This is a genomic window from Sphingobium lignivorans, assembly GCF_014203955.1.
In the GTDB taxonomy this organism is placed as follows: domain Bacteria; phylum Pseudomonadota; class Alphaproteobacteria; order Sphingomonadales; family Sphingomonadaceae; genus Sphingobium; species Sphingobium lignivorans.
In genome coordinates, this window is record NZ_JACHKA010000001.1 from 2,576,942 (window position 1) to 2,634,612 (window position 57,671).

47 protein-coding genes and 2 pseudogenes (2 of these 49 running past the window's edge) are annotated in these 57,671 nt (G+C 66.8%); 16 read left to right on the forward strand and 33 right to left on the reverse strand.

Going from position 1 to position 57,671, the window contains the following annotated elements; all coding sequences use genetic code 11:
* Nucleotides 1–404: the 5' portion of a recombination mediator RecR gene (recR, locus tag HNP60_RS11940; RefSeq protein ID WP_184153987.1), read on the reverse strand. The gene continues 193 nt to the left of window position 1, outside the view; 404 of the gene's 597 nt are visible here — the first part of the coding sequence; it begins with the start codon at nt 402–404; the stop codon falls past the left edge of the window.
* A 53-nt stretch (nt 405–457) separates the two neighbouring features.
* Here recR and fmt point away from each other — a divergent pair, with 53 nt between their 5' ends.
* The 3 genes from fmt (at nt 458) to HNP60_RS11955 (ending at nt 2,619) form a co-directional block, all read left to right on the forward strand.
* On the forward strand, nt 458–1,366 hold the full coding sequence (gene fmt / locus HNP60_RS11945) for a methionyl-tRNA formyltransferase (protein WP_184153991.1): 909 nt from the start codon (nt 458–460) through the stop codon (nt 1,364–1,366).
* A complete protein-coding gene (truA, locus tag HNP60_RS11950) occupies nt 1,363–2,118 on the forward strand; it encodes a tRNA pseudouridine(38-40) synthase TruA (protein ID WP_184153994.1) in 756 nt (251 codons plus the stop codon). Before fmt ends, truA begins: the two co-directional genes overlap by 4 nt.
* A gap of 78 nt (nt 2,119–2,196) precedes the next feature.
* Nucleotides 2,197–2,619 carry a hemerythrin domain-containing protein gene (locus tag HNP60_RS11955; RefSeq protein WP_184153997.1) on the forward strand — a complete coding sequence of 141 codons (423 nt, stop codon included), beginning with the start codon at nt 2,197–2,199 and terminating at the stop codon, nt 2,617–2,619.
* A 5-nt stretch (nt 2,620–2,624) separates the two neighbouring features.
* Here HNP60_RS11955 and HNP60_RS11960 read toward each other — a convergent pair whose 3' ends face one another.
* The 12 genes from HNP60_RS11960 to HNP60_RS12015 form a co-directional block, all read right to left on the reverse strand.
* Entirely contained in the window at nt 2,625–4,523 is a 1,899-nt protein-coding gene (locus HNP60_RS11960; protein WP_184154000.1) for an XrtA/PEP-CTERM system amidotransferase, read from the reverse strand.
* A gap of 11 nt (nt 4,524–4,534) precedes the next feature.
* The gene (gene xrtA, locus HNP60_RS11965; RefSeq protein ID WP_184154003.1) at nt 4,535–6,097 is read right to left on the reverse strand and encodes an exosortase A; all 1,563 of its coding nucleotides are present in this window, start codon (nt 6,095–6,097) and stop codon (nt 4,535–4,537) included.
* Nucleotides 6,094–7,338 carry a TIGR03087 family PEP-CTERM/XrtA system glycosyltransferase gene (locus HNP60_RS11970; protein ID WP_184154006.1) on the reverse strand — a complete coding sequence of 415 codons (1,245 nt, stop codon included), beginning with the start codon at nt 7,336–7,338 and terminating at the stop codon, nt 6,094–6,096. Before HNP60_RS11970 ends, xrtA begins: the two co-directional genes overlap by 4 nt.
* Nucleotides 7,338–8,396: a FemAB family XrtA/PEP-CTERM system-associated protein gene (locus tag HNP60_RS11975; RefSeq protein ID WP_184154009.1), complete on the reverse strand. Its 1,059-nt coding sequence runs from the start codon at nt 8,394–8,396 to the stop codon at nt 7,338–7,340. The genes HNP60_RS11970 and HNP60_RS11975 overlap by 1 nt, the downstream gene beginning before the upstream one ends.
* Nucleotides 8,397–8,410: 14 nt before the next feature.
* Nucleotides 8,411–9,277, reverse strand: a complete 867-nt coding sequence (locus HNP60_RS11980; RefSeq protein ID WP_184157021.1) for an XrtA system polysaccharide deacetylase — start codon at nt 9,275–9,277, stop codon at nt 8,411–8,413.
* Between the two features lie 37 nt (nt 9,278–9,314).
* Entirely contained in the window at nt 9,315–10,490 is a 1,176-nt protein-coding gene (locus tag HNP60_RS11985) for an XrtA/PEP-CTERM system-associated ATPase (protein ID WP_184154012.1), read from the reverse strand.
* 23 nt (nt 10,491–10,513) lie between these two features.
* Complete coding sequence (locus HNP60_RS11990; RefSeq protein WP_184154015.1) at nt 10,514–12,238, reverse strand: hypothetical protein; 1,725 nt, start codon at nt 12,236–12,238, stop codon at nt 10,514–10,516.
* Nucleotides 12,235–13,242: an AAA family ATPase gene (locus tag HNP60_RS11995; RefSeq protein ID WP_221414702.1), complete on the reverse strand. Its 1,008-nt coding sequence runs from the start codon at nt 13,240–13,242 to the stop codon at nt 12,235–12,237. Before HNP60_RS11995 ends, HNP60_RS11990 begins: the two co-directional genes overlap by 4 nt.
* A 17-nt stretch (nt 13,243–13,259) precedes the next feature.
* The gene (locus HNP60_RS12000) at nt 13,260–14,780 is read right to left on the reverse strand and encodes an XrtA system polysaccharide chain length determinant (RefSeq protein WP_184154021.1); all 1,521 of its coding nucleotides are present in this window, start codon (nt 14,778–14,780) and stop codon (nt 13,260–13,262) included.
* Nucleotides 14,781–14,819: 39 nt separating this feature from the next.
* Complete coding sequence (locus tag HNP60_RS12005; RefSeq protein WP_184154024.1) at nt 14,820–15,473, reverse strand: XrtA/PEP-CTERM system exopolysaccharide export protein; 654 nt, start codon at nt 15,471–15,473, stop codon at nt 14,820–14,822.
* A gap of 146 nt (nt 15,474–15,619) precedes the next feature.
* Nucleotides 15,620–16,855, reverse strand: coding sequence for a pyridoxal-dependent decarboxylase, exosortase A system-associated (locus HNP60_RS12010; protein WP_184157023.1), 1,236 nt, complete (start codon nt 16,853–16,855; stop codon nt 15,620–15,622).
* Nucleotides 16,856–16,863: 8 nt separating this feature from the next.
* The gene (locus tag HNP60_RS12015; RefSeq protein WP_184154027.1) at nt 16,864–18,399 is read right to left on the reverse strand and encodes an AMP-binding protein; all 1,536 of its coding nucleotides are present in this window, start codon (nt 18,397–18,399) and stop codon (nt 16,864–16,866) included.
* Between the two features lie 60 nt (nt 18,400–18,459).
* On the opposite strand from HNP60_RS12015, the gene HNP60_RS12020 reads away from it, so the two are divergent.
* The 3 genes from HNP60_RS12020 (at nt 18,460) to HNP60_RS12030 (ending at nt 20,425) form a co-directional block, all read left to right on the forward strand.
* Nucleotides 18,460–19,614: a GNAT family N-acetyltransferase gene (locus HNP60_RS12020; protein WP_184154030.1), complete on the forward strand. Its 1,155-nt coding sequence runs from the start codon at nt 18,460–18,462 to the stop codon at nt 19,612–19,614.
* Between the two features lie 16 nt (nt 19,615–19,630).
* The gene (locus HNP60_RS12025) at nt 19,631–19,930 is read left to right on the forward strand and encodes a phosphopantetheine-binding protein (protein ID WP_260394860.1); all 300 of its coding nucleotides are present in this window, start codon (nt 19,631–19,633) and stop codon (nt 19,928–19,930) included.
* A 195-nt stretch (nt 19,931–20,125) separates the two neighbouring features.
* On the forward strand, nt 20,126–20,425 hold the full coding sequence (locus HNP60_RS12030) for a hypothetical protein (protein ID WP_070098790.1): 300 nt from the start codon (nt 20,126–20,128) through the stop codon (nt 20,423–20,425).
* A gap of 286 nt (nt 20,426–20,711) precedes the next feature.
* Here HNP60_RS12030 and trxB read toward each other — a convergent pair whose 3' ends face one another.
* Nucleotides 20,712–21,674, reverse strand: a complete 963-nt coding sequence (trxB, locus tag HNP60_RS12035; RefSeq protein WP_184154033.1) for a thioredoxin-disulfide reductase — start codon at nt 21,672–21,674, stop codon at nt 20,712–20,714.
* A 267-nt stretch (nt 21,675–21,941) separates the two neighbouring features.
* Here trxB and katG point away from each other — a divergent pair, with 267 nt between their 5' ends.
* A complete protein-coding gene (gene katG, locus HNP60_RS12040; protein WP_184154036.1) occupies nt 21,942–24,137 on the forward strand; it encodes a catalase/peroxidase HPI in 2,196 nt (731 codons plus the stop codon).
* Between the two features lie 69 nt (nt 24,138–24,206).
* Here katG and HNP60_RS12045 read toward each other — a convergent pair whose 3' ends face one another.
* Genes HNP60_RS12045 through HNP60_RS12060 form a run of 4 tightly spaced genes read right to left on the reverse strand, consistent with a single transcriptional unit; the run spans nt 24,207 to nt 28,242 of the window.
* Nucleotides 24,207–24,944: a proteasome-type protease gene (locus HNP60_RS12045; RefSeq protein ID WP_184154039.1), complete on the reverse strand. Its 738-nt coding sequence runs from the start codon at nt 24,942–24,944 to the stop codon at nt 24,207–24,209.
* Between the two features lie 55 nt (nt 24,945–24,999).
* Nucleotides 25,000–25,839, reverse strand: coding sequence for a transglutaminase family protein (locus HNP60_RS12050; RefSeq protein WP_184154042.1), 840 nt, complete (start codon nt 25,837–25,839; stop codon nt 25,000–25,002).
* A 20-nt stretch (nt 25,840–25,859) separates the two neighbouring features.
* Nucleotides 25,860–26,792 carry an alpha-E domain-containing protein gene (locus HNP60_RS12055; protein ID WP_014076875.1) on the reverse strand — a complete coding sequence of 311 codons (933 nt, stop codon included), beginning with the start codon at nt 26,790–26,792 and terminating at the stop codon, nt 25,860–25,862.
* A 43-nt stretch (nt 26,793–26,835) separates the two neighbouring features.
* Nucleotides 26,836–28,242: a circularly permuted type 2 ATP-grasp protein gene (locus HNP60_RS12060; RefSeq protein WP_184154045.1), complete on the reverse strand. Its 1,407-nt coding sequence runs from the start codon at nt 28,240–28,242 to the stop codon at nt 26,836–26,838.
* Nucleotides 28,243–28,674: 432 nt separating this feature from the next.
* Between HNP60_RS12060 and leuA the strand changes: the two genes are divergently transcribed.
* Complete coding sequence (gene leuA / locus HNP60_RS12065; RefSeq protein ID WP_184047508.1) at nt 28,675–30,369, forward strand: 2-isopropylmalate synthase; 1,695 nt, start codon at nt 28,675–28,677, stop codon at nt 30,367–30,369.
* Nucleotides 30,366–31,379 (forward strand): isoaspartyl peptidase/L-asparaginase family protein, encoded by a 1,014-nt coding sequence (locus tag HNP60_RS12070; protein WP_184154048.1) that lies wholly within the window; start codon nt 30,366–30,368, stop codon nt 31,377–31,379. The genes leuA and HNP60_RS12070 overlap by 4 nt, the downstream gene beginning before the upstream one ends.
* Nucleotides 31,380–31,412: 33 nt before the next feature.
* On the opposite strand, the pseudogene HNP60_RS12075 reads toward HNP60_RS12070, so the two are convergent.
* A pseudogene (locus HNP60_RS12075) lies at nt 31,413–33,432 on the reverse strand (TonB-dependent receptor).
* Nucleotides 33,433–33,605: 173 nt separating this feature from the next.
* Here HNP60_RS12075 and HNP60_RS12080 point away from each other — a divergent pair.
* Nucleotides 33,606–34,571: a helix-turn-helix domain-containing protein gene (locus HNP60_RS12080; RefSeq protein ID WP_014076880.1), complete on the forward strand. Its 966-nt coding sequence runs from the start codon at nt 33,606–33,608 to the stop codon at nt 34,569–34,571.
* A gap of 922 nt (nt 34,572–35,493) precedes the next feature.
* On the opposite strand, the gene HNP60_RS12085 is transcribed toward HNP60_RS12080, so the two are convergent.
* The 5 genes and pseudogenes from HNP60_RS12085 to HNP60_RS12105 all read right to left on the reverse strand — a co-directional run bounded on the left by HNP60_RS12085 (nt 35,494) and on the right by HNP60_RS12105 (nt 42,247).
* Nucleotides 35,494–36,747, reverse strand: coding sequence for a dicarboxylate/amino acid:cation symporter (locus HNP60_RS12085; protein WP_184154050.1), 1,254 nt, complete (start codon nt 36,745–36,747; stop codon nt 35,494–35,496).
* Nucleotides 36,748–37,250: 503 nt separating this feature from the next.
* Nucleotides 37,251–37,610 carry an ArsR/SmtB family transcription factor gene (locus HNP60_RS12090; RefSeq protein WP_184154053.1) on the reverse strand — a complete coding sequence of 120 codons (360 nt, stop codon included), beginning with the start codon at nt 37,608–37,610 and terminating at the stop codon, nt 37,251–37,253.
* Entirely contained in the window at nt 37,607–40,810 is a 3,204-nt protein-coding gene (locus tag HNP60_RS12095; protein ID WP_184154056.1) for an efflux RND transporter permease subunit, read from the reverse strand. The genes HNP60_RS12090 and HNP60_RS12095 overlap by 4 nt, the downstream gene beginning before the upstream one ends.
* Nucleotides 40,810–41,878: pseudogene (locus HNP60_RS12100) on the reverse strand (efflux RND transporter periplasmic adaptor subunit). Before HNP60_RS12100 ends, HNP60_RS12095 begins: the two are co-directional and overlap by 1 nt.
* Nucleotides 41,879–41,908: 30 nt before the next feature.
* Nucleotides 41,909–42,247: a rhodanese-like domain-containing protein gene (locus tag HNP60_RS12105; protein WP_184157025.1), complete on the reverse strand. Its 339-nt coding sequence runs from the start codon at nt 42,245–42,247 to the stop codon at nt 41,909–41,911.
* A gap of 86 nt (nt 42,248–42,333) precedes the next feature.
* On the opposite strand from HNP60_RS12105, the gene HNP60_RS12110 reads away from it, so the two are divergent.
* From HNP60_RS12110 to HNP60_RS12125, 4 genes are read left to right on the forward strand one after another with little or no spacing between them, the layout of a single operon-like run.
* On the forward strand, nt 42,334–43,614 hold the full coding sequence (locus HNP60_RS12110; RefSeq protein WP_184154059.1) for an NAD(P)/FAD-dependent oxidoreductase: 1,281 nt from the start codon (nt 42,334–42,336) through the stop codon (nt 43,612–43,614).
* Nucleotides 43,615–43,654: 40 nt separating this feature from the next.
* Nucleotides 43,655–43,858 (forward strand): YgaP family membrane protein, encoded by a 204-nt coding sequence (locus tag HNP60_RS12115; protein ID WP_014076888.1) that lies wholly within the window; start codon nt 43,655–43,657, stop codon nt 43,856–43,858.
* Nucleotides 43,855–45,105, forward strand: a complete 1,251-nt coding sequence (locus tag HNP60_RS12120; RefSeq protein WP_184154062.1) for a TolC family protein — start codon at nt 43,855–43,857, stop codon at nt 45,103–45,105. The genes HNP60_RS12115 and HNP60_RS12120 overlap by 4 nt, the downstream gene beginning before the upstream one ends.
* Nucleotides 45,106–45,149: 44 nt before the next feature.
* Nucleotides 45,150–45,479: a carboxymuconolactone decarboxylase family protein gene (locus HNP60_RS12125; RefSeq protein ID WP_014076890.1), complete on the forward strand. Its 330-nt coding sequence runs from the start codon at nt 45,150–45,152 to the stop codon at nt 45,477–45,479.
* Nucleotides 45,480–45,498: 19 nt separating this feature from the next.
* On the opposite strand, the gene HNP60_RS12130 is transcribed toward HNP60_RS12125, so the two are convergent.
* Nucleotides 45,499–46,725 carry an amino acid aminotransferase gene (locus HNP60_RS12130; protein ID WP_184154064.1) on the reverse strand — a complete coding sequence of 409 codons (1,227 nt, stop codon included), beginning with the start codon at nt 46,723–46,725 and terminating at the stop codon, nt 45,499–45,501.
* 94 nt (nt 46,726–46,819) lie between these two features.
* On the opposite strand from HNP60_RS12130, the gene HNP60_RS12135 reads away from it, so the two are divergent.
* Nucleotides 46,820–47,302, forward strand: a complete 483-nt coding sequence (locus tag HNP60_RS12135; RefSeq protein ID WP_184154066.1) for an Lrp/AsnC family transcriptional regulator — start codon at nt 46,820–46,822, stop codon at nt 47,300–47,302.
* A gap of 64 nt (nt 47,303–47,366) precedes the next feature.
* On the opposite strand, the gene HNP60_RS12140 is transcribed toward HNP60_RS12135, so the two are convergent.
* From HNP60_RS12140 to HNP60_RS12165, 6 genes are all read right to left on the reverse strand, one after another.
* A complete protein-coding gene (locus HNP60_RS12140) occupies nt 47,367–48,338 on the reverse strand; it encodes a calcium/sodium antiporter (RefSeq protein WP_184154068.1) in 972 nt (323 codons plus the stop codon).
* Nucleotides 48,339–48,358: 20 nt separating this feature from the next.
* The gene (locus HNP60_RS12145) at nt 48,359–49,255 is read right to left on the reverse strand and encodes a universal stress protein (RefSeq protein ID WP_184154070.1); all 897 of its coding nucleotides are present in this window, start codon (nt 49,253–49,255) and stop codon (nt 48,359–48,361) included.
* A 25-nt stretch (nt 49,256–49,280) separates the two neighbouring features.
* Nucleotides 49,281–51,929, reverse strand: a complete 2,649-nt coding sequence (locus HNP60_RS12150; protein ID WP_184154072.1) for an HAD-IC family P-type ATPase — start codon at nt 51,927–51,929, stop codon at nt 49,281–49,283.
* 252 nt (nt 51,930–52,181) lie between these two features.
* A complete protein-coding gene (locus tag HNP60_RS12155; protein WP_184154074.1) occupies nt 52,182–52,976 on the reverse strand; it encodes a LysR family transcriptional regulator in 795 nt (264 codons plus the stop codon).
* A complete protein-coding gene (gene apaG, locus HNP60_RS12160; RefSeq protein ID WP_184053400.1) occupies nt 52,973–53,371 on the reverse strand; it encodes a Co2+/Mg2+ efflux protein ApaG in 399 nt (132 codons plus the stop codon). The genes HNP60_RS12155 and apaG overlap by 4 nt, the downstream gene beginning before the upstream one ends.
* A gap of 40 nt (nt 53,372–53,411) precedes the next feature.
* Nucleotides 53,412–54,617, reverse strand: coding sequence for a trans-sulfuration enzyme family protein (locus HNP60_RS12165; protein ID WP_184154076.1), 1,206 nt, complete (start codon nt 54,615–54,617; stop codon nt 53,412–53,414).
* 68 nt (nt 54,618–54,685) lie between these two features.
* Between HNP60_RS12165 and HNP60_RS12170 the strand changes: the two genes are divergently transcribed.
* Complete coding sequence (locus HNP60_RS12170; RefSeq protein WP_184154078.1) at nt 54,686–55,960, forward strand: glycosyltransferase family 39 protein; 1,275 nt, start codon at nt 54,686–54,688, stop codon at nt 55,958–55,960.
* Nucleotides 55,961–56,006: 46 nt separating this feature from the next.
* On the opposite strand, the gene HNP60_RS12175 is transcribed toward HNP60_RS12170, so the two are convergent.
* The gene (locus tag HNP60_RS12175) at nt 56,007–56,981 is read right to left on the reverse strand and encodes a threonine dehydratase (protein WP_184154081.1); all 975 of its coding nucleotides are present in this window, start codon (nt 56,979–56,981) and stop codon (nt 56,007–56,009) included.
* Nucleotides 56,982–56,983: 2 nt separating this feature from the next.
* Nucleotides 56,984–57,671: the 3' portion of a 3-isopropylmalate dehydrogenase gene (gene leuB / locus HNP60_RS12180; protein WP_184154083.1), read on the reverse strand. It continues 356 nt past the right edge of the window; the window shows 688 of its 1,044 coding nt (coding positions 357–1,044); its start codon lies off the right edge, out of view; its stop codon occupies nt 56,984–56,986.

Consider the following 57,671-nt stretch of genomic DNA (forward strand, 5'->3'; position numbering starts at 1 on the left):
ATGCCCCCCTGCGCGACCCGCTGCACCAGCGGCGCGATCGCCAGATCCTCGGGGCGCACGCCTTCGAGCGCGGAAAGCCGCCCGCCCAGCACATGGAAGCGGCCGGGGAACAGGCGCGATTTCTCCAGTGCCCAGAGATCGGCCACATCCTCGACCACGCACAGCGCGCGTCCGTCGCGGCGCGGGTCCGCGCAGATGCCGCAGGGGTCGATCGTATCGATATTGCCGCAGATGGCGCACTGGACCATGCGCTCGTTCACCGATTCGAGCGCACGCAGCAGCGGCGCCAGCGCCGTCTCCCGCTTCTGGAGGAGATGCAGCACCGCGCGCCGGGCGGATCGGGGCCCCAGACCGGGGAGCCGGGCAAGCGCCTGCGTGAGCGCGTCGATCTCGGGTGAAGCCATAAGCTCCAAATAAGGGCTTGCGCTCACGCCGCACAAGCGTTTCAGAGCAAGCCATGCGGATCATCTTCATGGGCACGCCCGATTTCGCCGTGCCGACGCTCGACGCGCTGGTCGATGCCGGCCATGCCGTCGCGGCTGTCTACACCCAGCCCCCGCGCCCTGCCGGCCGGGGCAAGGCCCCGCGCCCCAGCCCCGTGCAAATGCGGGCGGAAGCGCTTGGGCTTCCCGTCCGCACGCCGCTCAGCCTGCGCGAGGAAGCCGAGCAGCTCGCCTTCGACGATCTTGAGGCGGATGTCGCGGTCGTCGCCGCTTATGGGCTCATCCTGCCGCTGCCGGTCCTCCATGCGCCGCGCCTGGGCTGTCTCAACGTCCATGCCTCGCTGCTTCCCCGCTGGCGCGGCGCCGCGCCCATTCAGCGCGCCATTCTCGCGGGCGACGCGGAGACCGGCGTCACAATCATGGCCATGGGCAAGGGGCTCGATACCGGGCCGATGCTGGCCGCCCTGCGCACGCCCGTCGACGGCAAGACCGCGGGCGACCTCACGGGCGAGCTGGCCGTGAAGGGCGCGGCCCTGATGATCGAGGTGCTCGGCAATCTCGGCGCCTATCCGCCCGTTGTGCAGCCCGAGGACGGCGTCACTTATGCCGAAAAGATCGGCAAGGCAGAGGCGCGGCTCGATTTCACGCGCCCGGCCGATCTGGTGCAGCGGCAGATCCAGGCCTTCAATCCCCCCGGCGCGTGGTTCGAGTTCGGCGGCGAGAGGATCCGGATCCTCGATGCCGTGCCGGCGCCGCAGAGCGGTCCGCCGGGCACCATCCTGGCGAGCGACGGCGAGATGCTGATCGCCTGCGGCACCGGCTCGCTCGCGCCGCGCCTCGTCCAGCGCGCCGGCCGCAACCCGATGCCGACCGCCGAGCTGCTCCGTGGCTTCCCCATTCCCGCCGGCACAATGCTCGGATGACCCGTTTCGCGCTCACCGTGGAATTTGACGGCCGCCCCTATATGGGCTGGCAGCGTCAGGCCCATGGGCCGAGCGTGCAGCAGCATATCGAGGAAGCGCTGGGCCGGATCGTCGGGGCGCCGCCGGTCGTCCATTGCGCGGGCCGCACCGATGCCGGCGTTCACGCGCTCGCCATGCGCGCGCATGTCGATCTCGACAGCGCGATCACCCCGTTCCGCCTGATGGAGGCCCTGAACGCGCATCTGCGCCCCGAGCCGATCGCCATCATCGGCTGCGAAGCCGTCGCCGATGACTGGCATGCCCGCTTTTCCTGCCTCGCCCGGTCCTACGACTACCGGATCCTCAATCGCCGCGCGCCGCTCACTTTCGAGCAGGGACTGATCTGGCGCGTGCCGCAGCGGCTGGACAGCGACCGCATGCACGAGGCCGCGCAGCAGCTGGTCGGCCGGCATGACTTCACCACCTTTCGTTCCGCCCAATGCCAGGCCGACAGTCCGGTCCGGACGCTGGACCGGCTCGACGTGATCCGCACCGGCGAGCGCATCAGCGTCCTCGCCCGGGCCCGCAGCTTCCTGCATCATCAGGTCCGGTCCATGGTGGGATGCCTCGTCATGGTCGGCGCCGGAAGCTGGTCCGTTTCCGATCTCAAGGCCGCGCTCGATGCGCGCGACCGCGCGGCGCTCGGCCATAACGCGCCGCCCGACGGCCTCTATTTCGTCGCCGCTTTCTATCCCGGGGAGCCGTCCCGCTAAGGAATTGTCAATCTTGTGAGGATAGGCCGGAACGCTGGGCGCTCGACGACGGTCGCCTTTCCTGCACTGGCTCAATGGATGGAACTCGATTTCTTCAAGGCGGAACACGCCGTGCTGCTCGATCTCCGGCAACGACTGCTGGACGGCATGGACGATGGACGGAGCGATCTCGCCCGGCTCCGCGCCCGCTTGAGCGGCCTGCTCCTCAAGCATCTGGCCAAGGAGGATCGCCATCTTTACCCGTCCCTCAAGCGGCTGGACGAGAGCGTCGCAGCCCTGCTTGCCGCGAAATATGAACGCGAGATGGGCGATCTGGCGGCGCGCTGGTGCGCCGCGCTGTCGGACTGGCCGGAAGACCGGATCGCGCGCGACCGGAACGGCTTCTGCGACCGCATGCGCCCGTTGCTCGATGCGCTGGCCAGCCGCATCCACCGCGAGGAGCATGATCTTTATCCCGCTTATGCCGCGGCGCTCGCGGACGCAGCCGCCGCCACGCACTGAAGCGGTCAGCCGAGCCCGAAGAGCCGGCCCAGCGCCTTGTCGAGCATGACCAGCTGCCAGAGCAGACGCCCATGATCGCTGAGGCCACTGCGATGGGTCTCGGCGAGGCGGGCGATCCGGCGCATGTCGAACCATTCGGTCCGCGCGAGGGCCGATCCGCCCGCGATCGCCCGCGCCTCGCCCGCGAGCGCGCCCCGGAACCATTCGCTGACCGGCGTCGCGAAACCCATTTTGGGCCGGTAGAGCAGGTCCAGCGGCAGCCGGTCCTCCATGCTCTTCTTGAGCAGATATTTGCCCGAGCGCCCGCGAATGCGCTGGCGGACCGGCAGGCGCGCCGCAAACTCGACCAGCCGATGGTCGAGCATCGGCTCGCGCGCTTCCAGGCTCACGGCCATGCTCATGCGGTCGGTCTTGGTGAGGATGTCGCCCGGCAGCCAGATCTTGATGTCCGCATATTGCGCCCGGTCGATGGCGTCGCGCGCCGGCGCGTTCCGCATGGCGGCGACATAGCGGTCCTCTGCACGATGGCCCTGCAGGCCTGACCGGGCGAGATCGGTGAAAAGCGCCGCGCGCAGCGGCGCGGGCGTCACGCCCACCGATGCGGCATAGGCCTCCGCCCCGTCGGCCGCGAGCGCCTGCAGCGTGGTGCGGGCGCGCAGGAAGCGCGGCGCCCAGTCCGCCTTGGGATAGATCGCGCCCAGCGACCCGAAGACCGCGCGGCGGACGCCCGCAGGCAGGACGCGCCGCGTCATTTCCTCGCGATGCTGGAACAGGTGGCGCCGATAGCCGGCGAAGGCCTCGTCCGCCCCGTCGCCGGACAGTGCCACCGTGACGGTCTCGCGCGCCAGCTCGCAGACCCGGAAGGTCGGCAGGGCCGAGGCATCCGCGAACGGCTCGTCGAAATGGTCGGCGATCCGGTCGATCAGCGAAAAATCGTCGGGCGAGACGATCCGGCTGCGATGATCGGTGCCGAAGCGCCGGGCAACGCGCTCGGCATGCGCGGTCTCGTCCAGCGCGGCGACGTCGAAGCCGATGGTGCAGGTCCGGACCGGCTGCCGGCTGTTCTCCGCCATCAGCGCGACCACCGTGCTGCTGTCCACGCCGCCCGAGAGGAAAGCGCCGAGCGGCACGTCGGCCACCATCCGCGAGCGGACAGCGTCACGCAGCTTCTCCCGCAATGTCTCTTCCAGCACTTCGGGCCGCGCGGTTTCGCGATCGGCGAAGCTGATGTCCCAGTAGCGGCGCGGCGCCGGCAGCGGGCGCCCCCGCACCGCGAGCAGATGCTCGCCGGCCGCGAGCTTCTTCACGCCTTTCACGATGCAGCTGTCGTCCGGCACATAGCCATAGGCCAGATAGTCCTCGACGGCGGTCAGCTCAGGTTCGCGCCGCAGGCCGGGATGCGCGAGCAAGCCCTTGAGTTCCGAGGCGAAGATCAGGCTGCCATCGGCCAGCGAGGCATAATGGAGCGGCTTCACGCCGAACCGGTCGCGCACCAGCCACAGCGATTGCGTGCGCAGGTCGTACAGCGCGAAGGCGAACATGCCGTTGAGGCGATCGACGCATTGCTCGCCCCATTGCCGCCAGCCATGCAGGATGACTTCGGTGTCGCTCTGCGTGCGGAACACATGGCCGCGCTCTTCCAGCTCACTGCGCAGGTCCGCGAAATTGTAGATCTCGCCATTGAAGGTGACGACGAGATCGCCTTCGCTCGTCGCCATGGGCTGCGCGCCGCCGCCCAGATCGATGATGGAGAGGCGCAAATGCCCCAGCCCGATGCCGGGGCCCATCCACAGGCCCGATCCGTCCGGCCCGCGATGCTCCATCGGCGCGAGCATGGCGCGCACGCGCGCTTCCTCGACCGGCTTGGCCGTCCCGACGTGAAAGATGCCTGCGATGCCGCACATGAGCTGCGCGCCTAGCGGATCGCGAGGCTGCGGTCAGCCAAATCTTCGATCGGCCCGAGCGCCTTGGTGAAATCGACCAGCGTCCGCTGCGCCTGCGCCTCCCCTTGCGGGCCGGGCGGGACCGGCGTGCTGAGCAGGATCGCCATCGCGCGCTGGTCGCGCCCGAGCAGCCTTGCCTTGAGCGTCTCCAGCTTGACGCGCCCGGCCTGCCCGGTGAGATGGCCGCCGACGCGATAATATGTGTGGACGAGGCGCCGCTGCGGCTTGGGTCCGGCAAGCATGTCGCCCCGTGCCCGGTCCGGCGCGCGGGCGGGCGATGACCAGGCCCAGTCCCCGCCTTCGTCTTCCGGCGCGACGGCCCCCTGGCCGAAGCCGACCAGTTCCTTCCCGTCCTCCTGCCAGGCGAAGAACACCAGCGCGAGGTCGACGACGCGGTCCGCCCCGTCGCGATAATGAGTCATCACGATGCGGTCGGCGCCCCGGTAATGCGGGTCCCAGCGCGGTAGCAGCGGCAGGCGCTCCTGCGTCCAGCCCGCGACTTGCGGCGGCGTGGTCATGGGCGGCAGCGCGGTCGAGAGCGCGCTGCTGGCGTTCGCCCAGCCCACCGGCGCGAGCATGGCGAGGGCCGCCGCCGGCAGGATGGCGGCGCTGGCCCGTGGCGCGCCCGCCGCGCCCTGCAGCCGGGCCGGATCGAACCAGGGATCGGACGGCGCCCGGTCGAAGAACGGCCGGCCCGCCACCAGCACCAGCACCAGCACGAGGGCGAAGAACAGCCAGCCATAGAACACATGGTCCACCACTACGGCGGCATCCACGCTGCTGTGATAGGCGACCAGCATGATGCCGAAGGCGCGCACGCCGTTCGCCAGCAGGCAGATCGTGAGCGCTCCCGCCACGATGATCAGCCGGCGCACTGTACTGCGGAAGCAGAGATGCGCCACCAGCGTCGAGAAGGCGGCCATGGCGATGAGGAAGCCCGTGCCGCTGCACGCTTCCGCCACGCGGAAATAGGCATTGGGCGTGGTGATGAAGATGCCCGATATCTCGGCCGGCACGCCCGCGAGCCAGAGCAGGCCGATCGCCATGCGCGCGGTGAGGATCTGCAGCACCGGCTCGGCCTCGGTGCCGAACGGGATCATGAACAGCGCATAGAACAGCGGGAAGGCCAGCGCGCGGCCGACCGCGGGCCCAAGCACCATCAGCACGATGCCCTGCGCCATCACCACCAAAGCGGCATGGCGGAACAGCGCCACGCCGCCCGCCCAGCCGAGCAGCCAGGCGAGCGCCCCCAGCCCCAGCCACGCGAGCGCCGGCCACCAGCCGACCGGCTCGAGCTGCCGGAGCGCCGGGACGCGCTGCCGCACCAGCCAGCCGATGATGAAGGGCAGGAACACGCAGTGCCCATAGGAACTGCTGCGCAGCCACACCTGCACCATGTCGATGAGATCGGCATGGAAGAGCAGCGCGAACAGCGCGCCGAGCACCGCCAGCCGCACCAGAGCGGCGCGCCATTCCCCGCTCTGCCGGATGACCTGCGGCGCCCGCATGTGCTGGAAGGCCGGCCTCATGTTCATGTCGCCGCGCCGGCCTGCCGGTCGCCGAAGAGCATGTCTTCCAGCGGTGCCATCGCGGCCGCCCAGCCATAGCGCGCCTGCACGCGGGCGCGGGCGGCCGCGCCCAGCGCTGCCCGTCGCGCGGGATCGGCCAGCAGGCCCAGCACGAGCGCGGCCAGCGCATCCGCTCCCGAAGCGACCAGCAGGTCGCGCCCGTCGATCGCGTCGATGCCTTCCGCCGCCGGAGCCGAGGCCACCACCGCGCGACCCATCGCCATCGCTTCCAGCACCTTGTTCTGGATGCCGCGCGCCAGTTGCAGCGGCACGACCACGACTTGCGCGGCGGCGAGCCATGGCCGCACGTCCGGCACCGCGCCGGTCACGATCAGCCCCGGCAGGTCCGCCAGCGCCCGTACCTCGGCGACGGGATCGCGCCCCACCACCGCGAACTGCGCGGTCCCGTCGGCCTGCCGAATGGCGGGAAAGCCGTGGCGCGCGAAGTCCAGCACAGCCTCGATGTTGGGCCGGTAGTCCATCTGCCCGGTGAAGACGATCAGCGGCCCGGTCACCGGCAGCGCATTGAGAGCGATCGGCGAGACCTTCGCCGGATCGAAATAGGCCGTGTCGACGCCGTTCTCCAGCGCGCGCACCCGCTCCGGCGGCAGCGCCGCGCCATCGCGGAACAGGCGCGCCTCGGCATCGGAGACGAACAGCGAGACGTCCGCCCGCGCGGCGACGGCCCGCTCATAAGCGGCAAGCAGCCGCCCCTCGCGCCGGTGGATCCACGCCATCGCCCCTCGCTCCGCCGCGCCATAAGCGGCGAACTTGGCCGAATCGACATCCACGAAATCCATCACGAACCGGCAACCGGGCGGCAGGTCACCCACATATTGGGCCACTTGCCCGGAGAAGGCGAAAACCGCGCGGATCGGCCGCTCCGCCAGCACCCGGCGCACCCAGTCGCGCATCTGTGCGCTTTCGAACAGCGAGACGGACAGGGGCGCGCGCCGCGCCAGCCCGCGCAGCGCCGCCTTCGCCCGGCCACCCGGCCGCCGCACCACGCACTGGCTGGCGGTGAGATTGGCCATTTCCGGCGCGAAGCTCTCGTCGCGCGCATCGTCCGCGAAGCAGCCGACATGCACAGGCGCCAGCGCCGCCAGCGCGCGCAGCTCATGATGGGAGCGGATCTTGTCGCCCCGGTCCGGCGGCCAGGGAATGCGATGGCTGAGTAACAGGATCTCGCCGCGCCCGCTGTCGTCCATCAGCCCAGCCCCCGCGCGATCAGCGGCCCGAGCCGGTCCGCGATGGCCGGCGGCAGTGCTTTCCACAGCGCCACCTTGCGCCGATATTGCGGCGAAAGCGGATTGATGTCGCGCGCCTCATGCCCCGGCGCCGCATGGATATGATAAGCGAGCGGCACGCCCTCGAAGCCCCAGTTCTTCTTGTAGGCCGCCGTCCCGGTGCCGACCTTGGACCGGCCGAAATCGAACTGCGCGCAGCCGCGCTCGCGTCCCCGGCGCATCAGCGCGAAATAGGCGACTTCATTGGCGCGGGCGAGGCGCGCATCCCGGTCGGCGCCTTGCCAATAAGGCATGATCCGGTCGCCATGATATAGCGCCAGCACCGCCGAGAGCGGCTGCCCCTGCCCGGAAACGAGCACGATCTCCGCATCCTCGCCAAAGGCGTCCAGCACTTCGTCGAACATCGCGCGGGGGAAGACAGGCGTGCCCAGATTGTGGACGCTGCGGCAATAGAGCGCATAGAAGGGATCGCGGAACGCCGCGTCCCGGCCGAAGCGGATATCGAGGTCGTTGGCCAGCCCCTTGCGCACTTCCGCCCGATGCTTGCGAGGAATGGCTTCGAGCTCTGCCTGATCGTCCGCGGCAAGAGGCCGCACGAAGCCGAGATAGGCCTTCGCACTGGTGTGCCAGCCCGGGCCCGGCGAAGGACCGCCGCGCAATTCCACCGTGGGGCAGACCCGGCGCGCGGCAAGGCGCACCGCTGCATCGGCCAGCGCGGCGGCAACCGCCGGATCGTCGGCCAGAATGCCGCCATCGACCGCGAAGCCGGAAGAGACCAGCGCGCGGCCGAACAGCGGGCTGTGGATGAGATTGAGCGGCAGGATGCCCGCAGGCGTCCCGGCCATGTCCCCGGCGACCAGCATGATCGCCTGCTGGCCCGTGCCGCGCGCCACCGCGCCGATCCAGGCGGGCCGGTGAAAGGGTGTCGCATCGGCGCGCCCGGCGATCCAGCGCTCCAGCGCCGCCCGCGCGCGCGGATCGTCGGGATCGATCTCATATATGGGGATGTCGCCCGCCATGGATGGGCCAGCCCTCAAGGCGCGGGCGGGAACGGCACGGCCCGCGCCCGCTCCGCCGCCACCAGCCCGTCGATCCGCGCCCACTGGAAATCATTCAGCAGGCGCCGCAGCTTGCCGGCCATCGCGCCGAGATTGGTGTAGTGCCGCAGGCGCGAGCGCAAGGGCGCCGAGGCGACGCGCGGCTGGCCGGGGTCGATTTCCCAGGGGTGGAAATAGAGGATCGCCGGGCGCCCGTCCCGCTGCGTCACTTGCCGGAGCGCCCAGCGGGAAAAGCCGTAGGGCAGCAGGCGAAAGAAGCCCCCGCCCCCGGCCGGCACGATGCGCCCGCCAAGGCGCGCCGTCGTCACCGGCAGCTCGAGCAGATCGCTGCCCGGCACCGGCAGGAAGGAGAAGCGCGGCGCCTGCGGCCAGCCATAATGATCGTGCACGATCGGCGCGACGCTGCTCGAATAGGCATAGCCGGCCCCGGCGAGGATGGGGTGCGCCCAGGGCGTGCGCGCATCGATGGAGAAGCTCGGCGCCCGGTAGCCGGTGACGGCCACGCCGCCCGCCTGCTCCAGCAGGTCGCGCGCCTTGGCGAGATCCGCGCGGAATTCGTCCGGGCTCATCAGGAACACGCGCTTGTGGTCATAGCCATGGCTGGCCAGTTCATGGCCCGCATCGACCACGCGCCGGATCAGCCGGGGAAAACGCTCCGCAACCCAGCCGAGCGTGAAGAAGGTGCCGACCACACCCGCCTGCGCGAACATCTCCAGCACGGCTTCGCTGTTGCGCTCGATCCGGCTTTCGCATCCGTCCCAGGCGGCGCGATCGATGCACCGCTCGAATGCGCCGACCTGAAACCAGTCCTCAATGTCGACCGACAACCCATTGAGCACCAGCTCTTTCCTCCATGCGAGATCGGTTGATAACTGCCCCTCAGGCGACGCGGCTGGTGAACGGCCCGTTGCGCGCGTCCCGTTCCACCCACTCGATGAGCTTGGAGAGGATGCGGCGCAGCACTTCGTCCTGTTCGTCCAGCCGCTGCTCGGCGCTGGCGAGCCGGGCCTCGAGCTCGGCGATCCGCTCTTCCGCCGCCTCGGGGAGGCGCGTTTCCTGCGGCGGCATGGCAGGATCGCGATGTCGCTCGCCCCGGGCAATCGCCGCGTTCAGCGTCTCGACCTCGCTTTGCAGTTCGCGCAGATGATCGACATCGCCCGCTTCGCTGCCATCTTCGGCCTCGGCCATCAGCGCCGCCCGGGCAGCCTGCGTGGCAGGCGGCGTCTCGCTGTCCGGCGCCGCGAAATCATTGCCGAGATCAGCGACGACGGCTTCCACCACCCGCTCGTCGATGATGTCGAGCTGGTCGATCGCGCCGAGCAGCAGCACGCGGCTCACCAGCGCGTTGAGGCGCCGGGGCACGCAGCCGCTGGCCTGCGCCAGCAGGGAGTGCGCGTCGCTCGTGAAGCGCGGATTGCCCGTCCAGCCCACCACCTTGAGACGATGCTCGATATAGGGGCCGACTTCCTCGGGCTGCATGGGGTCGAGATGATGGGTGGCGATGATCCGCTGGCGCAGCTGCTCGAGCCCTTCCGAGCCCGAGATGCGCTCGCGGAACTCGGGCTGGCCGAGCAGGAATATCTGCAGCAGCGACTGGCCGCCGAGCTGGAAATTGCTGAGCATGCGCAGCTCTTCCAGCGCCGTGGGGGAGAGATTCTGCGCCTCGTCCACGACCAGCAGCGTCCGCCGGCCGGCACGGGCCTGATGATGAAGGAAGGCTTCGATGCGGCTCAGGACATGCGCCTTCTCGACATGATCGGTCGCGATGCCGAAGGCCTGGGCAGCCAGGCGCAGCATGTCGTCGCCGTCGACCTGCGTCGAGACGATCTTGACCGCAGTGAGCCGCTGCGGATCGATGGTGGCCATGAGATGGCCGACCAGCGTGGTCTTGCCCGCGCCGATGTCACCGGTGATGACGATGAAGCCCTCGCCCTGCGCGAGGCCATAGCCCAGATAGGACATCGCCTTGCGATGCGTCGCGCTCTCGAAATAGAAAGCCGGGTCCGGCGTGAGCTGGAAGGGCCGTCCGGTGAAGCGATAATATTTTTCGTACATGATCGAAGTCTCCGGAAGGACGCTCAGAACTGATACCGCAGCCCGATCTGGGCAAGCAACGAGATGAAGGATTGCTGCGCCTGGGTATCGATCGAATCGATGCCGATCGCGGCCGAGGCGCTGAGACGCCGCCAGATCATGCGCCGATAGCCGACATTGGCGCCGATATTGGTGACATCGCCGATCCCCGGCGTGCCGGAGTCGAAATAATTGACATAGCCCATGACGTCGAAGGCCGCATCCGAGCCATAGGCCCGCGAGGCGCCCAGCATGGCGAAATAATTCTGGTCGGCAAGCCCGTTGGCCGGCGCCAGCACCGATTGGCCGTCGCTGATGAACTTGCGGTGCGCATAGACCGCCGCCGCGCTGACCGTCCAGGCATCGGCGCGCCGGGCAATCTGCGCCACCACCCCGCGATTGCGGAAGTTCGCGCTGGTGATACCGGTGAGCGTATCCGTGAAGCAGGCGCCGCCCGCCTGCGCATCGCCGAAGGCGCAGCCGGTCAGGTCACCCGAGAAGGGATTGCGCACCACGTAGAAGTCCGTGCCGATATTGGCGAGCGCGCCGTTGAGCGCGCGGCCGAAGCTGTCCACGCTGTCGAACAGCACGACATTCACCGCCGTGTTGCGCCCGCGCCAGGCGAGGCTGCCGGTATAGCTCATCGAGCCGTAGCGATGGCCCACGCGCAGTTCCGCTTCCAGGCGCGGATTGGGGCGCCAGAGCACGCCGGCATCCCAGATGATCCCGTCCTGATCGTAGGAGAGGCGCCGTGGCGACGCCGAATCGGTCACGAAACGGCCATTCTCGTCACGAACCGGCACGCCATTGGCATCGCGCAGGGCATCGCGATTGCTGATCTCGATCTTCTCGTAGCCGACGCCACCGACCAGCGCGACAGTGGGCGAAATCGGCACCGTGATGTCGGCCCGCGCATATTTGTCGTCGAAGCGCTGGTCGAGCTGCGAGGCATCCTCGCGGATCCAGCCCACGCCCACCGACCAGCCCACGGGCAGCACGCCGGGCTGCATCCCCACCGCGGCATTGGCGACATGCAGCCAGCTCTCGTCGAAATAGCCCGCGACCGGCGCGCCGACGGCCGCTGCCGCGCCGAAATCCGTGTCCACCCGGTTGTAGCCGAGGCGATAGGCGCCGGTCACCGTGAGGTCGCCCACCGGCACCGAGAGATTGGGGCCGATATAGGCGGAATAGGTATGCGCCGTGTTCGTCACGTCCGCCAGCGTCGTGTTGGCGCCGATATAGCCATCCGCCCGCACCCGGGTCGCCAGCGCGCCCGCCTCGATGCTGAGCACATTGCGCACCGCGTCGATGCGGCCATTCACGATGCCGCTCAATATGTCCTGGTCGGTCCGCCCGCCGCCCCAGGCGAACTGATGCTCGTAGCGCACATCCGCGCCCAGCGCGGCATTCGCGGTCTCGATCGAGGCCGTGACGCCGGCCGCCACGCTCGTATAGGTGACGACGTCGCCGTCGCCGCCCTTGAGGTTCCAGATCGCCGTCTGGTCCACTTCAAGATAAGGCGAGATGGCGACATTGCGGCGAGACTTCCGGGACTTGCGGTCGCCGCGCCCCTCGCGAGCGGCCGAGGGCGTTGCCGAGCCCCCCTGCCCCGCCGTCACGTCGCTGTCTCCGAGCAGGCCGCCCATTTGCGCCTGCAGCGGCGTTGCGGACATCGCGCAGGCAAGCGCGGCCGCGAGGCCAGCGAGGTTCCCCCGGCACGCAAGCGTCATGACGCGGCCTTTCCGTAGTAGGTGCCGAACTGGCGGCCACTGGACGAGAATTTGACGCCGTTGAGCAGCAGCCGGATCAGGGGGCACTGGCCTATGAGGTTCACGGCATCGCGCAGCGCCGCCTCGCTCGTGCGATCGGCGCGCACGACCATCACGGTCTGGCCGACATGGCGTGCCAGCTCGGAGGCGAGCGAGGCCGCCAGCGCGGGCGGCGAATCGAAGATGACGATACGGCGCGCATTGTCCGCCACCAGCCGGTCCATCACTTGCCGCGTCCGGCCCGAGGCGAGGAATTCCGTATCGTTGCGGACATGGCGCCCGGCCGGCAGCACGCTCAAGGAGGGGACGTCCGTGCGCAGGATCGACTGGCCGATCGGCATCTGCGGATCGACCAGCGCATCCATGAAGCCGGGGCCTTCCGGGAGACCCAGCAATTCGCACAGCTCCGGCTTGCCGAAATCGGCATCGACCAGCAGCACGTCCATGTCCTGCTCGGCGGCCAGCGACATCGCCAGATTGATGGCGCACCAGGTCTTGCCTTCGCCCGGATGCGCGGAATTGACGAGCACGAAGTTGCCGCGTCCCTTGGTGGCGCCGGTTTCGCTGTCGAAGGCGGCGGCGAGGACCCGGCGCTTGACGATGCGGAATTCCTCGCCCGTGCCGGTGATTTCGCCATCCGGCAGGATGATGCCCAGCGCTTCGAGCCGGTCCCGATCGATCGCATGGCGCATGCCGGACCAGACGGGCACCGGCGGCGTCAGCGCCTCGGCCGACTGAAGCGGCGCAGGACCGTCGATGTGCGGCGCTGGGGGCGTGGCCTTGGCGACCGCCGGCTCGGGCAGCGGATCAGCTGCGGCATCGCTCTCTGCGGGAGCCGGCGCCGCCCCGGCACCGGGCACGACGGCGTGAGGCGTGACGCTCTGCAAGGCCGCCGCGAGATCGAAATGGTCGGCGGCGCGCTCAAGCAGCGAGGGCGACTTCCGTTCGGCGGATGGGCCAGTCATGTCCTTCTCGCTCCCGCTCACGCGCTCATGCCGCGCTGGATGAACTCGACGGCGAGCAGGACGAAGCACATCGCCCCCAGCCCCCCGCAACCCGCATAGAACCAGCGGGCGTGCTGCCGGATTCGCTGCGCCCGCGCCGGCGTCTCGACTTCCGAGATGCCGCCGATGACCGGCAGGCCGGTCGCTTTCTCCAGCCGCCCCGTGGTGGGGTAGGTTGTGCGGATCTGGCTGAGCGCGAAGGCGGCGGCAATGCCGGCGCCGATGCCCGCGACCAGCACCGCGAACAGCAGCAGCGGCCGGTTCGGCGAGGCCGGGATCGGCGAAAGCGACGGCGGATCGATGACGCGGAACTTGAAGGCACCGCCTTCGCTCTGCACGTCCCCGCGCAGGCGGACGGCTTCCCGGTCCGCCAGCAGCTTGTCATATTGCTGCTTCACCGCGTCATAGTCGCGATTGAGCCGGTCCTGCTCGGCGGCAAGGCCGGGCTCGTCTATCTGCTTGCGCGTGAGCGCATTGAGATCGCCCTCCAGCTGCGCCTTGCGCGCCTGCAGCGCGGAGACGGTCGAGCCGCGTTCGGCCTGCATCGCCCTCAGCGAGAGATAGGCGGGGTTGGGCGTCCGCGTGCCGCCGGCAGCGCCGCTGCCCAGCTTGCGCAGGGTCTCGATCTGCCGCTTGAGTGCCACCACGTCGGGGTGATTGTCCGTCCAGCCCTGCGCCCGCGCGGAGGCGAGCTGTCCCTCGGCCTGCGCCAGCGCCGAGAGGCCGCCGGTCGGCCCGACCGCCGAGACGATGTCGGCGGGCGTGCCCGCCAGCTGCCCATTGATGCCCGCCAGCGCACTGCGCGCGGAGACCAGTTGCGAGTCGATCTGCGAGACTTCCGCGCGCATCGCCTCGGCCCGGGCACTGATCGATCCGCCGCCGGGCACCGAGCCCAGATGCTGCTGCTCGAAGGCGACGCGCTTCTGCTCGGTGCTCTCCAGCTCCTTCGCGCGCGCCGCGATCTGCGCGTCGAGGAACTTCAGCGAATGGCTGGCATCGGCGATGCCGCCCGCTGCGTTGGTTTCCTGAAAGGCCTGGATGAGCCCCGCCACGACCTGCGCCGCCATACGCGCATTCTCGCCGGCGCCGAGCGCCCGGTCCGACCAGTTGGCGGTGATCTCGAAGAGATTGTCCTGCTGGGAAAGGACCTGCACATTCTGCCGCAGCAGGCCGACTTTCGCGCCGATGTCGCGATCGCTCACCGCCCCGGCGCCCAGATCCGTGTTGCGCACCACACGGTCCAGCACCTCGGCGCTGGTCATCGTCTGGCGCACCTGATCCAGCGCCTTCTGCTGATCGAGCGGCGAGTCGTTGAGGCTGCCGGGCAGCACCGAATCCATCTGCACGAACACCCGCGCGCGCGACTGATAGACATTGGGCACGAGCGCGACGGCAAGCCAGCCCAGCAGGCATACGCCCCACGCGACCGACAGCGCGACCCAGCGCCGCTGCCAGATGCCGTGGAGGATGATCTGCAGTTCTTCGTAAAGATTGTTCATGCCGGTTCGATACCCCCGCGCCGCGCCATGGCGCCGCTCCTAGAACATGCTCTCGGGAATGATGATGACGTCGCCCGGCGCCAGCCGCACGTTGGCGCGGGAATCGCCGCGCTTGAGCAGATCGCCGAGGCGCACCTTATATTCCTTCTGCCGGCCGCTCTCGCGATCGTAGCGGATGAGCCGCGCCCTGTTGCCCGCCGCATATTCCGACAGGCCGCCGACCGCGATCATCGCGTCGAGCAATGTCATATTGGCCCGGTAAGGCAGCGAGGCCGGCTTTTCCGTGGCGCCGACGATGCGGATCTGCTGCGAATAAGTGCCGGCGAAATTGTTGACGATTACCGAGACGATCGGATTCTCGATATATTGCGAGAGCTGGATCTTGATGTCGTCCGCAAGCATGGCGGGCGTCTTGCCCACGGCGGGCATGTCCGAGATGAGCGGCGTAGTGATGCGTCCGTCCGGGCGGACCTGCACTTTCGCGCCCAGCTCCGCATTGCGCCAGACGAAGATCGTCAGCTCGTCGAGCGGACCGATCACATATTCCTCGCCCGGTCCCTCGCTTGTCGAGACGAAGGCGGCCGGCGGCAGCTCGGCGCCCGACGATGCGCCGCCCGCAGCGCATCCGGTCAGGAGCGCAGGCAGGGCGAGGCCCGGCAGCGAAGCCGCGATGAAAGTTCGCTTGAAGCGCATGCAGATCACTTTCTCTTCAACACCGCAAGGAAGCGGAACCGCGCGCGCAAGGGCCCGAGGCGCCGCTGCCCGCAGGCTCCGGCTATGTCGAAAAACCGTGAAGATAGCGTTAGGAATGCCGACGGGCGCCCAGCCCCTGGCGCCGCTCAGTCCTCCACCAGCAATTCCATGGCCGGCGCATGCCCCAGAAAGGCGGACGGACTGGCGCTGGCGCCATAGGCCCCCGCGAGGAAAACCGCCACCAGATCGCCCGGCTCCACCGGCGGCAGGGCAAGGGAATCGCCCAGTCGATCGAGCGGCGTGCACAGGCAGCCGACGACCGTGAGAGGCTCGGCGCAGATCGGCCCATCGAAGCGATTGGCAATCGCGAGCGGATAATTGCGCCGCACCACCGTGCCGAAATTGCCGCTCGCCGCAAGCTGGTGATGCAGCCCCCCGTCGACGACCGCGAACCGCTCGCCATGGCTGATTTTCACGTCCACCACCCGTGTGAGGTAGACGCCCGCCTCCGCGACCAGATAGCGGCCCAGTTCCAGCGCGAAGCGGCTCTCGGCAAGAATGGCGGGTCGGCTTTCCAGCGTCTCGCCCAGCGCCGTGCCGATCAGGCCGATGTCGAGGGGCATGTCGCCGGGGAAGTAGGGGACGCCGAAGCCACCCCCCAGATTGACCAGCGGCGGGGACGCGCCGACCTCTTCGGAGAGGCGCGCGGCAAGCGCGACAGTCTGGGACTGGGCCGCGATGATCGCCTCTGCATCGAGCGACTGGGAGCCTGCGAAGATGTGCCAGCCCCGCCAGAGCGCGCCCTGCGCGATCACATGGCGGGCCAGCGCCGCCGCCCTCCCGGCATCCACGCCGAAGGGCCGGGCGCCGCCCCCCATGCGCATGCCCGATCCCTTGAGTTCGAAATCCGGGTTGACCCGCACCGCGAGGCGCGGCCGCACGCCAAGCCGCTGGCCGATGGCAAGGGCGCGCGCCGCTTCCCCTTCCGATTCCAGATTGATGGCGACGCCCGCCGCAATGGCCGCTTCCAGTTCCCGGTCCTGCTTGCCGGGCCCGGCAAAGCTGATCCGGCCGCCCGCGACATGGGCGCCCAGCGCCAGCGACAGCTCGCCCGAGGACGCGATGTCGAAGCCGTCCACCAACCCTGCCATCAATGCGAGCAGCGGCGGGAAGGGATTGGCCTTCATGGCATAATGGAGATCGACACCGCGAGGCATGGCCTCCCGCAGCGCCGCGATGCGCGCGCGGATCATCCCGGCATCATAAGCGAACAGCGGCGTCTCACCCGTCTCGTCGACCAGCGCCGCCGCGCCGCGCCCGCCAATCAGCAGCATGCCCTGCTCGCTGTGGAAGCCGGGCGGGATCGGGCCCATCGGCTTCACTTTCATGGTCATGCCCCTTCCCCTCCCTGCGCCAGGGCGGCCAGCGCCACACGGTCTATCTTGCCGTTCGGATTACGCGGCATCGCTTCGAGACGAAGGATGTCCGCCGGTTGCATGAAGGTCGGCAGGAGCTGCCGCAAGGCGCCGCGAACCCGGTCCACGAGCGCCGCCTGATCGTCTGCGCACAGCGAAGCCTCGCCGCGCAGGAATAGCACGATCGCCTGCCCCAGCCGCGCATCCGGTCGCCCCAACGCGCAGGCTTCCGCCACGCCCGAGACGGCGAGCGCTGCGTCCTCGATCTCGCTGGGGCTGATGCGATTGCCCGCGCTCTTGATCATGGCATCGCCCCGGCCGACAAAGCGCAGCAGCCCGTCGCGATCCCGCACCACCGTGTCGCCGGACCACACCGCCATGCCCCCATAACGCGAGGTCGCCGGTGCGGGACGGAAGCGCTCCGCCGTACGCGCCGCGTCGCGCCAGTAGCCCTGCGCCACCAGAGGACCGCAATGGACCAACTCGCCCGGCTCCTCGTCCGCCGCGAGCGTGCCATCCGGCCGCACCACCAGCACTTCCGCGTCCGGGATCGCGCGGCCGATGCTGTCGGGATGGTCCGCCAGCATGGCAGGGGGCAGGAATGTCGAGCGGAAAGCCTCGGTCAGCCCATACATCGCGACGATGTCCACCCCGGGGAACGTCTCGCGCAGCCGGGCGATGAGCGGCCGGGTCAGCGCGCCGCCGCTGTTGGTGATCCTGCGCAGCGATCGCTCCGCTTCGGCCGGCCATGCCGTCTCGACAAGCTGCGTCCAGAGCGGCGGCACGCCCGCCAGCGTGGTGATCCGATGGGTCCCGATGGCCTTCACCACCTCGCGCGGCAGCAGATAATCCAGCGGCACGACGCAGCCGCCCGCCCACCATGTGGAGAGGAGCTGGTTCTGGCCGTAATCGAAGCTGAGCGGAAGCACGGCGAGCGTGCGATCCTCCGCCGCAAGGCCGAGATAAGTGGCCACGGCCCGCGCACCGATCATGAGATTGGCGTGGCTCAGCATCACGCCCTTGGGGCGCCCCGTCGAACCGGACGTATAGAGGATCTCGACAAGCCGCTCGGGCGGCGCATCGCCGGGCGGCAAGGCAGGCGCGCCGTCCCGGTCCATGACGGCTTCCACGGCGCTCTCCTCCGCGATGACGAGGCCCGGCGGCGTATCCCCGGCTTCCAGCGTCGCGAGGCGGGCCGGCGCCGAGACAAGCATCGCGGCCTCGCTGTCGGCCAGGATATGCGCCACCTGCGCGCGCCTGAGCAGCGGATTGACCGGCACATAGACGAGCCCCGCCCGCGCCACTGCGAGCGGCAGGACCACCGTCGCCACGCCTTTCGGCAGCCAGGCGGCGATCCGGCTCCCGCCGGGGAAGCCCTGTGCCGCCAACCAGTGCGCGAGCCGGCCGGTCATGGCGTCCAGCCCGGCATAGTCGATCACGCCGAATTTCCCGGCCAGCGCGGGTGCATCGGGCCGTCCGCGACGGGGAAGATGGTCGAGAGGTGGGATCATCGCTGGCCCATTAACATGATCGATGGACTTTTGGGGATAGGTGTCGCGCGGAACCGCGCCATGACGAACGACACCATCCATGTGAGCCTCTTCAGCAGCTTCGCGCAGGCGCGGGCGGCGGCGGGCGGCGCATTGGACGGAGCGGCCCAGCCCGGCCCGTTCGACCGGCTCGGCTGGTTCGAGGCGCTCCACGCCAGCGCCTTTCCCGAGGCCACGCCCCTTATCCTGTGCGCGAGGGCCGGGCCCGCGATGGCATGGCTCTTCCTGACCGGCGGACAAGACGGCCCAGTCGACGGCATCACCAACTGGTACAGCTTCCTGTTCCGCCCGCAGTTCGTGAACGCCCCTCTGCGGGAGACCCGGCTGCGCCTGCTGAGCGCGCTTGCCGCCCGGCTGCGCGGCGTCACCCCGCATCTGCGCTTCCATCCGATCACGGACGAGGGAGGGACCGACCGGGCCTTGCTGAGCGATGCCCTCCGGACCGCAGGCTGGCGCGTGATCCCCCGCGTGATGGCCCATAAGCGGATGCTCCATCTCGCCCCCGGCATGCGGTTCGATGCCTATTGGGCCGCCCGTCCGGGCTCGCTCCGCTCCACCTTCCGGCGCAAGGCGAGGCAGCGTCCGGTCGCGGTGGACATCCATCACAGGCTGGATGAGGGCCTCTGGTCCGTCTTCGAGTCGGTGTTCGCCGCCAGCTGGAAGCCCGAGGGAGACGACTTCGCTTTCCTTCGCGCCTTCGCGCAGGCGGAAGCGGACGGCGGCCGGCTGCGGCTCGGCGTGGCATGGCTGGACGGCGCACCCGCCGCCGTGGAATTATGGACCATCGAGCAGGGCTGCGCCTATATTCACAAGCTCGCTTTCGATGAACGCTTCGCCGATGCCTCGCCCGGCACGCAGCTCAGCCACGCCATGTTCCGGCAGGCCATCGATCTCGATCATGCAACCAGCATCGATTTCGGCACTGGCGACAATGGTTACAAGGCCGCCTGGATGCCGGATACCGTGCCCATGTGGCAGATCGATGCCTTCGACCTTCGTCATGCCGCGAGCTGGCGGCCGGCCTTCGCCACATGGCTTTCGGCCCTGTCCCAGCCCACCGGCAGCCATGCACGCCAGAGCAGCCCGGCCAGCGGCCGGCGTGCGGCACTGGAAGCGGGCTGGCCTCCCATGAGCGCGAGCGGTTCGGCGCTTTTCAAAGCGGCTGGAAGCCGCTAGGGGCGCCGCCATGCGCATGAACGAGACCAGCGGCACGACGCACGCCCGGGATTCCATGGCCGATACCGCATTGCGCCGCTCGCTTGCCGAGGCACTGGGGCTGGACGAGGCGCGCGTGGCCGCCTTCGATGCGCAAACCCCTCTGTTCGGCGCGCTGCCGGAGCTCGACTCCATGGCGGTCGCCACTTTGCTCACGGACCTCGAGGACCGGCTTTCCATCATCATCGACGATGATGATATCGATATGGAAAGCTTCGAGACCTTCGGCGGCCTGCACGCCCTTCTGGCCCGCAAACTCGACGCAAAACTGGGCTGAATATAAGCCACGCCAGGCAATGCCCCGGGACCGGCAACGCGCCCTACCCCCTTCGCGCCTATACGAATGCATAAATTGCAATCGCCATTCCGGCTTTTGCGGTTGCTGATTCATTCGCAATGCAACAATTTCACACTGCAAAACAAAACAGGATGCTGGACGGCTCTTTTGTCAACCTCACAAAGGAGTTTGTTCGTGAAAACTCTCTCTATCGCCGCAACGGCACTCTCTCTTTCGCTCGTTTCTCCCGCACTTGCGAACGACGAACCCGTCAAGTTCGTCCATGACGGCGTCAGCTACGTCTACAGCGTCAAGGCAATCGGCGAGACCAAGCGCGTCATCACCGGCCGTGCCACCCCCGGCTCGTCGTTCCGTCTGGTCGTCTCGGGCGATCAGGTGACCGGCACCGCCAATGGCATTCCGGTCGCCTTCAGTGTTGCGGAAGCCAAGGGCCAGGCCACGCCGAGCGTCACCGTCGCATCGCGCGCGGACTGATCGGACCGAGCCAGAACTCAGAAGGGCTGATCTGTCCTGGAATGTCCGGACAGATCAGCCCTTTTTTCATGTCCGCAGCTTTTCGCATAAGCCCGAGCGGCAGGCGCCGCACCGGCGAAAGCACGGAAATATAGGCGTTTCCCTGCCATGGGCATGCGGCGACCCATCGCCGCCGTACCCCGCGTTCGCGCCTCAGGGAGCGCCGCGAAACTGTCCGGCTAATCACTTGGTCGCCCAGACCCGGATCTCGCCCGCCAGCGCTTGAGCGCGCCGCCCGGCCAGGGGCTCAGGCGTGGGCCATTGCCTCGAAATCCGCTTCGGCCAGGAAGCGCTCCGCATCCAGGGCAGCCATGCATCCCATCCCCGCTGCCGTGACGGCCTGGCGATAGACCTTGTCGGTCACGTCGCCTGCCGCGAACACGCCGGGAATGCTGGTCCGGCTGGTGCCTTTCTCCACAACCAGATAGCCCTCGTCCAACGGCAGCTTGCCGTCGAACAGCTCGGTCGCGGGCTTGTGCCCGATGGCGACGAAGGCCCCGTCGGCCTTTTCGTGGCTCTTCTCTCCGGTCACCGTGTCGACCAGATCGACGCCGACAAGCCCTTCCGGATCGCCCTCGCCGACGAAGCGCTCGACGGCCTTGTTCCACAGCACCTTGATGTTCGGATGCGCGAACAGGCGATCCTGCAGGATCTTCTCGGCCCGCAGCGAATCGCGGCGATGGATCAGCGTCACGTCATGGCTGTGATTGGTGAGATAAAGCGCTTCCTCGACGGCGGTGTTCCCGCCACCGATCACCACCACCTTCTTGCCGCGATAGAAGAAGCCGTCGCAGGTCGCGCAGGCCGAAACGCCTTTGCCCTGCAGCAGATGTTCGCTTTCGAGCCCCAGCCACTTGGCCTGCGCGCCGGTCGCGATGACCAGCGTGTCGCCATAATATTCGGTGCCGCCGTCACCGGTCAGCTTGAAGGGACGGCGGGACAGATCGACGTCGACAATCTGGTCGTACATCATCTGCGCGCCGACATGCTCGGCTTGCGCCTGCATCTCTTCCATCAGCCACGGCCCCTGGATGACATCGCGGAACCCCGGATAATTCTCGACGTCCGTGGTGATCGTGAGCTGGCCGCCCGGCTGGATTCCCTGCACGACGATCGGTGCCATGCCGGCACGCGCGGCATAGATGGCGGCCGAAAGGCCGGCCGGGCCGGACCCGAGGATGATCATGCGGGAACTGTGCGTGGCGGTCATATCGGGATCGACTCTTTCTGCTGGAGCTGGATAGCGCTTCCGATCCGCTGGAGAGCGGGCGGGACAGGCCTGCACTTAGGAAATTCCGTCATAATCGCAAGAGGCGCCCGGCTGGCCGGTCATCTCCGCGCCGCTTGTCTATGCCGGCCAGCCCGCGCCTCCAAATCGATCCTTCAAATATCTCTGACCGACGGAGATCGTTTTCCAAGCCCGTGCGGCACGCGTATCCTCCGCTCATCCTTCAGAACAAGGCGAGAGGAGTCAGCCATGGATGCCAAGACAAGCGGAAGTCCCCTGAGTGACCCGTCCAAGGAACCGGCAGCGCTGCGCAATCTGCTGGGCCGCACAAACCGGGACTGGTGGCCCAACCAGCTCTCGCTCGATATTCTGCAGCAAAACGCGCTCAGCGGTAATCCGATGGGCGATGACTTCGACTATGCAAAGGAATTCCAGGCGATCGACTATCAGGCGCTCAAGAGAGACCTGACAGCTCTGATGACCGACAGCCAGCCCTGGTGGCCGGCGGACTATGGCCATTACGGCCCCTTCTTCATTCGCATGGCCTGGCACAGCGCCGGCACCTATCGCACCGGCGACGGACGCGGCGGCGCCTCCTCGGGCTCGCAGCGCTTCGCCCCGCTCAACAGCTGGCCGGACAATGCCAATCTCGACAAGGCGCGGCGCCTGTTATGGCCGATCAAGCAGAAATATGGACGGCAGCTCTCCTGGGCGGACCTCCTGATCCTGGCCGGCAATGTGGCCATCGAATCGATGGGCGGACCGGTCTTCGGCTTCGGCGGGGGACGCGAGGACGTCTACGAGCCGGCCAAGGACATCTACTGGGGCACCGAGGAAGAGTGGCTGGGCGAAACCCGCATCGAGGAGGAGTCGGGCCGTGCGCTGGAAAATCCCCTCGCCGCGATCCAGATGGGCCTCATCTACGTCAATCCCGAAGGTCCGGGCGGCAAGCCCGACCCGCTGCTCTCCGCCCGCGACATCCGCGAGACCTTTGCCCGCATGGCCATGAACGATGAGGAAACCGTCGCGCTGACCGCGGGCGGCCACACCTTCGGGAAGTGCCATGGGGCCGGCGATGCGTCCAAGGTGGGGCTGGAGCCGGAGGGCGCGGACATCGCCATGCAGGGGCTTGGCTGGCAGAGCGGTCATGGCAGCGGAATGGGCGACGACACCATCACCAGCGGGCTGGAAGGCGCCTGGACGCCCACGCCCATCCGCTGGTCCATGAACTATTTCCGCATGCTGCTCGACTATGATTATGAGCTGGTGAAGAGCCCGGCGGGCGCCTGGCAATGGCAGCCGATCAACCAGAAGCCGGAAGACATGGCACCGGGCGCCCACAATCCCGACAAGCGCCTGCCCACGATGATGACGACGGCAGACATGGCCTTCAAGATGGACCCGGACTATCGCAAGATTTCCGAGCGCTTCTATGCCGACCCCGCTCTGTTCGCCGATGCCTTCGCTCGCGCATGGTTCAAGCTCACCCATCGCGACATGGGACCGAAGGCCCGTTATCTGGGGCCCGAGGTGCCGGACGAGGATCTGATCTGGCAGGACCCCGTGCCCGCCGGCTCACCACTGAGCGACGCCGACATTGCGACGCTCAAGGCTCGGATCGCCAGCTCTGGCCTCAGCATCGGCCAGCTGGTAAAAACGGCCTGGGCATCGGCAGCGACGTTCCGCGGATCAGACAAGCGCGGCGGCGCCAATGGTGCGCGCATCCGTCTGGCGCCGCAAAAGGACTGGGCCGTCAACGAGCCGGCCGAGCTGGCAAAGGTGCTGACGGTCTATGAGGACATCAAGGCTGGCTTCGATGGCACGGTGAGCACGGCGGATCTGATCGTGCTTGGCGGCTCCGTCGGCATCGAGCAGGCGGCGAGAGCTGCGGGTCATGACGTGACCGTGCCCTTCACCTCCGGGCGGGGCGATGCCACGCAGGAACAGACCGATGCGCACAGCTTCGAGCCGCTCGAACCCAAGGCCGAGGGCTTCCGCAATTATCTCTCGACCCGGTTCAGCGTCCCCACCGAGGAGCTTCTGATCGACCGCGCCCAGCTTCTGGGGCTGAGCGCCCCGGAAATGACCGTGCTGGTCGGCGGGCTGCGCGTGCTGGGGGCGAACCATGGCAACACGCCGCATGGCGTCCTGACCGACCGCCCCGGACAGCTGACCAACGACTTCTTCGTGAACCTGCTGGACATGGGCACGGCCTGGAAGCAGGTCGATGATCGCGGCGATGAAGTGTTCGTCGGCACGGACCGCGCCACCGACGAAGAACGCTGGACCGCGACTCGCACCGATCTGGTGTTCGGCTCCAACTCGCAGCTGCGGGCACTCACCGAAGTCTATGCCGCGGCTGACGCGGGCGAGAAATTCGTCGCCGACTTCGTGAAGGCCTGGACCAAGGTGATGAATGCCGATCGCTTCGACCTGGCAGCCTGACGGTCGCGCAGGGCCGCTCCCGTGCGGCACTGGCGTCTCCCCCTCGCTCCCGTGGCGAGGGGGAGGAGGTCAGTCAATCAGGGAAGGCAGGGAATCGAATCCGGCCTTGAGGACCGCGCCCCACTCGCTGGAAATCTGCGAAAATTCAGGGTCGTTCGCCTCGATCCTGCGGCGCAGGCTGAATTTATAGCTGTCGCGCGGAATGATGCTGAGATCGAGCGGCATGCCGACCGACAGATTGGACCGCAAGGTCGAGTCCATCGACACGCAGACGGCCTTCGCGGCATCGGACAGCGAAGTGTTCGGCCGGATCATCCGGTCCAGGATCGGCTTGCCATATTTGTGCTCGCCGATCTGGAAGAACGGCGTATCCGCCGTCGCCTCGATGAAATTGCCCTCGGAATAAACCATGTAGAGACGCAGCTTGCCGCCCTTGCGCTGGCCGCAGACAAGAATGGAGGCGCCGAGCGAGACATTGCTCGCGCTCATGCCGGTGCGCATTTCCTTCTGCACGGTCTTCATGGCATCACCGACGAGATGCGCGGCCCGATGCATGGTCGCGCAATTGAGCAATGTCTCGATCTCCGGATCCTCCACGGAATCCTTCATGGCGCGCGAAAGCTTGGTGCGGACTTCCTGCGTGACGGACAGGTTCCCCGAGCAAAGAAGGGCAATCGCCCGCTCGCCGGGCTTTTCGTAAGTGAAGGTCTTGCGGAACATGCCGATATTATCGAGCCCCGCATTGGTCCTCGTATCCGAGAGCATCACGAGGCCGGCCTCGACCCGCAAGGCCACGCAATAGGTCATTGAACTTCCCTTCTTCCGCTCTCCCGCCGGCATGGGCAGCCGGCAGGACCGCGACTCACTGCTGCGTCTGCGCCTGTGCGGCGTCGTCCGGCGGCAGACTGGCAATCAGAACGTCATGCGACAATTTGGTTTCAGCCACCGGCAGCATGACACCGCGAATTGGTGCAGCATCTGCGGCATCAAGGCCACAGCAAAGGCGGACATGGCCTTCCACCGGGCAATGGCCAAGCGCAGGATCAAAGCCGATCCAGCCCAGCCCCTCCACGAAGGCCTCAGCCCATGCATGCGGATCGTGCTCGCCATCCGGCCGCTCGGGATCGCGCAGATAGCCCACGACATAGCGCGCCGGAATGCCGAGGCTGCGCGCTGCCGCAATGAAGATGTGGGACTGGTCCTGGCATACGCCGGCCCGCTGGGCGAACGCCTCGGCGGCCACGGTATCGACAGTCGTGCTGTCCGCGCGCCAGGCGATGTCCTCGTGCACAAGCTGGCAAAGGGCGTGGAGGCTGGCAAGCGGGCCATCGGGACTGCGCGCCCGCTCCGCGAACGCCGCGATCGCCTCGTCCGCCGCGGTCAGCGGCGTTGGCCGCAGGAACAGGCGGGGCCGCAATTCGCCGCCGCTCGGCTTGAGCACGCCGGCCGTGTCGCTCGTGCGCACTGTCCCTTCCGCGAGGATGACGACCGATTCGATCCTGCCCGGCGCGCGCCACACCGCCTCGGCATCGCCATGCCCGTTGCTTATCCAGCGCTCGACAGGCTCTCCATTGACGCTGACTGCCCAGCGCTCGACCACCTGCGCATTGCTGCTTGCGGGCGCAAGACACAGGCGCATGACCACGCCTGCCGCCGGCTCGGCATAATCATATCGGGTTTCGTGACGGATGCTGATCCGCATAATGTCGTCGTCTTTCCGGTTCAACCGAAATGATAAGCTTCGGCGATTTCCTGCCCAAGCATGTTGCACTGGACGATCTTGCTCTGGATCGTCTCATGCAAGCCTTTTTCGAAGATCGCGCCGCTGCTGGTCTGGGCCAGGGCTTCCACCATCTCCTCGCCGCGCAGATTCGCCGGCGTGCGCTGCCCGTGCCAGTGCGCCAGCCGCTGGAGCCGATAGGCCAGCTGGTCGAAGCAGTAGAGGACGCTGCGGGGAAACTGCCGGTTGAGCATCAGGAAATCGGTGATCTGCCAGGGCGAGTAGGAGCCGCCATAGACATGATGATAGGCCCGGCTGCCCGACAGCGCATGCAGCACGGACGTCCACTGATAATGGTCGCGATGCCCCCCGACGACTTCGGTTTCCGGCAGAAGGACATAATATTTGACGTCCAGCAGCCGCAACGTCATCTGCGCCCGCTCCAGCGCCCCCCCGGCGCGCAGGAAATCGTGGCCCTCGTTGCGCAAGTGACTGCTTTCCGTGGCGCCGCGGAACATCATCGCCCGGTTCTTCACCCAGTCGACCAGCTCGGCGAAGTCGCGACGGGCATCGGCGACGCCATAGGTCTCCAGCTTGCGCCAGCCCTCGTTCAGCGACTCCCACATCTCCTGCGTGAGCGCGGTGCGCACCGACTTGCCGTTCTGCCGCGCCCGGGCCAGGCATGAGCGGATGGACGCCGGATTGTCCGGGTCGAGCATCAGATGTTCGACGATATCGCTCTCGCGAATGATCGCATCCTTGCCGAAGGCATCCTCGCAGCCAGTGACGCGGACGACAGACCGCCATTCGTCGCGCATGGTGGCGGCGGGCAGAATCGCCATGCGCTGCCCCATGGTGAGCAGTCGCGCCGTGGACTCGGCGCGCTCCATGTAACGCGCCATCCAGAAGAGATTCTCGGCGGTGCGGCTCAGCATGGGCAGCCCTCCGTCATCGCAGCACCCGTCATCCCACCACCCTTCATCGCAGCACCCAGGTATCCTTGACCCCGCCGCCCTGACTTGAATTGACGACCAGCGACCCTTCCGCCAGGGCCACGCGAGTCAGGCCGCCCGGCACCAGCCGTATCTCCTTGCCGACGAGGCAATAGGGCCGGAAATCGACATGGCGCTGCACCAGCCCGGATGGCCCCAGCGTCGGCGATGTGGACAGGTCAAGCGTGGGCTGCGCAATGAACTCGGCCGGATTGGCGCGGATGCGCTCGGCATAGGTCGCGACTTCCTCCGCGCTGGCCTGCGGGCCGATGAGCATGCCGTAGCCGCCCGAGCCATGGACTTCCTTCACCACAAGCTCGGGCAGATGGTCCATGACATAGGCATAATGGTCCGGCAGACCGCACTGCCATGTCGGCACATTCTGGAGGATCGCCGTTTCGCCGAGGTAGAAGCGGATCATCTCGGGCACATAGACATAGACCGCCTTGTCGTCCGCGATGCCGGCGCCGGGCGCCGAGCAGAGCGTGACCCCACCGCCGCGATAGGCATTGAAGAGCCCGGGCACGCCCAGCATGCTGTCCGGCCGGAACGCCAGCGGATCGAGAAAATCATCGTCGATGCGCCGGTAGATGACGTCCACCCGGCGCGGCCCGGACGTCGTCTTCATGTAGACGAGCCCCTCGTCCACGAAGAGATCGGCCGGCTCCACCAGCTCCACGCCCATGAGATCGGCGAGATAGCTGTGTTCGTAATAAGCGCTGTTGAAGGCGCCCGGCGTCAGGACGACGACCTGGGGCTTGTCCTTGCAGGCGGGCGGCGCGACTTCCTGGAGGGACTTGAGGAGCTGGCTGGGATAATCATCCACCGGCGCCACGCGCTCCAGCGCGAACAGCTCGGGGAACATGCGCGTCATGATCTCGCGGTTCTCGAGCATGTAGGAGACACCGGACGGCGTCCGGCAATTGTCTTCCAGCACCATGAAGTCGGACAGGCTCGTGCGCACGATGTCGATGCCGACGATGTGGCTGTAGACCCGGCCGGGCGGCGTGAAGCCGGCCATCTCGGGCTTGTAGGCCTTGTTCTGATACACGATGTCGGCCGGAACGATCCCGGCACGGATGATCTCGCCGCGATTGTAGACATCGAGCAGGAAGGCGTTGAGCGCTGCCGCCCGCTGGCGAATCCCCGCTTCGAGCCGCTGCCATTCCATCGCCGTGAAAATGCGCGGCAGGAGATCGAACGGGATCAGGCGCTCGGGGTCCCCGCCCTCCCCGTAGACCGCAAAAGTGATGCCGATGCGCCGGAAGATCGCTTCTGCTTCACCGAGCCTGCGATGCAGCCCCTCTATTCCTGTTTCCTCCACCCATTGCTGGATGACCGCATAGCAGTCCCGAATTTCCCCGGCGTCGCCCAGCATCTCGGAAAAGGTCATAGGCTTTTGTTTTTCTCGGCCTCATTGTGCATCGCAGCATAGTGCGCGCGCCATTTCCAAAATCAAGCCGAAAAATCACCTGACTTGCCGCTGTCCCGACGCCGCACCTCTTTTTGCGTCCTTGAGCCTTACGGAGCCCTGGTGCCCTGCGGGCGCGCGTGTTTGGGCGGTGATGAAAAAGATTTCGTGACCTTGTTCGATTATTGCTGGACGTGACGGCCTTTTCGAGGCATTTTCGACCATGATGCTGTACCGGATCTCGATCATCCGCCTTACGCGACTTACGCGCCCTTAGGCGCGACCATGCGGTTGCCGCAGGCGGCACCCTGCGCCTAAGGGCATTCGGAAAGTCACAATCGAGACTCAAACGACCGGAGCGAGTCGGCGCGGCCTGTCCGCTGCTTTTTCCGGCAAAGGCGAAATAGCTGACCCATGATGCTGATCGATCCTTCCCGTAAGTACCGCCCTTTCCCGCAAGTCGACCTGCCGGACCGGCAATGGCCCTCGCGCACGATCACCAAGCCGCCCCGCTGGCTCTCCACGGACATGCGCGACGGCAATCAGGCCCTCATCGATCCGATGGATACGGAGAAGAAGACTCGCTTCTTCGAGCTCCTGACCCGGATCGGGCTCAAGGAGATCGAGGTCGGCTTCCCCTCCGCGGGCGCGACCGAATTCGATTTCATTTCCGGGCTGGTGCGCTCGGGGCGCATTCCAGACGATGTGATCGTGCAGGTGCTGACGCAGGCGCGCCGTGACCTGATCGAACGAACCTTCGAGAGCCTGCAAGGCGCGAAGCAGGCGATCGTGCATGTCTACAATGCCGTGTCCCCGGCCTGGCGGCGGATCGTGTTCAACATGGACCGACCGCAGATCAAGGACATCGCGATCAACGCCGCTAAGATCATCCGCGACGAAGCGGCAAAGCAGCCGAACACGGACTGGTCCTTCGAATATAGTCCCGAGACCTTCTCGACCGCCGAGCTGGATTTCAGCCTGGAATGCTGCGAGGCGGTGATGGACATTCTGCGCCCCACGCCCGAGAAGCCGCTGATCCTCAATCTCCCGGCGACCGTGGAAGCGGCGACGCCCAATATCTACGCCGACCAGATCGAGTGGTTCTGCCGCCACATCCGGGATCGGGACAGCGTCGTCATCTCGCTCCATCCGCACAATGACCGGGGCACGGGTGTCGCCGCCGCCGAACTGGGGCTGCTCGCGGGCGCCGACCGCGTCGAAGGCTGTTTGTTCGGCAATGGCGAGCGCACCGGCAATTGCGACCTCGTGACCGTGGCCCTCAACATGTACACGCAGGGCGTCGCGCCCGGGCTCGACTTCTCCAACATGGAGGAGGTCGTGCAGACCGTCACGTACTGCAACCAGCTCCCCGTCCACCCGCGCCATCCCTATGCGGGCGATCTGGTGTTCACGGCCTTCTCCGGCAGCCACCAGGATGCGATCAAGAAGGGCTTTGCGGCGCAGGAACAGCGCAATGACGAATATTGGGACGTGCCTTATCTGCCGATCGATCCGGCCGACATCGGCTGCTCCTATGAAGCGGTGATCCGCGTCAACTCGCAGTCCGGCAAGGGTGGCGTCGCGTGGGTCCTGCAGCAGGACAAGGGCCTGAAGCTTCCCAAGCGCATGCAGGGCGACTTCTCGAAAGTGGTGCAGGACATGGCCGACTCGTCGAGCCGGGAACTGCATGCCAGCGACATCTGGGATGCTTTCGAACAGCATTATTGCCTCACCGGGCCCCAGCCTTATTCGCTGGTCGATTATTTCGAGAGCGGGCCGGCGGGCCAGCGCGTCTTCACCGGAAAGATCGCCCATAATGGCGAGGAGCGCAGCATTTCCGGGCGCGGCAATGGCCTGATCTCCTCGGTGCTTTCCGCCCTGCGCGAGGAACTGGGCATCGGCCTCGACGTCGTCGACTATAGCGAGCATGCCATCGGCACGGGTCGTGATGTCCATGCGGCGGCCTATGTCGAATGCCGCACCGATGACGGGCACACGGTGTTCGGCGTCGGCCTCGACGAGGATATCGCCACGGCGTCCGTACAGGCCGTGCTCTCGGTCGCCAACGGGCTGGAACGGCGCGTGCTGACTTCCGCCAGCGCCGCATGATGCGCGGACCGGCCGGAAAAAGGCGCGCTTCGTTGCTCGCAGCGGCGCTGGCGATTCTTTCGGGAGCGCCGGCCGGTGCCGCGGAGCCCTGGACCCTGCTGATCCATGGCGGAGCCGGAGTCATCGAGCGCGGGAACATGACGCCGGAACGGGACGCCGAGATTCGCGCGGCTCTCAGGAGCGCGCTCGAAGCCGGCGGCGCCGTGCTCAATCGGGGCGGGACCGCGCTCGATGCGGTGGAAGCAACCGTGCGCGTTCTTGAGGATTCCCCTCATTTCAATGCGGCGCGCGGCGCAGTGTTCACGTCCGCCGGCACCAACGAAATGGACGCGGCGATCATGGAAGGTTCGACACGCCGGGCCGGCGCGGTCGCCGGCGTGACGCGCACTAAAAATCCCGTCTCGCTTGCGCGCGCCGTGATGGAGAAGAGCAAGCACGTCATGTTCGTCGGCTCCGGGGCGGACGCATTTTCGCTCGAGGCCGGGCTGGAGCAGGCCGATCCGGCCTATTTCCGCACCGAGCTGCGCTGGCAGCAGCTGCAGGACCTGCGCGCGCGGGGCCAGGGCGCGGCGCGGCTTACGAATCCCGAATTCAAATACGGGACGGTGGGCGCCGTTGCCCGGGACAGCCAGGGGCATCTCGCCGCCGCGACCTCCACGGGGGGACTGACCGGAAAGACTCCCGGACGCGTGGGCGACTCGCCCGTCATCGGCGCCGGCACTTATGCGGATGATCGCGCCTGCGCGGTCTCAGCAACGGGTGCCGGTGAATATTATATCCGGGAAGGCGTGGCGCACGAGATCTGCGCGCGCATCCGCTTCGCCGGGGAGAATGCGCAGGTCGCCGCCGACACGGTGCAGGCGGAAACGCTGGCCATGGGCGGCGATGGCGGCGTCATCGTGGTGCCGGCCAGAGGGGAAGGCGCCTTCTCCTTCAACACGCCGGGCATGTACCGCGGCCGCATGACGGCGGGACAGGCGCCGCAGGTCGCTATCTACGGCGACGAATAAGGTCACCCGGGAAAGCGCGCGGCTTCCGGAACCTCAGGCACCAATCCGCAGACCGAGCCAGAAGGTCTGCGGCGTGCCCAGGTCGATGCTCTCGCCCACCTTGCGCGTGAGGATGGTCGCATCCAGCAGATTCTCGACCCGGCCCACCAGCGCGACCTGGCGCGTCAGCGGCACGCGCGCATAGCCGTCGAACGTGAGCACGCCCGGCATCCGGTCCGTTTCCAGATCGTCCTCGAATTGCGGCCCCACATAGCGCGCCGTGAGCGCGAGCCGGGCCTGCGCCGGAGCGCGCCATCCCAGGGTGGCACTGGCGCTGTGGCGCGGGCTTTGCGCTGGCCGCATGCCGTCCAGCGGCGCGGCATTGCCGCTCGCCTCGACCTTGCTGTCATTGAAGGCATAAGAGGCGGAAAGATCGAATGTCCCGGCCTCTACCGCCCCGCTCAGTTCCACGCCCTTGCTGACGATGGCGTCCACATTGCGCCGCTGACGCATGTTGGTGCCGATCGTCACATTGGCAATGGCGTTCTCAAGCCGGTTGTAGAAGCCGGTCAGGGACAGGCGAACGCCGGGAGCGGGCGTCAGGTCGATTCCCCCTTCCCCGCCCTTCAGCCGTTCGGGCGAGAGCGCTGCGTTGGCCTGCGTCACCACCGGGAAGACGGTAAAGCCGCGATACAGTTCATTGATGGTGGGCAGGCGGAAACTCGTATACCCCGCCGCGCGCAGGGACAGGGCCTCGGACATCCGCCAGAGCAGCCCGCCGCGCACACTTGCCTCCCAGTCGTTGCGATCGGGATGAACGGTGGTGCTCACGGCGCCGGTCGTCGCGTTGCGTTCCGTGAACCGCCCCCGGCTGATCTCCCAGCGATCCGCGCGCGCGCCGGCTGTCAGCACGACGTCGCCGAGCGTCCAGTCATCCTCGATATAGACGCCGCTGGTGACTTGCCGGCCGGTCGCGTCCCGCCGCACCATGGCGGCGCCGGTCGTGGCGTTCAGCGTCTCCTCATACATGTCGGCCGTGGCGAAACGGCTGTCCACACCGATGCGCAGCACATGATCGGCTCCAACGGGCGGGCGGATCTCCACCTTGCCGCCAAGGCCGGTCGAAGGCGTGTTGCGTTGATCGAGCGTCGGGCGGAAGCTGGTGGAGCTGATGACGATGTTGTCGAAATTGCGAAGCTGGACATAAGCGAGCGCTTCGACCTGCCAGCGCCCGCGCGACAGGTAGCGCAGGCTGGCATCCTGCCCCGCCTGTCCGTTATCGGCCCCGGCGAACCGCAGGGTGCGATCATCCCGCATGAGATTGACGCGGGCCTGTATCTCCCCCGTGCCCCCCACCGGCGCGACGCCGCGCAGCGTCACGGACCAGCTTCGGTAGCGAGCGGGCACATCTGCCGGGCCGCGCTGGTCGGGCCGGCGTTGTCCAGAAGCCGTCGCCCCGGGAGAAGCTTCCCGAAAGAGATACGAAACCCGCCCCCAGATCGGGCGAGAATGATGCGTTCACTTGCTGGGCATCGCGCGAGCCGTAAAGCGCCGTGGCGCCTAGCAGCGGAAGCTGCGCCCGGTCCGCACTGAACAGCTCGATGGTGCCGGCCACCGTCCCCGCCCCGAATGCGCCGGCGCCGCCCCCGCGCGTGATGCGAACCGCGCCGATGGTCTCGAGCGGCAGGGCATTGAACGGGATGGACCCGAAGAAGGGATCGGCCAGCGGCACGCCATCGAGGAGCACGAGCGCCCGGCTGGTGGCATTGCCCCCCAGCGCGCGCAGCGTGACGCCCTGCGCCGAGGGATTGGCGGAGCGACTGTCCGACCGGCGGAATTGCTGAAAGCCGGCAACATCCGCCAGGGCATGCTCGACGCTTCCGGAGGCGTCTTCCTCCAGCCGCTCCCGCCCGATCGTGACTGACCCGTAAGCCGGAGTGCCGGGCGGCAAGTCCAGCCCTCGTCCCAGCACGACGATATCCCCCGGGGAGGGAGGCGCCTCCGCCAGCAACGGGCCGGGTGCGGCCATGGCAGCGGTCGCGCAAAGGGAAATACTGAGCTTACGAAGGATCATGGGGGCCTCTTGCCGCATGGCCGGTGGCTTGGCAACTCGGCGCCGGGGCGCAGTCGGCCTGTAGCGCTCATGCAACCCCGTTCTATTTGTTGCGATCCTGTTGCACTGCACCGCCTTATCTCTTTGACACGCCTTGCTCTTTGGCCGATGGTCAAAAAAGGACGGATAAGAAAATGGGCACAGTGAACCTGGAGGGGCTCTCATCGGTCGTCGACCTGAGCGGGGTCGAGGGAGAACGGCGCGCGGACATATGGACCGGTGCGGCGCCGGCCATCTTTCCTGGCCTGCGTATCGACACCATCGAACCGCATCCGAGCATCGGATCGATCCAGCATAGCCGCATGGGCCAGGGCGCCCTTTTCGCCATCACCTCCGCGCCGGCCGAAGTGGCTTATGTCCCGCGGGCAGTCAACGAAACGGGCCAGCATCTCACGCTGATGCTGCAGACAGATGGCTCGATGGTGGCCTTTCAGCGCCAGCGTCATTGCGAGCTTGGCCCGGGCGACATCTGCTTCATCGATGAACGCCAGCCTTTCCGGCTGATCGGCACGGGCTGCAGCCAGTTCATGCTGCTGCGCATGCCCCGCATGCTCGCGCTCAATCGCTTCCCCGAGCTGGAACATCTCGTCGCGACGATCATTTCGTGCCGCGATCCGGGCACGCAGCTGCTGGCGCAAACGCTGATCCATCTCCTGCACGTCGCCAACGAACTGCGCGAGGCGCAGCAGAACGCTGCGATGAATGCGATCATTCACATGCTGGGCGCCACCTCGGGCCTCGCCTGCGATCTGGAGACGGTCCACTGGCGCGTTCAGAAGGCGCTGGACTTCATCGAGATGAACCTGCCGAGCCCGGATCTTTCCGCCGAACAGGTGGCCCGGGCGCAGCATATCAGCCGGCGGCGACTCGACCAGCTCATGCGGGACGCGCTGGGCCTCTCGATCACCGGCCAGATCTGGAACCGCCGCCTTCAGCGCGCGGCGGACGACCTGCGCGATCCCCGCTGGGCCAATGCCCCGATCTCGCAGATCGCCTTCGCCAACGGTTTCGAGGACCCTGCGCATTTCGCCCGCGCCTTCAAGCGGCGGTTCGAGGAAACGCCGGGCCAGTGGCGCGCCCGGGTGCGCATACCGCACTGAAGACGCCGCCCGGCAGACACCGGGCAAGCCTCCGTCCTCTTTACAGCGCGCGGGTCGGCATGCTGATGGACCGCCAGATATGCGCGGGCCGGGCTGTGATCGAAGCCAAGGCCCTCCTCCGGCTGCCGGAAATTGCGACCGATGACGTCCTCGAATTCCTCGAGTTCCACCGTCACCTCGGGATCGAACGCATAATAGTCGTTGAGGCAGATCAGGCGGCCGGTCATGTAGTAACGATGGTCGCGGAAGCGCTCATAGGCTTCACGGACATAGGGTTCGGGGACGAAGTCGGCCCCGAAATATTTGATATAGGCTTCCGGATAGGCGTAGCCCACGGAAGGATCGGGGAAGAAGCGCAGCACCTGATGGGCGCGGATCGCCCAGCTCACTTCCTCATCGACATAAGGCTCGACCATCGCCGCGCCCCAATAGCCGTGGTCGCCGCAGATGAAGCCCGTGACACTGATGTCATGCAGCAGGCAGGCCAGCACCACTTTCTCGTCATGGCCATTCTTCATGGCAAGACGCGCGCTCTGCATGACATGCTGGGTATTGCCGAAACGCAGGCGGAAGAAGTCCATGAGCGTCGGCTTTTCCGGCATCGGGGGAATGCGCGGGTCCGGCCCCATGAGGAACTTCTTGCCGGCCGCCAGCGCATCGAACAGGTCGTGTCCGGGGCTGGAAGGATCATGCTCGCCCGACCGGTAGATGGCCGAGCGGATGGGCTGGCGCTGCGCCACCTTGCGCTCCAGTTCCATGCTCATTTCATGTTCGAGCGCATCGGCACGCTCGGAAAGGGAAGCCATGCCGCTCTCCTGAAAAACTGCGTTTCCCAACTCTAGCGCTCGCGGCCGGCGGAGGCCAGCCCATCACGGCCGATGAACAGCAACATGGGGTGGGCGGGGCGCAGGCGCGCCTGTTTTTACAGGACTTCCTGCGCCTCGGCTTCCGCGATGCCGTCGCGCTGGCCAATCGCCGTCGTGACGGAGATGTCCATCATGACATTCCCGAGCGTGCGGAAAATGTCCGGTATCGTTTCCACGGCCAGCAGCAGCGCGAGCGGCTCCACCGGAGCGCCCAGCACGATGCAGATCGGTGCGATCGCCGTCACGAAGCTGATCTGCCCCGGCAAGCTGACCGAGCTGAGCGAGGTGAGCACGCAGACGAGGATCGCCATCGCAAGCTGTGCGGGGCCGACCGTCACGCCGAACCAGTGCGCGACATACAGCGCGACGCCGATGTTCATGGCCGGCCCCGTCGCGCGCAGCAGCGCCACTGCCATCGGCAGCACGACATCGGCCGTGGACTCATGGACGCCGAGCTGCCGGGCCTTGCGCAGCATGATCGGCAGGCACGCCAGCGAGGATTGGGTACTGATCGCCAGCGCCTGGACAGGCACGATCTCTCGCGCATAGTCCCGCAGGGCAATGCGGCCGCCCAGCACCGCCACCAGATAAGCGACCAGCGCGATGAAGATGCCGACCGACGAAAGAACGATCACATAATGGAGCACGGCGCCAAAGATCGCGGCGCCGGAGCGGGCACCGACACCGAAGGCCAGCGCGAAGACGCCGATAGGCGCGAGCCGCAGCACCCAGCCGATGACGATGATGAGCGCATCCGCCGTCGCGGCGAAGAAGCCGGTGAGCTGGCCGCGCGATGCTTCCGGCAGGCGCGTGATGGCAAAAGCGAAAGCACCGGTAAACACCAGCAGCGGCAGGATGGCGTCGCTCGCCGCAGCCGCCACCGGGTTTGTGGGCACGATGGTGGTCAGGAACTCGCCGAAGGGTGGCACGGCGGCCACCTCGACCCCACTGCCGAGCGCCGCCTTCAGGGCATCGGCCGATCCGGCGGGCATCGGCCAGAGCTGGATCAGGAGAGGCGTCAGGAAGGCCCCTATGGTGCCGGAGATCGCCATGGCCGCGAGGATCCACCCGAGCGCCAGCCCCGCGATGCGTCCCGCCCGCGCCGCCCGCGCCGCCTGCGCCACGCCCGTGATGAGCAGGGAAACGACGAGAGGGACGACCGTCATGCGCAAACCGTTCAGCCACAGGCTCCCCACGGGATCGGTCACTGCGGTGATGCCGGACGCCAGACCCGTGGCATAGGCATCCCCCAATAGCCCGAGGACAAGGCCCAGGATCAGGGCAATGAGGATGAACCCGGCATTGGACATGCAGCAGAGCCTCGCGATCAGACGGCTCTCGCCGCTCACAGAAAAACGCGCCCCTGCGCGACGATACCGCGTCCGGGCCCGCTTTCAGTATCGGAAATCCGGAAAGGAGCAATGCCCCGCTGCCTTCAGCGGTTCCATGACGTCCCGGCGGCCGCTTTCCCCTGTCCTACACCCCCTCTGTCATGGCAGCCTTGCCGAATAGCTCTTCCTGCCGACGGGAGGAGCAGAGCACGGCTCTTTCTTATTGAAGCGTTCCAACGTCCGGTCAGCCTGCGCAGGCTTGCCGGGGCGGGGTCTGGCGCCCGCCGCATCAGACCCGCCGCAAAGTTCAGGGAAGCGGAAGATGAGGCCGACGTGTCCTCATCTTTGTCAACTTCCAGACCGCTGTGCGGTGTTGGAGCGTCATCGTCAGTCACGCGTGGAGCGGTCGCGCAATCCGCGGCCGCCATCCCATCCTGATGGGTGCCAGTCCCGCGACGACCTCGCGAATCGGCCTGCGGCGCCTATCCCGCGCTGCCTGCCGGGGGACTCTCCCCGCCATTCGAGTCCATGCCGCCCGCGAACCTGTCGCACAGGAATATCATCAGGGCTTCCACATGCGGGTTGGCAAGCCGATAGTAGATCGTCTGCGCTTCTCGCCGGGTCTGGAGGATGCCTCCCTCGCGCATCTTGGCCAGGTGCTGGGAGACACTGGATTGGGAAAGGCTGCACAGGCCCACCAGTTCGCCGACGGATGCCTCGCCCTCGCGCAACCGGCAAAGCAGCAGCAGCCGTTGCTCGTTGGCGACCAGCTTGAGCAGGCCGGCGACTTCCGTCGCCCGCTCGCAGAGCTGGCCCATCGCCATGTGGGACATCATCATCATTCGGTCGCGGGCCTCCCGTCATCCCTGAGCACGATATAGATGGCCGGAATAACCAGCACGGTCAGCAGCGTCGAGGAGGCAAGGCCGAACAGAAGCGAAATCGCGAGACCCTGAAAGATCGGATCGGTGAGGATCACCGCCGCACCGATCATCGCAGCCGCCGCCGTCAGCACGATCGGCTTGAAGCGGATGGTGCCCGCCTCCAGCAACACGGCGCGAAGCGGCTTGTCCGGCGCGGCGGTGTGGCGGATGAAATCGACGAGCAGGATCGAATTGCGCACGATGATGCCGGCGAGCGCGATGAAGCCGATCATCGAGGTGGCCGTGAAGGGTGCGCCAAACAGCATATGGCCGATGACGATGCCCACCAGCGTCAGCGGCACGGGCGTGAGAATGACCAGCGGCAGCTTGAAGTTACGGAACTGGGCGACCACCAGAATGTAGATGCCGAGCAGCGCGACCATGAATGCGGCGCCCATGTCGCGGAACGTCACCCAGGTGATTTCCCACTCACCATCCCACAACAGGCTGGGCTTCGATTCATCCTGCGGCTGACCGTTGAGACGTATCTCCGGCTTCACCAGCCCCTTGCCTGCCCAATCATAGGCCTCCACGGCACGATTGACTTCGATCATGCCATAGATCGGCGCTTCATAGGCGCCGGCAAGCTCGGCCGTCACCATGTCGGCGAAGCGCCCGTCCCGGCGGAAGATCGCGCGGCTGCCCTGTTCCATCCGCGCATCCGCCACGGCGCCCAGATCGATGAGCTGGCCGCCGGGCCCCTGCGCCACCGGGGTTTCGGCAAGGCCCTGCGTCCAGCTGCGGTCCTTCTGTTCCAGTGCGATGGTGATGGGGAGCGGCGTGCGCCCGTCACCGCGCGGCGCGTAACCGATGGTCTGACTGCCCATCAGCATGCCGACACTGTCCGCCACCTGCCGCTCGGAAAGGCCATAATAGTCGATCCGGTCGCGTTTGAACTCCAGCCTCAGCCGGGGCCGCTCGGTTCCAAAGCTGTTGTCCACGTCGACGATGAAGGGCACGGACCGGAAGATTGCTTCCAGTTCCGTCGCCGTCTTCTGGCGAGTCGCGGCGTCAGGGCCATAGACCTCTGCCAGCAGCGTGGCGAGCACGGGCGGCCCGGGCGGCGTCTCGACCACCTTGACCGAAGCGCCCGCCGGCAGCCCGAGGACCCTCAACCGCTCGCGCAGGTCCAGCGCGATGTCATGGCTGGACCGATCACGATCCCCCTTGGGCAGCAGCGTGACCATGACATCGCCCATCTCGGGCTGTGCGCGCAGGAAATAATGGCGCACGAGTCCGTTGAAGTTGAACGGCGCGGAGGTGCCGACATAGGCTTCCATCGCCGTCGCTTCCGGCAGCGCGCGCACGACCGCGGCGACATCCTCCAGCACCCTGCCGGTCCCTTCCAGCGACGTGCCTTCGGGCATGTCGACGATCACCTGCACTTCCGACTTGTTGTCGAAGGGGAGCAGCTTCACGGTCACGGCCTTGAAATAGAACATCGAGCAGGCAACCAGCGTGGCGATGCCGACGCCGATGAGGAAGCGCCAGGCGGATTTGCGGCTGTCGATCACCCGATGCGCGACCCTGGCGTAGATCTGGCCAAGCCGCCCGCCGCTTTCATCATGGCCATGTCCGGCGGCCAGCGTCTTGCGGGCGAAGCGGATCATCAGCCATGGCGCGATCACCACCGCCACGAAGAAGGAGAAGATCATCGCCGCCGAGGCATTGACCGGAATCGGCGCCATATAAGGGCCCATCAGCCCGGAAACGAACAGCATGGGCAGCAGCGCCGCGACCACGGTAAGCGTTGCCACCACCGTGGGGTTGCCCACTTCCGCCACCGCCTCGATCGCGCCCTGCGTCCGCGTGCGCCCGTCATTCATGGCCCAGTGGCGGGCAATGTTCTCGATCATGACGATCGCGTCGTCGACAAGGATGCCGATGGAGAAGATCAGCGCGAACAGGCTGACGCGATTGATCGTGTAGCCCATCAGGTTCGAGGCAAACATCGTGAGCAGGATCGTGGTGGGAATGACCACCGCCGTCACGGCCGCTTCCCGCCAGCCGATGGCAAAGCCGATCAGCGCGACGATGGAGACTGTCGCGAGGCCGAGATGGAACAGCAGTTCGTTCGCCTTCTCGTTCGCCGTCTCGCCGTAATTGCGCGTGACCGAGACCTCCACGCTCTGCGGCAGCAGCGTACCGCGCAGGCTCTCGACGCGCTCCAGGATCGCATCGGAGACCACGACCGCGTTGGCCCCCGCCCGCTTGGCGATGGCAAGGCTGACTGCCGGGGCGGAGTGCCATGCCTCGCCCGTCTTCGCCCAGCGCCAAGCGCGCGCCTGATCCTCTCGCGGTCCCTGCGTCACTTGCGCCACATCGCGCAGATAGACCGGTGCGCCGGAGGCCGCGCGCACGGTGAGCAGGCCGACTTGCTGCGCCGAGGAGAGCGTGCGCCCGGCCGTCACCGTCACGGCCTTGCCTTCCTCCCGCACCGTGCCCAGCGGGAAGCTGCGGTTCGCCTGTGAAGCCGCTTCGATCAGGCTGCCGAGCGGCACACCATATTGGCGCAGCTTCGCGGGATCGGGCGCGATGCGGATTTCCTCCGGACGACCGCCCACGATGAAGGTCAGCCCCACATCGTCCACTTTCGCGATCTCCGTCCTCAGGCGGGCGGCAAGTTCATAGAGGCTGGCGTCCGTCCACTGGCCCGCGGCATCCGGACGCGGGGTGAGCGTCAGCACGACGGCCGGCACGTCATTGATTCCGCGCACGGTCACTTTGGGATCCGGCACGCCGACCGGCTTGCGATCCCAGTTCGCCCGGAGCTTCTCCTCGATGCGAATGGCCGCATCCTCCGGGTCCGATCCGACCAGGAAGCGCGCGGTCACCATCACGCCGTCGTCCTGCGCCTGGGTGTAGACATGCTCCACGCCGTCCACGCTCTTGACGATCGTCTCCAGCGGAATGCCGACCAGCTCGGTGGCGTCCGCCGCACTCAGGCCCGGCGCCATCACCTGAATGTCGACCATCGGCACGCTGATCTGCGGCTCCTCCTCGCGGGGGATGGAGAAGAGAGCCAGCAGACCAACGGCCAACGCCGCAAGCAGGAACAGCGGCGTCAGAGGAGAATCGATCGTGGCGCGCGTGAGACGCCCGGAGATGCCAAGTTTCATCAGTTCGGCACCTTGTCGGCAGTCTGGGGACTCGCGGGCCCGGCACCTGCCGCCTGCGGCGCGAACAGCGTGTCGCCGAGCGCGACACCGCTCAGAATCTCGACCTTCCCGGCCTCGGCAGTTGGCGCGATCTGGACCGGGACCATGCTCAGCCTTTTGTCTGCCGTGACGACCTGCACCTGATCGATGCCATAGCGCGTGGTGACGAAGCGTTTCGGCACGACCAGCGCGCTGCGCCGCCCAACGGCAACCGACGCACCGACGCGGCGCCCGACGAGATCAGCTGCAAGGCCGGGCAATGTCGCATCGACACGCACCTGGCCGCCCGTCACGGCGGGATAGACCTGCACGACCCGGCCTTCGCGCGAACCTTCCGGCATGTCGCTTGCATCCACCAGCACCGGCGCGCCGATTCGCACCTGCGGGGCGACAGTCTCGGGCAGCATCAGCCGCAGGATCGGTGGTCCGGCGGTCACCGTGGCGATCGACATGCCCGGCGCGACCACGGAACCGGCGGGAATGTCCGCACGCAGCACCTGTCCCGTTGCGGGGGCCAGCACCGCGCCCTGGCCGGCCACGCTGGCGCTGGCGCCCTGCTGCGCCCGGGTCGCGGCGACCTGCGCATTGGCGGCGCGCGCCATGGCTACTGCCTGATCGAGGCGAGCCTTGGCATAGACGCCGTTGTCATAAAGGTCGCGTATGCGCGCGAGATCGGCATTGGCGCGCGCCGCTTCCGCCTGCGCGGGCCGCGACCTGCGCGCCATAAGCCGACGTCTCGTAACCCAGACGCGCATCCACGATCATGCCGATGCGCTGCCCTTTGCGCACCATGTCGCCGGCACGAACGGAGAGGCTCGTGAGCGTGCCGGGAATGCGGGCAAGCGCTTCCGCCTGATCGCGGGTCGCGATTTCCGCGCCGATCGCTTTCAGGTCGGCAATTTCGGTTGGCACCAGCCGCAGTGTCTCCCCGGCAGGCAACGCGGCGGCCGCCGCCGGATCGCGCGCCTGTTCGCCGCCACAGGCCGACAGCGTGAGTGCCGCCCCTGCCAGCCAGAGCCACTTCGCCATGATCCGCCCTCCTCGCTCGCGCCCGTTTGCTCAATCCTGAACCACCGGGAAGCCGGCCGCCTTCCATGCGCCGATGCCCCCGGCGAGATGCGTGTCGATGGACGCCTGCGCCTGCGCGCAACGTTCCAGCGCCATGCCGGACCGCTTGCCGCCAGCACATTGCAGCACAACCGTGCGGCCCTGAGCATCCGGAATCTTACGAGGTGAAAAATCGGAGAGCGGCAGGTTTAATGCGCCCGGGATGTGGCCGGATGCGAACTCGTCGGCTTCACGGACGTCGACCAGCAGAACCGACCCGTCCCGCAGCATGGCGTCAAGCTCCTGAGGGTCGATTTCCCGATGAGCCTTGCCTTTTCCGAATCCGAACATGATTGCCTCCTTCAATTTGTTGATTGCATATATCGCATAATCATTATATTAGTCAATGTCGATTGACGCGACGGAAGGGTGATCCGATGGGCAAACCAAAGATAGTAGTGCTGGGGGCCGGCCTCGGCGGAACAATCGCCGCTTATGAGATCAAGGCCGCAGTGCGCGACAAGGCGGATGTTCTCACCATATCCGGCTCAGAAACATACAGTTTCGTGCCGTCAAACCCTTGGGTTGCCGTGCGATGGCGCGAGCCCGAAGCGATTCAGGTCCATTTGCCGCCCGTCTTCCATAAGAAAAAGATCGACTTCACGGCAGTCGGTGCGAAGCGGCTGGATGCCGCCGGCAAGCAGATCGAGCTCAACGACGGGAGCACCATCGATTACGACTATTTCGTAATTGCAACCGGTCCCGACCTCGCATTCGACGAGATCGAAGGTCTGGGGCCCCATGGCGGCCACACCGTGTCCATATGCCAGACATCTCATGCGACAAGCGCGGCCGACGCCTTCGATCGCTTCACGCAATCGCCCGGCCCCATCGTGGTCGGCGCGGTGCAGGGCGCGTCTTGCTTCGGCCCCGCCTACGAGTTCGCGCTCATTCTCGACACGGAGCTGCGCCGCCGCAAGATCCGCGACAAGGTGCCCATGACCTTCGTGACGTCCGAGCCCTATATCGGGCATCTCGGCCTTGACGGCGTGGGCGATACGAAGTCGCTGCTCGAAAGCGAACTGCGCGACCGGCATATCAAGTGGGTCACCAATGCCCGCGTCACCAAGGTGGACCCGGATGTCATGCATGTCGAGGAAATCGGCGAAGACGGGGCCGTCAGGAAGACACATGATCTGCCTTTCGGCTTTTCGATGATGCTGCCCGCCTTCCGTGGCGTCCCCGCCGTGCGGGGCATCGAGGGCCTCACCAATCCGCGTGGGTTCATCATCGTGGACAAGCAGCAGCGCAACCCGACATTCCCCGAGATCTTTGCGCTCGGCGTCTGCGTGGCCATTCCGCCGACGGGCCCGACGCCCGTGCCGGTGGGCGTCCCCAAGACCGGTTTCATGATCGAAAGTATGGTGACCGCCATTGCCGCCAATCTCGCCGCGATCCTGGAGGGCCGCGAACCGACGGCCGAAGCGACATGGAACGCGGTTTGCCTCGCCGATTTCGGGGATGGCGGCGTGGCCTTCGTCGCGCAGCCGCAGATTCCGCCCCGGAATGTCAACTGGTCCTCCAGCGGGAAATGGGTCCACCTCGCCAAGATCGGCTTCGAGAAATATTTTCTGCGCAAGGTCCGCAAGGGCGAGAGCGAGCCCTTCTACGAGAAGCTGGCGCTGCATGTGATGGGTATCCGCAAGCTGCGCCTGTGACGCCCGGTCTGTTTTCCCAGTCTTTCAAGGAGATCATGTCATGACTCTCGATCGTGCCGTTATGTGCTTTGCCGGCTTCGTCGTGTTGCTCGGCGTCATCCTGTCGCTCACCGTCCATCCCTGGTGGCTGGCGCTGACGGCGTTTGCCGGCTTCAACATGATTCAGGCGAGCTTCACAGGCTTCTGCCCCGCCGCGATGATCTTCAAGGCGATGGGCGTTCGTCCGGGGACTGCCTTCAGATGAACCTCGCGCGGACCGCCCTGCTCGGCCTGCTGGCGAGCGTCGCCCTGCCCGCGCAGGCCATGACGCTCGATCAGGCCATCGCGGCGGCCATGACCCATGCGCCGGACATTGCGGCGGCCCGGGCCGACTCCGACACGGCCGACGCACGCGTGCGCGAAGCGCGCGCCGGCGGCCTGCCGAGCGCGACGGTGACAGGCTCGATCGGCGTAGGGCGGCTCGACCCGCAGAATTTCTTCGGCCTGGGCGCCGCCGATGTGACACCCCGGGTCGCGCAGGTGACTGTCGAGCAACCGCTCTTCGCGGGCGGGCGGGTTCACAATGGCATCGCCCGTGCGAAGGCCGGCAGCGACGCCGCGCAGGCAGGAGAAAGCGCCACGCGCAGCCAGATCGTTGCGGCGGTTGCACAGGCCTATGGGGAAGTGCTGACCAGCCGGCGGCTGGTGGACCTGCATGAAGACCTGCTCACGCAGATGCAGGAAATCCAGCGGCAGGCGCAATTGCGCTACCGGGCCGGCGAAAGCCCGAGCACCGATATTGCGCAGGCGGCCGCCCGCCTTGCCGAGGCACAGGCCGGGCTGGCGCGCGCGCAGGGCATGGCTGTCTCCGCGCAAGCGCGTTTCACCAACCTGACCGGTCTGATGCCGGATTCCCCGGAACCTCTGCCCGCCAGTCCGGACCTGCCGCCCACGCTCGACGAAGCCATCGACCTCGCCATGCAGCATAATCCCTGGCTGATGCAGGCCGAAGCGGGCCTGCGCGCCGCTCGCGCGGAGGCGAAAGGCGCACGCTCGGAATTGATGCCTACAGTGGGCGCCTTCGCGGAAGGTGCGATGGTGCGTGACCAGTTCTTCCCCGATTACCGCGCAGACAGCGCCACGGTGGGCATCCGCGCACGCTGGCAAATATTCAGTCCCGGGACCTATGCGAAGATTTCGGGCAGCGACAGCGCCGAGCGCGCGGCGCAAGCGCGGGCCGAAGCGGTGCGCTCGCAGGTCCGCGAGCAGGTGATTGCCGGTTTCCAGGCCGTGCAGACCGCCGCTCTGGTCGAGGATGCATCCCGGAAACAGGCTGAGGCCGCCGCGCAGGCGCGGGACAGCGTCCGCCATGAAGTACGCGTCGGCATGAAGCCGCAGCTCGATCTGCTGGACGCGGAGCGCGAAGCCACGGCGGCCGCGGCTGCCCAGGCCCGTGCATCCACCGATCGGATCGTCGCTGCCTACCGGCTGCTCAGCATGATCGGCCGATAGGCCAGAGGACAAGGAGCAACATAATGCACAAGGACTGGCCGGAAATGGCCCGGGAACTCAGCCACGCCATCAAGGACGTGCGCCTCGGCACGCCCGAGGTCATGAAATCATTTTCGGCCATGGCCAAGGCCGCAACCGAGGCGGGGGCCCTGGACGTCAAGACCAAGGAGCTGATCGCGCTCGCCATCGCGGTCGCGATCCGTTGCGACGGTTGCGTGGCCTTTCATGCGCAGGCCGCGGTGAAACAGGGCGCGACGCGCGACGAGATCATGGAGACCATGGGCATGGCGCTCTACATGGGCGCTGGCCCCAGCCTCATGTATGCCGCGCAGGCGGTGGAGGCTTACGACCAGTTTGCTGCTGAAGCCGGCTGACCCACGCCCGAAGCCTGCATCAGAGCGCGGGAAGAAACGGCCCCAACTGTTTGACAAAGCGATCGATGCTGGCCGTTCGCAGGCCGGCAATGTTGATGCGTCCGCTGTCGGCCATGTAAATCCCGTGGTCCACCCGCAGGGCAGCCACATTCGCGGGGGTTACCGGCAGCAGCGCGAACATGCCGCGTTGACGGCCGATCGGCGCCAGAGCGGGGTGCAACGCAGCGAGCGCCGCACGCAGTCCATTGATCCGACCGCGCATGGTCTCCAGCTCGGCCTTCCAGTCCTCCTTCAGGACCGACTCCGTCAGGATTTCCCGGACGATGGCGGCGCCATGATCCGGCGGCATCGACCACATGCTGCGCGCGAGAGCCTGCAGATGGCCGCGCACCAGAGTCGCCGAACCCGGCGTCGCCCCCTGCACCCAGAGCGCCCCGACCCTGTCGCGGTAGAGACCGAAATTCTTGTCGCAGCTATAGGCCAGCAGCGCCTCGGGCATCGCCTCCAGCAGTGCCAGCGTGGGCGCGACGTCCGCTTCCAGCCCGTCGCCGAGACCATGATAAGCGAGATCCACGAAGGGCACGAGACCGCGTGTCGAGCAGAACCGGACAACCAAAGCCCATTGCGCCGCGGTCAGCGTCACGCCCGTGGGATTGTGGCAGCAGCCATGCAGCACCACGACGTCCCCCGGGCGGGCATTCGCCAGATCGGCCAGCATGGCATCGAGATCCACGTCGGACCGGGACGGATCGAAGAAGCGATGCATGCGCACCGACAGGCCCGCCTGCCGGAAAATCGGCGCGTGATTGGGCCATGTCGGCGTGCCGATCCAGACCGTGGCGTCCGGCCGCGCGCCTGCAAGCAACTCCGCGCCAAGGCGCAGGGCACCGGTTCCGCCAGGTGTCTGGATGCCGGTGAGACGTGGATCGTCCGCGCGCTCGGGGCCAAGGACGAGATCGGCCAGGTAGCGGACGAACAGCGGATCGCCTTCGGTCCCCAGATAGGCCTTTGTATCCTGCCGCTCCAGAAGGCGCCCCTCAGCCGCTTTCACCGACCGCATGATCGGGGTGGCTCCCTGCTCGTCCCGGAACACGCCAACGCCCAGATCGAGCCGGTCGGGTCGGCGGTCCGCCTCGAACAGCGCCGTCAGGCCCAGCAAAGGATCGGCCGGCTGGCGCGTCAGGCCATCGAACAGCGCTCCCTCGTCAGCAGGAGCGGGTTTGCGCGGCATGAGAAGAATGGTCATGCGGCCAGTTTTCCAGAAAAGCCAAGCGATTGCTTTTCAAAACACGCGCAGCATAGATATAAACTGAAACAAATATTATTCAGGAGCGCCATTCATGAGAAAAATCGTCAAACTCGACGAACTGGACCGCCGCATCGTCTCGGAACTCCAGCAGAATGGCGGCCTCAGCAATGCTGAACTCGCCGAACGTGTGGGCAGCACCGGTCCCTCCTGCTGGCGCCGGGTGCGGCAACTGGAAGAGACCGGCGTGCTGCGCGCGACCGTGCGCCTCGCCGATCCCCGCTTGCTCGGGCATGGCGTGAATGTCCTGTGCAATGTGCGACTACGCAATCATGACCCGGAAACATCGCGCCGCTTCATCGACTTCATCGAGAGCGAAGCCCGAATCATGGAATGCTATTCGATGTCCGGCGAATGGGACTATCTGATGCGCGTCGTCGCCAGCGACGTGGCCGATTACGAGGACTTCCTGCTGCACCGGCTCCTCACGCACCCGGCCGTCGCCAATGCCTCCTCGCACTTCGCGCTCTCCATCGCCAAGTACAAAACAGCCCTCCCCATCTTCACCGAGCACTGAACGCCCGCCAGCCCGTTTCGCAAGCTGTAATTCGGGCGAGCGTCCGTCCCCGCCAGACCCCGCTTCACGTCCGCATGGTGACGAGAAAAACGAGGTAGACAAGGTAAGCAAGCACGAAGCCGCCCCCTTCCGCCCGCGAGACGCGACGGCCGCTCAGAAACACCGGGATGCAAAGCAGCGCGAGGACGACGAGCAAGGGCATGTCGACACGCGACAACCAGGGGCCGATGGCGATGCCCTGCTCGGGTACTATGCAGGTGATGCCGAGAATGAAAAGGATATTGTAAGCGCTGCTGCCCAGAAGATTGCCGATCGCGATGTCCCGCGCGTTGCGGATCGTAGAGACGATCGTCGTCACTAGTTCCGGCGACGTGGTGCCGATCGCAACGATGGTTAGACCGATGAACGCATCCGAAACGCCCCATTGGCGGGCCAGTGCCACGGCGCCGTCCACCAGCCAATCGGCCCCGATCACGCTCGCCACGATGCCCAGCACGAGCAGGGCGAGGCTGAACAGCATGTCGGGCATCGGCGTCGGATCGGGCTCTGCCTGGAATTCTTCGGCAAAGACCATCCGGACCGCCATGCTCTCGCGCCGGGCCGTGCAGAGAATGACAGCAGTGTAGGCCAGCGCGGCCACGATCAGCATGGCGCCTTCCCTCCGCGTCAGAACGCTGTCCCACGCCATGCCCCACAGCATGAGCGAGGCGACCACGATCATCGGCAGATTGAGCCGGATGGTCTGCATGCGGATGTCGAGCGGCCGAATGACGGCGCTCAGGCCAAGGACGAACAGGATGTTGATCATGCTGGCGCCGACGATATTGCCGACTGACAGTTCGCCTTCGCCGCGCAGCGCCGAACTGACGCCGACCGCGAGTTCCGGCGTGCTGGTGCCGATCGCGACGACCGTGAGACCGATGACCAGCGGCGGCACACCGAGGCGCGCGGCAAGCTGGGTGCCGCCCCGCACGACGAACTCGGCACCCAGGACGAGCAGCAGCAGGCCCGCCGCGCACCAGAAGAGCGCCGTCATCGTTCAGTCACCCAGCGCGATCAGTCGAGGCGGCGACTGCGGACGAGCAAGGCATCACCCGGTACGGCATCGATGATCCGCCGCGCAGTACTGCCGATCAGCACTTCGTAAATGGCGCCGCCGCCATGGCTGCCTACCACGGTCAGGTCGGCCCGGCTGTCGTGCACATAATCGCTGAGCACAATCTCCGGCGCGCCGCGCTGGACGAGACCGACGGTACGCCGCCGGGCATCCTCGCTGATCTCCGCTTCCTTGAGGAAGCGGCTAACGGCTTCCTGCTCCATCTCGTGAAAGCGTCGGTCGGTCCCTTCCAAACCCAAATAGTTGGCGAAGGGCACTTCATAGCCATTGAACAACGTGAAGTCCGCCAAGGGGAAAAGTCGAGTCGCCCTCTCGAACGCCGCGCGGGACGGCGGCGAGAAATCGGTCGCGACCACGATCCTGCCATAAGGCGCGCGCACCCTGCTGCGCACAATCAGCAATGACGCGGAAGCCTTGCGCATCATGCGGTGGACCGTATCTCCCAGCAGGGGCTGATAAAGCGGATCGTCCCGGGCGATGCCCGTCACGATGAGCCCCGCGCCGAAACGCTCCGCCGCCGCAAGCACGACATCGGACGCCCGCCCCTCCTCGACATGCACGTCGATTTCCACCGGCTGGCCATCGAGCTGGCCATAGAGTTCCTCCCGCGCGCGATGGAGGGGATCCGCCGGACTGCGCCGCCGGGGACCATCCCACATGCGTCGCAGATCGCTCCCGCTCTCTCCCTCGACCGCGTGGACCGCGACGAGCCGCGCATCCCACAGCAAGGCCAGCTGAACCGCGCGATCGAGCGCGCGGTCGCAGCGCGCGCCGAGATCCGTCGCGAGAATGATCGTTGCAGGCGGATGCACACCACCGGAATGTTCCGTCGTCATTCGGTATTCCTTCCCGTCATCTCCGTCATTCCGTGAGCTCCTCGAACCAGCCGAGGCGCCGCATCAGCCGCTTTTCCATTTCCAGCACGAAAAACAACGCCACGCCGATGCCGATGATCAATGCCCCGTCCGCAAGCGTGAGAGGGCGGCTGCCGAAGATCTCGTTCATCACCGGCAGATACGTGAAAGCGAGCTGGCCCGCGACGACGGCAGCGATCGCAGCCAGCACCACCGGGGTGCCCAGCATGCCCCGCCAGGTGATCGAGCCGACATGCAGGTAGCGGACATTGAACAGGTAGAAGATCTCTCCGACGATCACCATGTTGACGACCATCGTACGGGCAACCTCGATATCGCGGCCCTGGCCCAGCGTCAGGAAGAAGACGCCCAGCGCCATCCCGGCGAACAGCAGCGACACGAGGACCACGCGCCACAGCAGGAAAGGCGACAGCAGCGGTGCATTCGATTTCCGTGGCGGGCGCCGCATGACGCCGGGCTCGGACGGTTCGAATGCCAGCGCGAGGCCAAGCGTGGCACCCAGGATGAGATTGACCCACAGGATCTGCGTTGCCGTCATCGGCAGCGCGAAGCCGGCGAAGATTGCCAGAATGACGATCAGCGCCTCGCCGCCATTGGTGGGGATCGTCCAGGCCGTGACCTTGCGGATATTGTCGTAGACCGTGCGCCCTTCGTGCACGGCGTTGACGATAGAGGCGAAATTGTCGTCCAGCAGCACCATCTGCGCCGCTTCCTTCGCTGCCTCGGTGCCCTTTCGGCCCATAGCGGTGCCGACATCGGCTTGCTTGAGCGACGGCGCATCGTTCACGCCATCGCCCGTCATGGCGACGATCGCCCCGTCCGATTGCAGGGCCCGCACGATCCGCAGCTTGTGCTCCGGGCTGGTGCGAGCGAACACCGAGACATCCCGGACAAGATCGGCAAGCTCGCCATCGGACAAGTCCTCGATCTGCGCCCCGGTCACGGCGCGCGGATCGTCGGCAATGCCGAGCTGTCGACCGATGGCGAGCGCAGTCGCCGCATGATCGCCGGTGATCATCTTCACGTCGATCCCCGCCGATCGGCACTGCGCGATGGCATCGACCGCTTCCGGCCGGGGCGGATCGATGAAGCCGATCAGGCCGAGCAGCTCGATTTCCGCGACATCCTCGAACGAGAGGCGCTGAAGCCCGGCGGGCTTGCGCAGGGCACCAAAGGCGAGGAGGCGCTCCCCCTCGCCCGCCGCTTCATCGATCCGCGCGTTCCAATATTCGAGATCGATGGGTGGCTTCGCCATGGCGAACAGCGCCTCGGGCGCACCCTTGACGAAAACGACCATCTCCCCCGTGGGCGAGCGATGCAGCGACGCCATGAAGCGGTGCGCGGCGTCGAATGGAATCTCGTCGATACGCGGCCATTCGGCCCGCACTTCCGTAGGCTCCAGCCCCGCCTTCATGGCGAGGGCGACGAGCGCGCCTTCCATGGGATCGCCATCGACCATCCAGTGCCCGGCGGATTCGCGCAGATGCGCATCGTTGCACAGCAACCCACAGCGCAGCATCGTCATCGCGGCATCCAGCGCTGCGGCGTCGTCATCGGCCCCCTGCGCGATGATCTCGCCCTCCGGCGCATAGCCGGCCCCGCCAACGAGCAACCTGTGCGCGGGCAGAATGAGCTGCCACGCGGTCATCTCGTTGCGGGTCAGTGTGCCGGTCTTGTCGGAGCAGATCACCGAAGTGGCGCCGAGCGTCTCGACTGCTGGAAGCTTGCGGATAACAGCATTGCGCGCAGCCATGCGGCGAACGCCGATAGCCAGCGTGATCGTGATGACCGCCGGCAGGCCCTCCGGGATCACCCCCACGGCAAGCGCGACGATGAAGATGAGCGCTTCGTCCCAGGCAAAGCCGCGGACCAGCACCGCGAAGGCGAAAAGCAGCACCGCCGCCACCAGCACGACCGCCGTGAAGTGCCGGGCAAAATGCTCGATCTGCCGAAGCAGGGGCGTGGTCAGTTCCTCCACCGACTGAAGCAGCTTGCTGATCCGGCCAATTTCGGTCCCGATACCGGTCTCGACGACGACGCCCGTGCCTTGCCCGGCCGCGACCAGCGTGCCGGAGAATGTCATATTGGTGCGATCGCCGAGCGGCGCGTCCGACACCACGGTGCCTTCATGCTTCTCCGCCGCGACGGATTCGCCGGTCAGCGCGGCCTCGTCGACCAACAACCCGCGTGCGCGGACCAACCGCATGTCAGCGGGCACGCGGTCGCCCGCCTCCAGCAGCACGATGTCGCCGGGCACCAGATCACGCACGCCCACCTGCGTGCGCACCCCGTCACGCAGCGCGAGTGCGTGCGGCGCGATCAGGTCCCGGATGGAATTGAGCGCCTGCTCGGCCTTGCCTTCCTGAATGAAGCCGACCGTCGCATTGACCAGCACGACGGCAAGAATGACCGCGGCATCAACCAGATGCCCGAGCAGCGTCGCGGCAACACCGCCCGCGAGCAGGAAATAGATGAGAGCGCTATGGAACTGCCGCAGAAAGCGGATGATCGGGCTTTGGGGTCGGGCGGCGGGCAGCGCATTGGGGCCATGAATAGCAAGGCGCCGCTGCGCATCCTCGGACGAAAGGCCCGTGGGCGTCGTGCCAAGCGCCGAAAACAGGCCTGCTTCCGGCATGCTGTGCCAAGCCTCGTTTCGCCGATCCTGCTTTGCAATCCGGGAAATGACCGCCTCCTTTTGCCGACACTGTTCCTGCAGATGCCGGGAGAAAAGCGGCCGATCCGCCCGTTTCGTCCGGTGGTATCATCATGACCCCACCGATAGGGCGTATGCAAGTGCTGGCAGAATAAGGATATTCCCGTAGAGCCAGCTGGCGCGGCGGTTCGGAAGTTCGCGAGAAGGGAGGCGGGGAGCCTCGATAAGGACAGGTCAGTCGCCTGTCAGCGCTGCGACTAGGGCGCGGACTTTCTTCTGTCGCCACTGCGGCAGGGGCGCGATGAGCCAGTAGCCGGGGCCGGGCCGCGACTCGCCGACGATCTCCACGCGACCTGCAGCGACATCCGCTCCGGCCAGCAGGGCGGGCACGCAGGCACGGCCGAAGCCGCTGGCGGCGGCATCGATGGCGAGGCCCGCATCGCCGACGCGCATGACTGCCTGACCATCCGCGATCGGACAGCCGGGCCAGGCGATCTGCGCATCGAGGCCGTGGCCACCGGGTGCCTGCACAGTCACGAACCGCCCCTCGCCGAGCGCGATGCCTTCATGCTGACCCGGACCATCGGCGAGGCAGATGGCCAGATCCAGATTGGCCTCGGTAAAGTCGAGCGCGTCGTCGGCCGCGACCAGCAGGAAATGAAGCCCCGGCTCGGCATCGGCATGGACGGCGAGACGCTCGCTTAGCCATTTGGCGGTGAGATCGCGCGGGGCGGCAATGGCGAGGTGCTGGGAGCTCTGCCCGGCCTGCATCGCCCGGACCGATTCCTCCAGCTCCAGAAAGCCACCCCGCAGAGCCGGCAGGCCCGCCTCCGCCTCCGGCGTCAGCTCCAGCCCGCGCGGCGTGCGGCGGAACAGGACGACGCCCAGCAGGTCCTCAAGCGCACGGATCTGCTGGCCGACCGCCGCCGGCGTGACCGCAAGCTCGTCCGCTGCGCGCGTGAAGGAAAGATGGCGCGCCGCTGCGTCGAACACGCGCAGGCCGTTCAATGGCAGATGCGTTCGCTTCAATTCGACACCGCCGGGGCCAGAAGCGCGAAGCGAGGTATCTCCACCTCAATGATACTGCCGCCCGCCTCGAGCATGATGTAGCTGCCCTCCATCCAGCCGGTCGGCGTGGTGAGCGGGCAACCGGACACATAATCATAGGAAGCGCCGGGCTGGATCACCGGCTCCTCACCCACGACGCCGCGTCCCTCGCGCTTGTAGATGGCCCCTCGCCCGTCCGCGATGGTCCAGCGGCGCGTGAGGAGCTGCACCGGCGAAGCGCGGCTGTTCTCGATGCGGATATGATAGGCCCAGAACCATTTGCCCATGTCCGGCTCCGATTGCTCGGCCAGAAAGGCGACAGACACGCGCACGGTGATGTCGTGCGTCGTCTCTGCATAAGGGAAGAAGGCGTCCATCATGCAGCATCCCATGAGCCGTCCCCGGGGTCGACCCTAGTCAAAGGCCCACGGCGGTCAATGCCTGATCCAGATCGTCGATGATATCCTGCGGATCCTCGAGGCCGACATTGATGCGCACCATGCCTTCCTCGACCCCCGCCTCGGCGCGACCGACGGGGCCCATATTGTTATGCGTCGTCGAGGCCGGATGACACAGCAAGGTCCGGGAATCCCCGATATTGTTGGAGATGTCCGCCAGCTCAAGACCATTGAGCATGGCCATCGCCTGCGCGCGATCCTCCAGGATGAAGGAGAAGATCGGCCCTGCCGCCGTCATCTGGCTCATCGCCAGATCGTGCTGTGGATGCGTCGGAAGGCCCGGATAGAGGATGCGCGGCACCCGCTTCTCCAGGAAGCGCGCCACTTTCATCGCATTCTCGGACTGGCGATGCGCGCGCAGGTCCAGCGTCTCCAGCCCCTTGAGGACCACCCACGCGTTGAAGGGCGAGCAGACGGGCCCCGTGTTCCGCTGGAAAGGCGAGAGCTTGCCGTTGATCCATTCGTCCGTGCCGCAGACAGCACCCGCCAGCACCCGGCCCTGCCCGTCCATCAGCTTGGTCGCGCTGTAGGCAACGACATCCGCGCCGAACTCCAGCGGCCGCTGGAGGACCGGCGTCGCAAAGGCATTGTCGACCACCGTGGTGATCCCATGCGCCCGCGCCAGCCCGCAGACATGCGCCAGATCCACCACGTCCATGGTGGGATTGGCGGGCGTCTCGAAGAAGAAAGCCTTCGTATTGGACTGGATCGCCTTCTCCCACGCATCATTGTCACGCGCATCGACGATACTGTGCGTGATGCCGAAGCGATTGAGCACATTGTCCAAAATCCAGCGGCACGAACCGAAAGCGGCACGGCCTGCGACCACATGGTCTCCCCCGCTCAGCATGCAGAGCAGTGCGCTCGTCATCGCCGCCATGCCGGACGCCTGCACCTTGCACGCCTCTGCGCCTTCCATCAGCGCGATGCGCTCTTCCAGCATCTGCACCGTAGGGTTCTGGAAGCGCGAATATTGCATGCCCGACGCTTCCCCGGCGAACCGGGCGGCCACCGTTTCCGCGTCGTCGTAGCAATAACCCGAGGTGAGGAAGATCGCTTCGCTCGTTTCGCCCTGCTCGGATCGCCATGTGCCGCCGCGTACGGCACGGGTCGCCGCGCGCCAGCGACTTGTGAGGGATCGGTCCTGTCCGCTATGCTTCTTCATGCGGCCGCTTCTAGCCGCTCACCCCGCGCGGTCAATCCGGCGCAAACATGAGAGATGCGGACGCCACCATGACCGCACAGGCCGCCAGACCCTTCATCGCGCCCGGTTGGCGCGATGTCGCCATCGCCGCATGCTTCTCGGCAACCGCTCTCGCCCTGTTCCTTTTTCGCCTGGGCGACCCGGCAAAGATCAATTTCGACGAAAGCCATTATGTGCCGGCGGCGCGAATCCTGGCCGCCTTTTCCGGCCTGCCCAATCCCGAACATCCGCCGCTCGGCAAGCTGCTGATCGGCGCTGGCATGGCGATTCTCGGCGACAATCCGCTGGGCTGGCGAATCATGAGCGCGCTGTTCGGCGCGGCATTGGTCGGGGCTGGAGTGATGGCCGCGCGCTGGCTGCTCGGCACCCGGCCGGCAGCGGTCATGACCGGCTCGCTGCTGCTGCTCAGCCCCATGCTGTTCGTGCAAGCCCGCATCGCCATGCTCGACATCTTCATGGCGAGCTTTCTCATGCTCGCCTTCTGGATGCTGGCGGCGGCGGGCCGCACCGGCTTTCGTCATCGCTGGCGGCTGGTACTGGCGGGCATTTTCCTCGGCCTCGCCACTGCCTGCAAATGGACGGCGATCCCGCTCGTCGGCGTGGCCCTCATGCTCTGGCTCGCGGTGCGCCCACGTCTCGGCACCCCCCGCTCGCTCGCGGCAAGGCCCGTGCCTTTCCTGGAGGGATTGTTCTGGCTCGGCCCGTTCGCCGTGCTCATCTATCTTGCGACTTTCCTGCCGCTCGGCTGGCTCGAGACGGGCGCGGTGCCGCCATGGCGGATCGTCCACCAGCAGTTCGAGATGCTTCGCCTGCAGAGCGCGCCGATGGCTTCGCACGGCTATCAGAGCCAATGGTGGCAATGGGTGCTGAGCATCCGGCCGATCTGGTATTTCTACGAGCCGATCGACGGTATCCAGCGCGGCGTGCTGCTGATCGGCAATCCCGCGATCAGCTGGGGCGGCCTCGTCGCCCTGATCGCATGCCTGTACGCGGGGCTGAGGCAAAGCGCATGGCCCCTGTTGATCGTGGTGCTGCTCTGGGCTGCCTCTCTCGGCTTCTTCATCGTCATCCCCAAGCCGGTGATGTTCTATTATCATTATTTCCCGGCCTCGCTGCTGCTCTGCTTCGCGATCGCCGGCGCGCTCGACCACTGGTTCTGGCAGCGCGGGAACAGGCTGGCGCCGGCCCTGTGCGTCGGCTTCGCGGCGTTTCTGTTCGCCGAATTCTATCCGATCATTTCCGCCGCGCCGCTGAGCGACCCGCAGGATTTCAATCGCTGGATGTGGCTGGACAGCTGGCGATAGAGCGCTCGGGGATATCGGACACGCCGGCCAGTGCGCCCCCCAGCCTTCACATCGGCGGCGGCGTCTGCCCCGCCAGCACCGTGGCGGCCTGACTCATGTCCAGATTACCGCCGGAGAGGATGACGGCGACTTTCCGGCCCTGCATCGCTTCCCGCTCCTGCATCAGCGCGGCCATGGCGGCGGCGCCGGCGCCTTCGGCGAGATTATGGGTATCCTGCCAGAGCACGCGAATCGCCTCGGCGATCTCGTCATCGTCGACCGCGACGAAGCGCTCGGCGCGCGACGTCAGATAATCCAGCGCGGCCTGAACCGGCGTGCAAACCGCGATGCCGTCCGCGAAGGTATGCGCCGTCTCGGTGCCGATCAGGCGGCCCTGCTCGAAGCTCTGCTTGGCGCCGTCAACGGCCGAGGACACCACCCCGACGACCTTCGTCGCCAGCCCCAGCGCATCGCGCGCGGCAATGGTGCCGCACAGCCCCGAGCCGCAGCCGACCGGAACATAGACCGTATCGAGATCCGGCACGGCGGCCAGCAGTTCCAGCCCGTAGCTCGCGACACCGCGCACAAGCTGTTCGTGAAAGGCCGGCACCATGAACAGGCCATATTGAGCGGCACGCGCCATCGCTTCCGCCTTCGCCTCGTCAAATGTCGCGCCATGCTCGATCAGATCGGCGCCAAACGCGCGCATGGCGGCATTCTTCTCACGGGCATTGCCGAACGGCACGACGATCGTAGCCGAAAGGCCCGCCGCCCGCGCCGCGCGCACCTGCGCCTGGCCATGATTGCCCCGCGTCGCGGTGATGATGCCCTTCACCTCCGGGTGCGTGCGCCGCAGCCAGTCCATGTAAGTGATCGCGCCGCGCGCCTTGAAAGCGCCGGTGGGCGTGTGATTCTCATGCTTCACCCAGACCTCGCAGCCCAGCCGCCGGGCCAGCAGGGGCCACGCGAACTGCGCGGTGGGTGCCATCTGCGCATGGACGAGCGCAGCGGCATCGCGCAGCGAGGCAGGCGAGACGTCCATGACTAGAGCGCGGCCAGAACCGCGTCACCCATGGCGCTGGTCGACATGGTGCCGCCAAGATCGGCCGTGCGTGCGCCGCTCGCCAGCGCCTTGCCGACGGCAGCCTCGATCCGGTCCGCAGCCTCGGCCTGCCCCAGCGAGAAGCGCAGCATCATCGCGGCCGACAGGATCGTCGCGAGCGGATTGGCCTTGCCCTGCCCGGCGATATCCGGCGCGGACCCATGGATGGGCTCGTAAAGTCCCTTGCCGTTCGCATCGAGCGAAGCGGAAGCCAGCATGCCGATGGAACCCACGCACATGCTCGCCTGATCGGACAGGATGTCGCCGAACAGATTGCCGGTCACGATCACGTCGAACTGGCCGGGATTGCGCACGAGCTGCATCGCGGCATTGTCCACATACATGTGGCTGAGCGCGACATCCGTATATTCCGTCGCCACCTCGATGACGATGTCGCGCCAGAGCTGGCTCGTCTCCAGCACATTTGCCTTGTCCACCGAGCAGAGCAGGCCGCGCCGTGCCCGTGCCGCCCGGAACGCGCTGTGCGCGATGCGGCGCACCTCGGCCTCGTTGTAGGACATGATGTCATAGCCTTCGCGCAGCCCATCCTCGGTGCGGCGCATGCCTTTCTCGCCGAAATAGACGTCGCCGTTCAGTTCGCGCACGATCAGCAGATCGATCGCCTCGGCG

Bases quoted from the DNA above. Each gene is read 5' to 3' on its own strand.
- HNP60_RS12110 (WP_184154059.1), top strand. From the start codon at position 42,334: ATGGGCAAACCAAAGATAGTAGTGCTGGGGGCCGGCCTCGGCGGAACA.
- HNP60_RS12020 (WP_184154030.1), top strand. From the start codon at position 18,460: ATGACGAACGACACCATCCATGTGAGCCTCTTCAGCAGCTTCGCGCAG.
- HNP60_RS12140 (WP_184154068.1), bottom strand. From the start codon at position 48,338: ATGACGGCGCTCTTCTGGTGCGCGGCGGGCCTGCTGCTGCTCGTCCTG.
- HNP60_RS11990 (WP_184154015.1), bottom strand. From the start codon at position 12,238: ATGACGCTTGCGTGCCGGGGGAACCTCGCTGGCCTCGCGGCCGCGCTT.
- HNP60_RS12105 (WP_184157025.1), bottom strand. From the start codon at position 42,247: ATGTTCGGATTCGGAAAAGGCAAGGCTCATCGGGAAATCGACCCTCAG.
- HNP60_RS12015 (WP_184154027.1), bottom strand. From the start codon at position 18,399: ATGATCCCACCTCTCGACCATCTTCCCCGTCGCGGACGGCCCGATGCA.
- HNP60_RS11955 (WP_184153997.1), top strand. From the start codon at position 2,197: ATGGAACTCGATTTCTTCAAGGCGGAACACGCCGTGCTGCTCGATCTC.
- trxB (WP_184154033.1), bottom strand. From the start codon at position 21,674: ATGACCGCCACGCACAGTTCCCGCATGATCATCCTCGGGTCCGGCCCG.
- HNP60_RS11970 (WP_184154006.1), bottom strand. From the start codon at position 7,338: ATGGACGACAGCGGGCGCGGCGAGATCCTGTTACTCAGCCATCGCATT.
- HNP60_RS12170 (WP_184154078.1), top strand. From the start codon at position 54,686: ATGACCGCACAGGCCGCCAGACCCTTCATCGCGCCCGGTTGGCGCGAT.
- HNP60_RS12165 (WP_184154076.1), bottom strand. From the start codon at position 54,617: ATGAAGAAGCATAGCGGACAGGACCGATCCCTCACAAGTCGCTGGCGC.
- HNP60_RS12115 (WP_014076888.1), top strand. From the start codon at position 43,655: ATGACTCTCGATCGTGCCGTTATGTGCTTTGCCGGCTTCGTCGTGTTG.
- HNP60_RS12025 (WP_260394860.1), top strand. From the start codon at position 19,631: ATGAACGAGACCAGCGGCACGACGCACGCCCGGGATTCCATGGCCGAT.
- HNP60_RS11995 (WP_221414702.1), bottom strand. From the start codon at position 13,242: ATGACTGGCCCATCCGCCGAACGGAAGTCGCCCTCGCTGCTTGAGCGC.
- xrtA (WP_184154003.1), bottom strand. From the start codon at position 6,097: ATGAACATGAGGCCGGCCTTCCAGCACATGCGGGCGCCGCAGGTCATC.
- HNP60_RS12130 (WP_184154064.1), bottom strand. From the start codon at position 46,725: ATGACCATTCTTCTCATGCCGCGCAAACCCGCTCCTGCTGACGAGGGA.
- HNP60_RS12135 (WP_184154066.1), top strand. From the start codon at position 46,820: ATGAGAAAAATCGTCAAACTCGACGAACTGGACCGCCGCATCGTCTCG.
- HNP60_RS11960 (WP_184154000.1), bottom strand. From the start codon at position 4,523: ATGTGCGGCATCGCAGGCATCTTTCACGTCGGGACGGCCAAGCCGGTC.
- HNP60_RS11975 (WP_184154009.1), bottom strand. From the start codon at position 8,396: ATGGCGGGCGACATCCCCATATATGAGATCGATCCCGACGATCCGCGC.
- HNP60_RS12085 (WP_184154050.1), bottom strand. From the start codon at position 36,747: ATGTCCAATGCCGGGTTCATCCTCATTGCCCTGATCCTGGGCCTTGTC.
- HNP60_RS12095 (WP_184154056.1), bottom strand. From the start codon at position 40,810: ATGAAACTTGGCATCTCCGGGCGTCTCACGCGCGCCACGATCGATTCT.
- HNP60_RS12045 (WP_184154039.1), bottom strand. From the start codon at position 24,944: ATGACCTATTGCGTGGCCTTGCGGGTCGAGGCCGGCCTCGTGATGCTC.
- HNP60_RS12150 (WP_184154072.1), bottom strand. From the start codon at position 51,929: ATGCCGGAAGCAGGCCTGTTTTCGGCGCTTGGCACGACGCCCACGGGC.
- HNP60_RS11985 (WP_184154012.1), bottom strand. From the start codon at position 10,490: ATGTACGAAAAATATTATCGCTTCACCGGACGGCCCTTCCAGCTCACG.
- HNP60_RS12125 (WP_014076890.1), top strand. From the start codon at position 45,150: ATGGCCCGGGAACTCAGCCACGCCATCAAGGACGTGCGCCTCGGCACG.
- fmt (WP_184153991.1), top strand. From the start codon at position 458: ATGCGGATCATCTTCATGGGCACGCCCGATTTCGCCGTGCCGACGCTC.
- HNP60_RS12175 (WP_184154081.1), bottom strand. From the start codon at position 56,981: ATGGACGTCTCGCCTGCCTCGCTGCGCGATGCCGCTGCGCTCGTCCAT.
- truA (WP_184153994.1), top strand. From the start codon at position 1,363: ATGACCCGTTTCGCGCTCACCGTGGAATTTGACGGCCGCCCCTATATG.
- HNP60_RS12000 (WP_184154021.1), bottom strand. From the start codon at position 14,780: ATGAACAATCTTTACGAAGAACTGCAGATCATCCTCCACGGCATCTGG.
- apaG (WP_184053400.1), bottom strand. From the start codon at position 53,371: ATGGACGCCTTCTTCCCTTATGCAGAGACGACGCACGACATCACCGTG.
- HNP60_RS12060 (WP_184154045.1), bottom strand. From the start codon at position 28,242: ATGACCTTTTCCGAGATGCTGGGCGACGCCGGGGAAATTCGGGACTGC.
- HNP60_RS12055 (WP_014076875.1), bottom strand. From the start codon at position 26,792: ATGCTGAGCCGCACCGCCGAGAATCTCTTCTGGATGGCGCGTTACATG.
- katG (WP_184154036.1), top strand. From the start codon at position 21,942: ATGGATGCCAAGACAAGCGGAAGTCCCCTGAGTGACCCGTCCAAGGAA.
- HNP60_RS12080 (WP_014076880.1), top strand. From the start codon at position 33,606: ATGGGCACAGTGAACCTGGAGGGGCTCTCATCGGTCGTCGACCTGAGC.
- HNP60_RS12070 (WP_184154048.1), top strand. From the start codon at position 30,366: ATGATGCGCGGACCGGCCGGAAAAAGGCGCGCTTCGTTGCTCGCAGCG.
- HNP60_RS12005 (WP_184154024.1), bottom strand. From the start codon at position 15,473: ATGCGCTTCAAGCGAACTTTCATCGCGGCTTCGCTGCCGGGCCTCGCC.
- leuA (WP_184047508.1), top strand. From the start codon at position 28,675: ATGATGCTGATCGATCCTTCCCGTAAGTACCGCCCTTTCCCGCAAGTC.
- HNP60_RS12145 (WP_184154070.1), bottom strand. From the start codon at position 49,255: ATGACGACGGAACATTCCGGTGGTGTGCATCCGCCTGCAACGATCATT.
- HNP60_RS12120 (WP_184154062.1), top strand. From the start codon at position 43,855: ATGAACCTCGCGCGGACCGCCCTGCTCGGCCTGCTGGCGAGCGTCGCC.
- HNP60_RS12090 (WP_184154053.1), bottom strand. From the start codon at position 37,610: ATGATGATGATGTCCCACATGGCGATGGGCCAGCTCTGCGAGCGGGCG.
- HNP60_RS12050 (WP_184154042.1), bottom strand. From the start codon at position 25,839: ATGCGGATCAGCATCCGTCACGAAACCCGATATGATTATGCCGAGCCG.